At 63.3% G+C, this 57,363-nt stretch carries 51 protein-coding genes (1 of these 51 only partly in view); 27 read left to right on the forward strand and 24 right to left on the reverse strand.

All coding sequences use genetic code 11. From position 1 onward, the window contains the following. The first annotated feature begins 613 nt into the window (after positions 1-613). Positions 614-1,201: a hemerythrin domain-containing protein gene (locus C41B8_RS13370; RefSeq protein ID WP_037339156.1), complete on the forward strand. Its 588-nt coding sequence runs from the start codon at positions 614-616 to the stop codon at positions 1,199-1,201. A 245-nt stretch (positions 1,202-1,446) separates the two neighbouring features. Here C41B8_RS13370 and C41B8_RS13375 read toward each other — a convergent pair whose 3' ends face one another. The 4 genes from C41B8_RS13375 to C41B8_RS13390 form a co-directional block, all read right to left on the reverse strand. Next, entirely contained in the window at positions 1,447-2,802 is a 1,356-nt protein-coding gene (locus tag C41B8_RS13375; protein ID WP_051883508.1) for an MFS transporter, read from the reverse strand. A 434-nt stretch (positions 2,803-3,236) separates the two neighbouring features. After that, positions 3,237-4,310: an NAD(P)-dependent alcohol dehydrogenase gene (locus tag C41B8_RS13380; RefSeq protein WP_037339159.1), complete on the reverse strand. Its 1,074-nt coding sequence runs from the start codon at positions 4,308-4,310 to the stop codon at positions 3,237-3,239. 261 nt (positions 4,311-4,571) lie between these two features. Continuing rightward, entirely contained in the window at positions 4,572-5,063 is a 492-nt protein-coding gene (locus tag C41B8_RS13385; protein ID WP_037339161.1) for a DUF2938 family protein, read from the reverse strand. A 138-nt stretch (positions 5,064-5,201) separates the two neighbouring features. Next, positions 5,202-6,113 (reverse strand): LysR family transcriptional regulator, encoded by a 912-nt coding sequence (locus C41B8_RS13390; RefSeq protein ID WP_037339164.1) that lies wholly within the window; start codon positions 6,111-6,113, stop codon positions 5,202-5,204. Positions 6,114-6,217: 104 nt separating this feature from the next. On the opposite strand from C41B8_RS13390, the gene ilvD reads away from it, so the two are divergent. After that, positions 6,218-8,068 carry a dihydroxy-acid dehydratase gene (gene ilvD / locus C41B8_RS13395; RefSeq protein ID WP_037339167.1) on the forward strand — a complete coding sequence of 617 codons (1,851 nt, stop codon included), beginning with the start codon at positions 6,218-6,220 and terminating at the stop codon, positions 8,066-8,068. 108 nt (positions 8,069-8,176) lie between these two features. Here ilvD and C41B8_RS13400 read toward each other — a convergent pair whose 3' ends face one another. Beyond that, a complete protein-coding gene (locus tag C41B8_RS13400) occupies positions 8,177-9,412 on the reverse strand; it encodes an MFS transporter (RefSeq protein ID WP_037339171.1) in 1,236 nt (411 codons plus the stop codon). A 143-nt stretch (positions 9,413-9,555) separates the two neighbouring features. After that, positions 9,556-10,005 (reverse strand): MarR family winged helix-turn-helix transcriptional regulator, encoded by a 450-nt coding sequence (locus C41B8_RS13405; RefSeq protein WP_037339173.1) that lies wholly within the window; start codon positions 10,003-10,005, stop codon positions 9,556-9,558. Between the two features lie 114 nt (positions 10,006-10,119). Between C41B8_RS13405 and C41B8_RS13410 the strand changes: the two genes are divergently transcribed. After that, positions 10,120-10,602, forward strand: coding sequence for a glutathione peroxidase (locus tag C41B8_RS13410; RefSeq protein ID WP_037339175.1), 483 nt, complete (start codon positions 10,120-10,122; stop codon positions 10,600-10,602). 102 nt (positions 10,603-10,704) lie between these two features. Here C41B8_RS13410 and C41B8_RS13415 read toward each other — a convergent pair whose 3' ends face one another. Next, complete coding sequence (locus tag C41B8_RS13415) at positions 10,705-11,130, reverse strand: VOC family protein (protein WP_037339176.1); 426 nt, start codon at positions 11,128-11,130, stop codon at positions 10,705-10,707. A 167-nt stretch (positions 11,131-11,297) separates the two neighbouring features. Between C41B8_RS13415 and C41B8_RS13420 the strand changes: the two genes are divergently transcribed. The 7 genes from C41B8_RS13420 (at position 11,298) to C41B8_RS13450 (ending at position 19,549) form a co-directional block, all read left to right on the forward strand. Next, positions 11,298-11,708, forward strand: a complete 411-nt coding sequence (locus C41B8_RS13420) for an Hsp20/alpha crystallin family protein (protein ID WP_037339178.1) — start codon at positions 11,298-11,300, stop codon at positions 11,706-11,708. 429 nt (positions 11,709-12,137) lie between these two features. Beyond that, the gene (locus C41B8_RS13425) at positions 12,138-13,658 is read left to right on the forward strand and encodes a CYTH and CHAD domain-containing protein (RefSeq protein ID WP_198025191.1); all 1,521 of its coding nucleotides are present in this window, start codon (positions 12,138-12,140) and stop codon (positions 13,656-13,658) included. Positions 13,659-13,797: 139 nt separating this feature from the next. Beyond that, on the forward strand, positions 13,798-15,237 hold the full coding sequence (locus C41B8_RS13430; protein ID WP_051883510.1) for a WS/DGAT/MGAT family O-acyltransferase: 1,440 nt from the start codon (positions 13,798-13,800) through the stop codon (positions 15,235-15,237). Positions 15,238-15,932: 695 nt separating this feature from the next. Beyond that, a complete protein-coding gene (locus C41B8_RS19690) occupies positions 15,933-16,736 on the forward strand; it encodes an SAM-dependent methyltransferase (protein ID WP_051883511.1) in 804 nt (267 codons plus the stop codon). A 76-nt stretch (positions 16,737-16,812) separates the two neighbouring features. Then, the gene (locus C41B8_RS13440) at positions 16,813-17,733 is read left to right on the forward strand and encodes a choline kinase family protein (RefSeq protein ID WP_037339180.1); all 921 of its coding nucleotides are present in this window, start codon (positions 16,813-16,815) and stop codon (positions 17,731-17,733) included. A 20-nt stretch (positions 17,734-17,753) separates the two neighbouring features. Next, positions 17,754-18,500 (forward strand): HAD family hydrolase, encoded by a 747-nt coding sequence (locus C41B8_RS13445; RefSeq protein WP_037339257.1) that lies wholly within the window; start codon positions 17,754-17,756, stop codon positions 18,498-18,500. 110 nt (positions 18,501-18,610) lie between these two features. Next, positions 18,611-19,549 (forward strand): ABC transporter substrate-binding protein, encoded by a 939-nt coding sequence (locus C41B8_RS13450; RefSeq protein ID WP_198025192.1) that lies wholly within the window; start codon positions 18,611-18,613, stop codon positions 19,547-19,549. A 49-nt stretch (positions 19,550-19,598) separates the two neighbouring features. Here C41B8_RS13450 and C41B8_RS13455 read toward each other — a convergent pair whose 3' ends face one another. Continuing rightward, positions 19,599-20,951, reverse strand: a complete 1,353-nt coding sequence (locus C41B8_RS13455; protein ID WP_037339260.1) for a diguanylate cyclase domain-containing protein — start codon at positions 20,949-20,951, stop codon at positions 19,599-19,601. 304 nt (positions 20,952-21,255) lie between these two features. Between C41B8_RS13455 and C41B8_RS13460 the strand changes: the two genes are divergently transcribed. Together C41B8_RS13460 and C41B8_RS13465 are read left to right on the forward strand one after the other, a co-directional pair. Continuing rightward, a complete protein-coding gene (locus C41B8_RS13460; protein WP_037339184.1) occupies positions 21,256-22,197 on the forward strand; it encodes a magnesium transporter CorA family protein in 942 nt (313 codons plus the stop codon). Beyond that, positions 22,181-23,401: a toxic anion resistance protein gene (locus C41B8_RS13465; RefSeq protein ID WP_198025194.1), complete on the forward strand. Its 1,221-nt coding sequence runs from the start codon at positions 22,181-22,183 to the stop codon at positions 23,399-23,401. The genes C41B8_RS13460 and C41B8_RS13465 overlap by 17 nt, the downstream gene beginning before the upstream one ends. Positions 23,402-23,423: 22 nt before the next feature. Here the strand turns inward: C41B8_RS13465 and C41B8_RS13470 are convergent, their stop codons facing one another. The 7 genes from C41B8_RS13470 to C41B8_RS13500 all read right to left on the reverse strand — a co-directional run bounded on the left by C41B8_RS13470 (position 23,424) and on the right by C41B8_RS13500 (position 30,898). Further along, complete coding sequence (locus C41B8_RS13470) at positions 23,424-24,176, reverse strand: DUF47 domain-containing protein (protein ID WP_037339187.1); 753 nt, start codon at positions 24,174-24,176, stop codon at positions 23,424-23,426. 23 nt (positions 24,177-24,199) lie between these two features. Further along, positions 24,200-25,234 (reverse strand): inorganic phosphate transporter, encoded by a 1,035-nt coding sequence (locus C41B8_RS13475; protein ID WP_037339190.1) that lies wholly within the window; start codon positions 25,232-25,234, stop codon positions 24,200-24,202. Positions 25,235-25,360: 126 nt separating this feature from the next. Continuing rightward, the gene (ppk2, locus tag C41B8_RS13480) at positions 25,361-26,119 is read right to left on the reverse strand and encodes a polyphosphate kinase 2 (protein ID WP_051883520.1); all 759 of its coding nucleotides are present in this window, start codon (positions 26,117-26,119) and stop codon (positions 25,361-25,363) included. 238 nt (positions 26,120-26,357) lie between these two features. Beyond that, complete coding sequence (locus tag C41B8_RS13485) at positions 26,358-26,792, reverse strand: SRPBCC family protein (protein WP_037339193.1); 435 nt, start codon at positions 26,790-26,792, stop codon at positions 26,358-26,360. A gap of 21 nt (positions 26,793-26,813) precedes the next feature. Beyond that, positions 26,814-27,659 carry a phosphoenolpyruvate hydrolase family protein gene (locus C41B8_RS13490; protein WP_037339196.1) on the reverse strand — a complete coding sequence of 282 codons (846 nt, stop codon included), beginning with the start codon at positions 27,657-27,659 and terminating at the stop codon, positions 26,814-26,816. A gap of 10 nt (positions 27,660-27,669) precedes the next feature. Further along, positions 27,670-28,878 carry a Tm-1-like ATP-binding domain-containing protein gene (locus C41B8_RS13495; protein ID WP_037339199.1) on the reverse strand — a complete coding sequence of 403 codons (1,209 nt, stop codon included), beginning with the start codon at positions 28,876-28,878 and terminating at the stop codon, positions 27,670-27,672. 208 nt (positions 28,879-29,086) lie between these two features. Further along, on the reverse strand, positions 29,087-30,898 hold the full coding sequence (locus C41B8_RS13500) for a DEAD/DEAH box helicase (RefSeq protein WP_051883513.1): 1,812 nt from the start codon (positions 30,896-30,898) through the stop codon (positions 29,087-29,089). A 587-nt stretch (positions 30,899-31,485) separates the two neighbouring features. Between C41B8_RS13500 and C41B8_RS13505 the strand changes: the two genes are divergently transcribed. From C41B8_RS13505 to C41B8_RS13515, 4 genes are all read left to right on the forward strand, one after another. Beyond that, positions 31,486-32,475: a choice-of-anchor A family protein gene (locus C41B8_RS13505; protein ID WP_037339201.1), complete on the forward strand. Its 990-nt coding sequence runs from the start codon at positions 31,486-31,488 to the stop codon at positions 32,473-32,475. A gap of 122 nt (positions 32,476-32,597) precedes the next feature. Beyond that, complete coding sequence (locus tag C41B8_RS13510; RefSeq protein ID WP_037339203.1) at positions 32,598-33,512, forward strand: LysR family transcriptional regulator; 915 nt, start codon at positions 32,598-32,600, stop codon at positions 33,510-33,512. Between the two features lie 110 nt (positions 33,513-33,622). Continuing rightward, complete coding sequence (locus C41B8_RS20495; RefSeq protein ID WP_156962534.1) at positions 33,623-33,823, forward strand: hypothetical protein; 201 nt, start codon at positions 33,623-33,625, stop codon at positions 33,821-33,823. Further along, on the forward strand, positions 33,820-34,629 hold the full coding sequence (locus tag C41B8_RS13515; RefSeq protein WP_037339206.1) for a VOC family protein: 810 nt from the start codon (positions 33,820-33,822) through the stop codon (positions 34,627-34,629). The genes C41B8_RS20495 and C41B8_RS13515 overlap by 4 nt, the downstream gene beginning before the upstream one ends. A 64-nt stretch (positions 34,630-34,693) precedes the next feature. On the opposite strand, the gene C41B8_RS13520 is transcribed toward C41B8_RS13515, so the two are convergent. Continuing rightward, a complete protein-coding gene (locus tag C41B8_RS13520) occupies positions 34,694-35,239 on the reverse strand; it encodes a pyridoxamine 5'-phosphate oxidase family protein (protein ID WP_037339209.1) in 546 nt (181 codons plus the stop codon). A gap of 130 nt (positions 35,240-35,369) precedes the next feature. Between C41B8_RS13520 and C41B8_RS19695 the strand changes: the two genes are divergently transcribed. Together C41B8_RS19695 and C41B8_RS19700 are read left to right on the forward strand one after the other, a co-directional pair. Next, a complete protein-coding gene (locus C41B8_RS19695; protein WP_198025195.1) occupies positions 35,370-35,711 on the forward strand; it encodes a LysR family transcriptional regulator in 342 nt (113 codons plus the stop codon). Further along, positions 35,708-36,280, forward strand: coding sequence for a LysR substrate-binding domain-containing protein (locus C41B8_RS19700; RefSeq protein WP_051883515.1), 573 nt, complete (start codon positions 35,708-35,710; stop codon positions 36,278-36,280). Before C41B8_RS19695 ends, C41B8_RS19700 begins: the two co-directional genes overlap by 4 nt. A gap of 81 nt (positions 36,281-36,361) precedes the next feature. On the opposite strand, the gene C41B8_RS13530 is transcribed toward C41B8_RS19700, so the two are convergent. Further along, complete coding sequence (locus C41B8_RS13530; protein ID WP_037339212.1) at positions 36,362-37,633, reverse strand: DUF1479 domain-containing protein; 1,272 nt, start codon at positions 37,631-37,633, stop codon at positions 36,362-36,364. Positions 37,634-37,964: 331 nt separating this feature from the next. Here C41B8_RS13530 and C41B8_RS13535 point away from each other — a divergent pair, with 331 nt between their 5' ends. The 4 genes from C41B8_RS13535 to C41B8_RS19705 all read left to right on the forward strand — a co-directional run bounded on the left by C41B8_RS13535 (position 37,965) and on the right by C41B8_RS19705 (position 42,916). Further along, positions 37,965-38,867 (forward strand): ROK family protein, encoded by a 903-nt coding sequence (locus C41B8_RS13535; protein ID WP_198025196.1) that lies wholly within the window; start codon positions 37,965-37,967, stop codon positions 38,865-38,867. Positions 38,868-39,286: 419 nt separating this feature from the next. Further along, complete coding sequence (locus C41B8_RS13540; protein ID WP_037339218.1) at positions 39,287-40,666, forward strand: NAD-dependent succinate-semialdehyde dehydrogenase; 1,380 nt, start codon at positions 39,287-39,289, stop codon at positions 40,664-40,666. Positions 40,667-40,874: 208 nt separating this feature from the next. Continuing rightward, the gene (locus C41B8_RS13545) at positions 40,875-41,465 is read left to right on the forward strand and encodes an HD domain-containing protein (RefSeq protein WP_037339221.1); all 591 of its coding nucleotides are present in this window, start codon (positions 40,875-40,877) and stop codon (positions 41,463-41,465) included. A 353-nt stretch (positions 41,466-41,818) separates the two neighbouring features. After that, on the forward strand, positions 41,819-42,916 hold the full coding sequence (locus C41B8_RS19705; RefSeq protein WP_084188979.1) for a GGDEF domain-containing protein: 1,098 nt from the start codon (positions 41,819-41,821) through the stop codon (positions 42,914-42,916). 143 nt (positions 42,917-43,059) lie between these two features. On the opposite strand, the gene C41B8_RS13555 is transcribed toward C41B8_RS19705, so the two are convergent. From C41B8_RS13555 to cls, 4 genes are all read right to left on the reverse strand, one after another. Beyond that, positions 43,060-44,175 (reverse strand): D-alanyl-D-alanine carboxypeptidase family protein, encoded by a 1,116-nt coding sequence (locus tag C41B8_RS13555; RefSeq protein WP_198025197.1) that lies wholly within the window; start codon positions 44,173-44,175, stop codon positions 43,060-43,062. A gap of 376 nt (positions 44,176-44,551) precedes the next feature. Then, the gene (locus tag C41B8_RS13560) at positions 44,552-44,935 is read right to left on the reverse strand and encodes a DUF302 domain-containing protein (RefSeq protein WP_037339223.1); all 384 of its coding nucleotides are present in this window, start codon (positions 44,933-44,935) and stop codon (positions 44,552-44,554) included. 486 nt (positions 44,936-45,421) lie between these two features. Next, positions 45,422-46,087, reverse strand: coding sequence for a haloacid dehalogenase type II (locus tag C41B8_RS13565; RefSeq protein ID WP_037339226.1), 666 nt, complete (start codon positions 46,085-46,087; stop codon positions 45,422-45,424). A gap of 256 nt (positions 46,088-46,343) precedes the next feature. Continuing rightward, positions 46,344-47,804 carry a cardiolipin synthase gene (gene cls / locus C41B8_RS13570; protein WP_084188981.1) on the reverse strand — a complete coding sequence of 487 codons (1,461 nt, stop codon included), beginning with the start codon at positions 47,802-47,804 and terminating at the stop codon, positions 46,344-46,346. A gap of 1,015 nt (positions 47,805-48,819) precedes the next feature. Here cls and C41B8_RS13575 point away from each other — a divergent pair. After that, positions 48,820-49,539, forward strand: coding sequence for a DUF2076 domain-containing protein (locus C41B8_RS13575; RefSeq protein WP_037339229.1), 720 nt, complete (start codon positions 48,820-48,822; stop codon positions 49,537-49,539). A 571-nt stretch (positions 49,540-50,110) separates the two neighbouring features. After that, positions 50,111-51,319, forward strand: coding sequence for a WG repeat-containing protein (locus C41B8_RS13580; RefSeq protein WP_037339232.1), 1,209 nt, complete (start codon positions 50,111-50,113; stop codon positions 51,317-51,319). 89 nt (positions 51,320-51,408) lie between these two features. On the opposite strand, the gene C41B8_RS19710 is transcribed toward C41B8_RS13580, so the two are convergent. Beyond that, a complete protein-coding gene (locus C41B8_RS19710; RefSeq protein WP_051883517.1) occupies positions 51,409-51,867 on the reverse strand; it encodes a cupin domain-containing protein in 459 nt (152 codons plus the stop codon). Positions 51,868-52,109: 242 nt separating this feature from the next. After that, positions 52,110-52,700, reverse strand: a complete 591-nt coding sequence (locus C41B8_RS13590; RefSeq protein WP_037339235.1) for a LysE family translocator — start codon at positions 52,698-52,700, stop codon at positions 52,110-52,112. Positions 52,701-52,810: 110 nt separating this feature from the next. Between C41B8_RS13590 and C41B8_RS13595 the strand changes: the two genes are divergently transcribed. Further along, positions 52,811-53,668 (forward strand): LysR family transcriptional regulator, encoded by an 858-nt coding sequence (locus tag C41B8_RS13595; protein WP_037339237.1) that lies wholly within the window; start codon positions 52,811-52,813, stop codon positions 53,666-53,668. A gap of 198 nt (positions 53,669-53,866) precedes the next feature. Here the strand turns inward: C41B8_RS13595 and C41B8_RS13600 are convergent, their stop codons facing one another. Continuing rightward, positions 53,867-54,805: an AraC family transcriptional regulator gene (locus tag C41B8_RS13600; protein WP_037339239.1), complete on the reverse strand. Its 939-nt coding sequence runs from the start codon at positions 54,803-54,805 to the stop codon at positions 53,867-53,869. A gap of 120 nt (positions 54,806-54,925) precedes the next feature. Here C41B8_RS13600 and C41B8_RS13605 point away from each other — a divergent pair, with 120 nt between their 5' ends. Further along, on the forward strand, positions 54,926-55,846 hold the full coding sequence (locus C41B8_RS13605; protein ID WP_037339241.1) for an SDR family oxidoreductase: 921 nt from the start codon (positions 54,926-54,928) through the stop codon (positions 55,844-55,846). Between the two features lie 645 nt (positions 55,847-56,491). Then, positions 56,492-57,363, forward strand: partial view of a GGDEF domain-containing protein gene (locus tag C41B8_RS19715; protein WP_051883518.1) — the 5' portion only. The gene runs 4 nt beyond the window's last position; only the first 872 of its 876 coding nucleotides appear in the window; the start codon lies at positions 56,492-56,494; its stop codon lies beyond the right edge, outside the window.

The raw sequence follows: 57,363 nt of genomic DNA on the forward strand, positions 1-57,363 counted from the left end.
TGTGGGGTCTCCCCATGTGAGAGTAGGTCACCGCCAGGCTCCAAACGAAAAAGCCCCGTCGCTCTCGCGTCGGGGCTTTTTTTATGGGCAATAACCGCCCACAACGCCGCCCTTGCACGGCCGCTCGCTCGGCCCTCGCCGATAGGCTCGGGACCGGGTGGTCGTGCAACGCGCTATCGGCTCCCTCTGCAGACGCTCGGGCCGTTCGATAAAACACAGTGCATTCGTATTCTTCGGCGCCGTCAACGGATTTAGAGATTCGCAGAACCTCAAGAAATTTTTATTTTTGAGCCAGTATTTTTTAAAATCGTGCAGGTAGTGGCTTAAATAAAACTATTAAGGCCCGTGAGCCACCATGTGTCGGCCTGCTCGCGGGCCGTGCTATAGCCGTCCCGGAATGACGTCTGGCGGATCGGTTGAAGAGTCGAGTAGATCGAAGCGCCGCGGCAATTTCCGTCTCGGGTTGAGCCCCATGCCCCGTCAGTTGTCGCCGAGACGCGGGCGAGCCATCGGGCATACTGCGTGCGCGGTACCCATAAGGCGCCGTCAATTGCCGCAAGCGATCACGACAGGGCAATTTAACGCGGATTGAAACGCATTCAGAGGAGCGACCATGGCCGACATCCCCGAACATCTCGCGCTACCCAACCGTGCCGAGTTGCCGTCTGAAGTCGCCATTCTTCGCGAGCGCTATCCGCGGCCCGAATGGCGAGAGCACGCCAATTATGGAGAGTTATCGGCGTTCTGGCTGCATGTCCATGACAGTCTGCGACAGCAGGGCCGTGCGCTACAGGAATTTACTCACGGGTTCCGTGAGGACGATTGCTCCAACCCCGGAGAGTTCCAGCGTCGTTTCATGCCGAGTCTGGGGCAATACCTGCAGCATCTCGAAGGTCACCATCATATTGAGGACAGCCACTATTTCCCGCGCTTCCGCTCGCTCGATCGCCGCGTGGCGTTCGGGTTCGATTTACTCGAGGACGACCACGACATTATCCATCGCGGCGTGACGACCGTTGTCGCAAGCGCTCGCGCATTCATGCAGGCCCTGTCGCGGAACGCCGACGCGGCGCGATACGCGGCCGACGCGTACGTCGACGAGTCCGACCGCCTGTTACGGCTGCTCAAACAACATCTGAGCGACGAAGAGGATCTGGTGATACCGGCCATGCTTGAGCACAGCGAGCGCCCGCTACGATGATCTAGGGCGTCTCTCGTGACGACACGCCCGAGGGCCTGTTGCCGTTTCGTACGAGTCCGCGCCAAGTGCTGGCGCATGGTCCACGGTGCTCGCTGGGCCCATGCGCCGCGATCGGGGCCAGCCTCCGTGGGAAGAGAACTCGGGATGCCCCGCGCCGGACGTTCGCGAACCGGAATGGGCTGCGCCTGCCAAACGCAGGCGACCGACGCCGCCCCGAGCGAGACGGCGTCGGCGCGCGGTGTCGATCAGTTCGCGTGATCGGTCGCGTAGGGGTGGCCGATGGCGTGCGCGTCGGGCCGGTGAAACAGCAGCGTCAGAATCACCGACGACAGCCCCAGCGCCGCGAGCAGGAAGAACGCGTCGTCGAAGCTGCCCTGGCTACCGACAACCCATCCGGTAATGGCCGGCGCCAGGAAACCGGCAATGGCGAAGCCGAAATCCATGATGCCGAGCGCGGTTGCCGAACGATCCGGGGCGACGTCCACGTTGACCGCATAGTAGGCCGAGTTGGCGCCCATCGATGCGGCCAGCGCGATCGTGATGAAGATCAGCGAAAGCGTCAGGCTGGATGAGAAGGCGACTGGAATGATCGCCACGGCGGCGATGGCCTGGGTACCGGCAATCAGGTGGCTGCGCGCCGGGCGCAAGCGACGCGTGCGCTTGAGCAGGTTGTCGGAGAAATGGCCGAGGCTAAACAGCACCACCGCAGCGGCCGCCCAGGGTACGACCGAAAACCAGCCGACGGCCGACACGCTCAGATGGAACACGCGTTCCAGATAGCCCGGCAGCCAGGTCATGAAAAAGAACAGAAAATAGCCGAAAACGAAGAAGGCCCAATAATTGGCCAGCAGCGTCGGGTTGGTCAGCAGGCGATGCCAGGAAGTCGACGTGGCGCCATCGGCGGACGCGGGGGCGACCGCGTCATCCGACTCGGCACTCGCATCCGAGGCGTCGCCCAGGCGGCGGATCTCGCGCAGTTCCGCTTCATTGACGAAGCCCGACTGCTCCGGTCGATCGCGGAACATGAACCACCACAACGGCAGCCACATAAAGCTGACGACGGCCAGCACATAGAACATGCCGCGCCAGCCCAGCCAGGCGATCAGGCTCGATACGATCGGCGCACCGATGGCCAACGACAAGGGCACCGCGGTCAGCGACGACCCCATGGCCTTGCCGCGTTCGCGGGGGGACAGCCAGCGGCTGATCGCCCCGGTCATGCCCGGAAACATCGGCCCCTCGGCCAAGCCCAACGCCGCGCGCGCGACCAGTGCCAGCATGAAACCCTGGACCAGGCCGGTGCCGCCAATCGAGACCACCCAGAGCGCGACCGATATGGCCAATACGATACGCGCGCCAAACCGGTCGACCAGAATGCCGCCGATGAACGTCGTCAGCGCATAGCCGATGCCGAACGCGCCGAGGACGAGACCCTGCTGTGAGTCGGTGATGCCGAGTTCCTTGGCCATCGGGCCGATGGCATAGGAGATCGCCGAACGGTCGATGTAATTGATAACAATGATCGCGAACAGCAGCGCGACCACCACCCAGCGATAATAAGTCGCAGCGGACGCACTGGCCCGAGACGATATGTCACTCATGACGTGCTCTCGTGGTTTGGGTTGGTAAACGATCGATACACGCACAACTTATCAGGCGGGCCAAGCGATGAGTGCGCCGGACGTACCCCCGGTGTTTCCGCCATGTCGCGATGGTGGTCGAATCGTTGTTTGGTGAGGTGGTTGCCGCCCGGGTGTGCGGCGCGTTCTAGCGGCGTGACCCACCCGTGGCGCGCTCGCGAACGGCATGCGCGCCGCGCCCGGACGAATCCGCGCACAACAGCGAGCCCGTATGCCCACAACGCGCTGCCCGCGGCGTCCGACTGCGAACCTAGCCGTCCAGCGCCAAACGCGGCGAACGCCGACTATGCCCGACTCGATGCCCCGGACCGAGCCGCCGGGTTGCGGAGTCTGCCGAGCGGACCGGGCGAGGCAGGCGAAAAGCCCGACCGCCCGGTATCAACAGGGATGATGATTTACGGCGTGATCGCGATCTTGAGTACGCCGTCTCGCTGGTGAGAGAACAGGTCGTACGCGGCCTCGATGTCGTCCAGCTTGAAGTGGTGAGTGACGAGGGGCGCTAGATCGACGCGCCCGGACGCGACCACGTTGAGCAAGCGGCGCATGCGCTCCTTGCCACCGGGGCAGAGCGTCGTCACGATCCGATTGTCGCCCAGCCCGGCGCTGAAGGCGCCGAGCGGGATTTTCAGATCTTGTGAATAGACGCCGAGGCTGGACAGCGTGCCGCCGGGACGCAGCACACTCAGGGCCGATTCGAAGGTCGCCTGGGTGCCCAATGCTTCGATGGCCACATCGACCCCGCGACCATCGGTCAGCGCACGAATCGTTTCCACGGGGTCGTCTTTCTTGAAATCAACCACGGTATCCGCCCCGAGCCGGCGCGCGGTTTGCAGCCGCTCGGGCACCGTATCGACCACGATGATGCGCGTTGCGCCCTGGAGACGGGCGCCCGCCGTAGCGCACAACCCGATCGGACCCTGGGCGAAAATCGCCACCGTATCCCCGATCCGGATACGGCCGCTCTCGGCGCCGGAAAAGCCGGTGGACATGATGTCCGGACACATCAACACCTGCTCGTCGGTCAGATCGTCGGGAATCGGCGCGAGGTTCGCCATGGCATCCGGCACGCGCACGTATTCGGCCTGGCACCCGTCGATGGTGTTGCCGAAGCGCCAGCCGCCCATGGTTTTCCAGCCATGGGGCGCACCACAGCCACACTGCGAGTGAAAACCGTCCAGCGACGCATAGCTCGTGCCGTCGGGCGTAATCGCACCGGCGATCACCCGTTGGCCTTCACGGTAACCTTTGACTTCCGAACCCAGCTTCTCGATCACGCCGACCGGTTCGTGCCCGATCGTCAGTCCCGGCGCCACCGGGTACTCGCCTTTGAGAATGTGGACGTCAGTTCCGCAAATGGTGGTCGTGGTAATGCGTATCAGCGCATCCGCCGGGCCAATATCGGGAATCGGTTTGTCTTCGAGCACAATGCGGCCGGGCTCGACAAAAACGGCGGCTTTCATTTGTGTCATGGTGGGCTTCTCCTGGTTTACGGGCGGCGACAGTGCCGAAGGAGAAGCTCACCATGCGCCGGAATACGGGCCCCACGTATTGATCTGCGTCATCTGCGGCGCCGATTCCGGTCTCCGCGATAAGCGGCTGGCCCGAGAGGCGGTCCAGCGGGACCGGGCGGACGCCGTGTAGTGGGCAAGAGCCTATTCCAATAGGCTCTTATCAGTCGTCATCCTCGCGACGTCACGGGCGCAAGGATGAACGACGAAACCGCTCCGAACTTAGAGCGTCGCGGCCAGACAGAGCGCGGTGAAGTACTGGGCCAGCATGAAGACGACGTGTCCCACAATCATGCGGGCGATTGCCGCCTTCTGATCGGGCAGTCGCGCACCAGCCAACCCGGCGCCCAGTGCCGGCAGGAAAATAAACAGGCCGGCAAAGGTCGTCAGAAACAGACCGATCACCACCGTGGGCCACAGCGTCGGATGGACGGCGAATGCATAGCCCCAGATGAGAAAGAGCAGGAGTGCGTAGGCGATACCCACCAGATAGTGGAAGATCCAACCCACGACCTTGTCGTCATGCGTCGGGGCTTTACCGTCCGACGAGTCCAGTACGAACTGGAATCGCGTGAGTCCCTTCACCCAGCGCCCGGCCACGCTCCAATCGGGTGCCTCGATCCCGGCGACGCGTTGCTGCAACAAGGCCCAGAGATCCAGAACGAGCGTCGACACGACGCCGATAACGAGAGTGAAAACGATGATCGTGCCCAAGACGGCTCCTCGACATTGACAATGTAACGGGCCGGGTCGGCCAGCGACTGCGTTCGCGCGATACGCCAGAGCGTCGGCGAACCGAGACTCTACCAAGGCGGCGGAAACTTGCCACCCGGTCCGTGAAGGCCGCGGTATTCAGCGCGCCGCATCGTCCCCGGGCAGGATCTCGAGCAGGTTGGCCAGCAGCGGGCTCGTGTCGTCGCGTCGCCACACGATGCCCGTATCCAGATAGGGCGGGCGGCGCTGCAGCGGCACGTAGCACGTGCCGGTGCGGGCCAGATGCCGCAGCGATTCCGGCACCAGCGCAATGCCGAGGCCGGCCGAGACCAGGCTGATGATGGTCTGCATCTGGATGGCTTGCTGCGCGATGTCGGCCGGCCCGCCGCTATCGAGGTAGTACGTCGTCACGAGATCGTGGAACGACGGCGCCACATGCCGGGGAAAGACCACGAGCGGCGACGCGACCACGGCTTCCGGCGAGAGGCGGCCGTCGGTCAGTTCGAGCCGGCCGCTATCGAGCCACTGTTCGGGCACGGCCGCGATCAATGGCTCCGACATCAGGCGGCGATAGACCAGTTCTTCGGGTAGTGCGGCGTTCGCCGGGGGGATCATGATACCGGCCTGAACCTCGCACCGGAGCAGGGCAGCGATCTGGATATCGCTGGTGGCCTCTGTCAGCGCCAGATCAACCTTCGGATAAAGCATGCGAAAGCGTTGAACCAGATCCGGCAACAGGCTGTAGTCGGCGGTGCTGACGAACGCGAGATTCAGCCGACCCGTTTCGCCGCGGCGGATGCGCTCGGCCGTGTCCGGCAGCGCGTCGATGGCTGCCAGGGCTGCGCGCACCGGGTCGAGCCATTGAGCGGCGAACGGCGTGAGCGCCACGCTGCGCTTGGTCCGGACGAACAGCGCGGTCCCCAGCTCTCGTTCGAGCGCCCGGATGGACTGGCTGAGTGGCGGCTGGGTCATGTGCAGGAGCTCGGCCGCCCGGCCGAAATGCAATGTCTCGGCGACGGCTACGAAATGCCGGAGTCGGCGCACGTCCATAATTGATATCTAAAACGACTTAATACGCGCCGAATAATATATTTCAAAAACGAATTGTCGGTAAATACGCTACGCGCACGTCATAAATGAATGGAGGAGATGCCATGCCCGCCTATCGTTCCCGTACCAGTACGCACGGCCGCAACATGGCCGGTGCCCGCGCGCTCTGGCGTGCCACCGGCATGAAGGACGGCGATTTCGAAAAACCGATCATCGCCGTTGCCAACAGCTTTACCCAGTTCGTGCCGGGGCATGTGCACCTGAAGGATCTGGGCCAGCTCGTGGCCGAGGAAATCGCGGTGGCCGGCGGCGTGGCCAAGGAATTCAATACCATCGCGGTCGACGACGGCATCGCCATGGGCCATAACGGCATGCTCTATTCGTTGCCGTCGCGCGAACTGATCGCCGACAGCGTCGAGTACATGGTCAACGCCCACTGCGCCGATGCGCTGGTGTGCATCTCCAACTGCGACAAGATCACCCCCGGCATGCTCATGGCCGCGATGCGGCTCAATATCCCGACCGTGTTCGTCTCGGGCGGGCCGATGGAAGCCGGCAAGGCCGTAGTGAAAGGCAGCAGCCGGGCCTTCGACCTGGTTGACGCCATGGTGGTGGCCGCCGACGACAGCTATTCGGATGAAGAGGTCGCCACCGTCGAACGCTCGGCTTGTCCGACCTGTGGTTCCTGCTCCGGCATGTTCACCGCCAATTCCATGAACTGTCTCACCGAAGCGCTCGGGCTGGCGCTGCCGGGCAACGGCTCGGTACTCGCCACGCACAGCGATCGCGAACGTCTGTTTCGCAACGCCGGGCAGACCGTCGTCGATCTCGCCAAACGCTACTACGAAGGCGACGATGCCAGCGTGCTGCCGCGCAGCATCGCCAACCGGGCGGCGTTCGAAAACGCCATGAGCCTCGATATCGCCATGGGCGGCTCGACCAATACCGTGCTGCATTTGCTGGCGGCTGCCCAGGAAGGCGAGGTGGATTTCTCTATCGCCGAAATCGATGCGCTGTCGCGTCGCGTGCCCTGCCTGTGCAAGGTGGCGCCGGCCAAGTCCGACGTGCATATGGAAGATGTCCATCGCGCCGGCGGCATTATGGCCATTCTCGGCGAGCTCGATCGGGCCGGCCTGCTGGACACCTCGCTGCCGACGATCCACTCGTCGAGCATGGGCGAAGCGCTCGCGCGCTGGGACGTGATGCAGACCGAAGACGCCGCGGTCGAAAACTTCTATCGGGCCGCCCCGGGCGGCGTCCCGAGCCAGACGGCGTTTTCGCAATCTGCGCGCTGGGACAAGCTCGATACGGACCGAAAATCAGGCGTCATTCGCTCGGCCGAACATCCGTTTTCCGCTGACGGCGGGCTCGCAGTGCTGTTCGGCAATCTCGCGCCGGAAGGCTGCATCGTCAAGACGGCCGGAGTCGATGACTCGATCCTGAAATTCACTGGCACGGCCCGGGTCTATGAAAGCCAGGACGCGGCGGTGGCCGGCATTCTGTGCAACGAAGTCAGCGCCGGCGACGTCGTGATCATCCGCTACGAAGGCCCGAAGGGCGGCCCCGGCATGCAGGAAATGCTGTATCCGACCAGCTATCTCAAATCGAAAGGGCTGGGCAAGGCCTGTGCGCTGGTGACCGATGGCCGTTTTTCCGGTGGCACGTCCGGGCTGTCGATCGGTCACGTGTCGCCGGAGGCAGCCGAGGGCGGGCTGATCGGTCTGGTCGAAACCGGCGATACCATCGCCATCGACATCCCGAATCGCCGCATCGAGCTCGAAGTCGACGATGCCACGCTCGCCGCGCGCCGGGTGGCGATGGACGAAAAAGGCATCGAAGGCTGGACACCACAGAATCGGTTGCGTAAGGTGTCGCCGGCGTTGAAGGCCTATGCGGCTCTGGCGACCAATGCTTCCAAGGGCGCGGTGCGCGACGTCGATCAATTATCGTCATAGCCGCTGCTTCGGCTCGTTCGCGGGTTCGAGGCGGCTCAGGCCGGACCGAACCCGCGGCGGGTTAAGAGCCTATTGGAATAGGCCCTTAGGCTGGCGGATGCGGTTGCCTCATGAACGGCACGGCGCCGCGGCCTGGCGTCGTTCGCGCAGCAACTCGACCAGACAAACGCCGGCCGCCGCCACGCCGGACATACAGCCGATGCCCATCGCCCAGCGTGGCCCGGCATGATCCGCGGCCCAGCCGACGATGGGAGCACCCAGCGGCGTGCCGCCGCGTACGATCGCGATCCGCAATGCCATCACCCGGCCGCGCATGTCCGCATCGGTGGATAGCTGCATCAGAGCGTTGGTCGACGTATTGAAGCTCAGCGCGGACAGCCCGATGAGCATCAGAGCCGCCGCGAACAACCATTCGTCGGGTGCGATGGCTGCCAATCCGCAGAACAGGCCGAAGCCGAACGTGGCGATACAAGCCAGGGACATGCTCGGCTGCTCTCGCTTGGCTGCCAGCAGCGCGCCGGTGACCGAGCCGACAGCAAGAGCTGAGGTCAGAAGGCCGTACTGGCCGGCGTTGCCGTGGAATACGGTCACCGCCATCGTGGAAATAAAGATCGGGAAGTTGAAGCCAAAGGTGCCGATCAGGAACAGCATGATCAGCAGCGTCTTCAGATCGGGGCGCCGCCACACGTAGCGGAACCCCTCGGTAAGCCCGCTCAGCTTGCGAGCCGGCCGGCGGGCCGGACGCAATTCGTGGACCCGCAGCAGGCACAGCGAGCCCAGTACGGCGGCGAAAGAGGCCGCATTGATCAGGAATACCCAGCCCACGCCCACGGCGGCAATCAGCAGGCCTGCCACGGCCGGGCCGACCATGCGCGCACTGTTGAATGAGGTCGAATTCAGGGCGACCGCGTTCGACAGATGAGTTTCGCCCACCAGATCGTTGACGAAGGTCTGACGGGTCGGCGCATCGAAAGCCGTTACGCAGCCGAGCGCGAGGGCGAAGCCATAGACCCCCCAGAGGGTGATCACGCCGGTCACGGTCGCCACGCCGAGGCCAAAAGCCAGCAGACCGAGCATAGTCTGGGTCAACATGATGAGCTTGCGCCGATCGAAGTAATCGGCGGCGTAGCCGGTCAGTGGCAAGAGCAATAGTTGAGGGCCGAACTGCAGCGCCATGGCCACACCGACGGCACCGGCATTGTGGTGCGTCAGAATGGTCAGCACCAGCCAGTCCTGGGCCACGCGCTGCATCCAGGTGCCGACGTTCGACACCAGCGCGCCGATCGCCCAGACCCGAAAATTGTAGATCTCCAGTGCCCGAAACAGGCGGGTATCGCGACTCATGGATGCTCTGCCCGGGCGCCCGACACCGCATGATTGATCGAGTACATAAACTGCTCCATTGCGAGGGTCCGCGGCCGCTCCGCTCGCTCGTGAGCGGTGTCGTGTTCGCCGCCATTGCCTGCGGCGCCCGGCCGCGCGTCGCTCTACTCTTCGGTAAGCCGCTTCAACAGCGTGACGGCGTGTGCCAGCGCGGCCTGTTCCTCGGCATCCAGGCGCGCCTGGATCGTGCGATAGAGCCAGCCATCGCGCATGGCACGGCCGGCTTCGACGCGTTCACGCCCGTACGGCGTAAGCGACAGCAGCATCCGGCGACCGTCATTAGGGTCTGGCCGTGCTTCGACGAAGCCGTCGGCCTGAAGCCTGCTGACGGTATGCCCCATCGATTGCGAACGAACGTTCTCGGCGCGCGCCAGCTCGCTTGTCGTCTCGCATTCGCCGCGATAGAGCCGCCCGAGGACGGCGACCTGCGACAGATTCAGCCCGCGGTTAACCGATTCCTGACGCAACCGCCGTTTCAGCCGGCCGGTGAGTTCGCGGAGCTCGCCGGCAAGCGCGGCGGCATCGGTCGGCGTTGAAGAACCGTCTTGCTTCATGATGCAGGCATTCTACATGATGTGAAGATAAACTTCACAGATGGCCTGTCTTGCTGTAAGCCAAGGTGTGCGGCTTCGGGTACATTGATCGTCATACGTTGCCCAGGAGGGCCCATGTCGCTTTACGACATTGAAGTCACGACCATCGACGGGCGCCGCGAACGCCTCGAGGCCTATCGCGGCCAGGTTCTTTTGATCGTTAACGTCGCCAGCGAGTGCGGCTTTACACCGCAATACGAGGGGCTGGAAGCGCTGTATCGGCAATACGCGGCCGACGGTTTTGCCGTGCTGGGTTTCCCCTGTGACCAGTTCGGCCATCAGGAACCGGGCGACGAAGCGACGATTCGCGATTTCTGCTCGACGCGTTACAGCGTCAGTTTTCCGATGTTTGCCAAAATCGAAGTCAACGGGCCGCACGCGCACCCGCTGTATCGCTATCTCAAGGCCGAGCGTGGCGGACTGCTCGGCCGGCGTATCAAGTGGAACTTCACCAAGTTTCTGGTCGATCGGAACGGCCGGGTGGTCCAGCGCTATGCCCCGACCGTGAAGCCGGAAAAGATCGCCGAGGATCTGCCGGCCTATCTCCAAGCGCGCTGATCGACTTCTACGGAAGGCGCGACTGACGACAAGCATGGTTTCGGCCATGGCGACGGCCGAGCGGCCCGAGCGCGGGCTCGGCGCCGTGACCGCGCCAGCGGACTATGTCGCGAAGAGCTGGCCGCGATCCCGAAAAGCCTTGAACTCCAGCGCGTTGCCGCAGGGATCGAACAGGAACATCGTGGCCTGTTCGCCCGGTTGCCCCTTGAATCGAACATACGGCTCGATCGCGAACACGGTCCCCAGCGATCGCAGTCGTTCGGCCAGCGCTTCCCATTCCGTCCAGTCGAGCACGATGCCGAAGTGGGGTACCGGCACATCGTGGCCGTCGACCGGGTTGGTATGCGCCTGCGCCTGAGCGGCCGTTTTTGGATGCTCGTGGATGACGAGCTGGTGGCCGTAGAAATCGAAGTCCACCCACTGGTCGCTCGATCGGCCTTCGCGTAGCCCGAAGGTTTCGCCGTAGAACCGGCGCGCGGTGGGCAGGTCGTCTACCGGGATCGCGAGATGGAACGGGCTGAGAGCCATGGATTTGCCGTCGGTTGGGCCGAGGCGATCAGTCTAGCGGTCATCGTGGCCCGCCACGAGCCGGCCCTGGTTTGACCGAAATCAATCGTCGCAGGCCGTCGGCGTTGCAATTTTGAGAGGCTGGCCGAAACGGCCGGCCAACCGGAATTTTGCAGCAGGAGACCCCGATGGATCTGATGACATGGAACCCGTTGCGTGAAATCGACGACATGTTCAAGCGCGGCGGCATGCGCGCGCTTGACCGGGATGAATGGATGCCGGTGGTCGATATTCGCGAGAAGAAGAAGGAATACGTGATCCGTGCGGACGTGCCCGGCGTCAATCGCGAGGATATTCATCTCACGGTGGACAAGGGCGTACTCAAGCTCTCCGGCGAGCGTCGCTGGGAGCATGAGGAAAAAGACGAAAAACAGCACCGGCGCGAGAGTTATTACGGGCAATTCACCCGTAGCTTCAGCCTCCCGGACAACGCGGACGGCCACAAGATTCAGGCCAAGTATCGCGACGGTGTTGTCGAAATCCGTATGCCGAAAACCGCCGATAACTCGGGTGCTCATACCGAAATTGCGATCGAATAGCGGGCGTGTCCACCGCGTGCGCGGCTTCGGATGCCGTCGAGACGAATCGGTCACCCACGGCATTCGAAGTCGCCCCCAACCCCGTCGATGCCAGGCGCGTGGCTCGGTGAGTAGGGTAGTGCCCGCGCGAGCCCTCGAAGGTTATTCCGGTGAGCGCGGGCCTGCGTTGGGCGGCCGGGGCCACGAACGGAATCTTGGCCACGCGTGCGTGACGGATTTGCCGACGTCGATGCTCTCGGGTTGATTTCGGTCAAGTCGACGGTCTGACGTTACCGGAAGATGACAGTGCAAGCGGTCCGTTATGACGAGCGAGTGAAATGTCGGCACCGGCGAACCATGCAAGCGATGTCTTCCGGTCGGATCAAACAACAGGGCGCGGCTTCGACCGCCGAGCCGGGCCGGCCCCGTCCGGCCGTGTTGCGGTTCGCAATGAGCGAGCCGGCAACTCGGGCGGCCTGGCGGCGTGCCCGATCATTGGGCTACTGCGAACATGTTCCGCGGGCGCGCGCGCTGACCCGAATCTGTTTCGACACCCCAGCCCAGGCGCTCGCCCATGCCGGTATCGTCTTGCGGCTCGAGAAACAGGGTAAGCAGTGGGTGCAATCGGTGGCGCGCCGCCGGCCAGAATATGAGCGGACGCGGATCGATTCGAGCATCCCGGTGCCCGAGCCCTCGGTGGCTCTTGAGCACATTGTTGATGAGATGCTGCGCGACGATATCGTCCGCGAAACGCGGGGCCAACCGCTGGAGCCGCAATACGAGGCACAACTCAAGCGAGCGACCGGCACGCTGCATGCCGATGACGGCGTCACGATCGAAATGACGGTCGAAACGGGGCGGATCGCGGCGAATGGGCATGCCGTGCCCTGGCACCAGGCCGAACTCGAACTGATCGAAGGCGAGCCCGTGACATTGTTCCGGGTCGCCAAGGCCTTGTTTCCGACGGACGGGCTCGATCTGTCGCGCTATTCCGGCGATGGCACCGAGCCCATGCTCGCAGCGTTGGCGGCCGGTGAGACACCGACCGTACCGCGCAAGGCCGAACCGGTCGAATTGCCTGCGTCCGCCGACGTGGATTCGGCTGCGCGCCGGATTCTGCGGGAATGCCAGCAGCAGATCGCGCGCAATATCGTCGTAATCCAGGAAACGACGGACATTGAGGGCCCGCATCAGTTGCGAATCGGCCTGCGCCGCCTGCGCAGCGCGCTGTCGGTATTCAAGTCGGCGTTTCCCGACGCGGAGATTCGCCGCCTGCGTGCCGAAGCCCAGTGGCTCGGCGCGGAAGTTGGGCGGCTGCGTGATCTGGATGCGGTCATGGCGGACGTCGTATGTCCCGAGGCCGAGCAATTTCCCGACGAGCCCGGTTTCCCCGACCTCATCGGTTCTCTCGAGGCCGCGGCCGCGGCCGGCCGCACACAGCTGCGAAAAACATTGCGGACCGAGCGCGTCCAGGCGTTCGGGCTTGATCTGATCCAGCTTGTCGAAACACGTGATCCGACGGTGGGCACGGACAGCGACGCCTCTCCGCCAGCCGAAATGGCGATCCGCCGATGCGCCAACCGGGCCTTGCGCAAGCGTTGGCAAAAAGTGCTCGCACGCGGCGAGGAGATCGAGGCGTTGACGCTGGAACAACGTCACGCGCTGAGAAAGGAACTGAAAAAAATCCGCTATATGGTCGAGTTCTTCGAGCCGTTGTATCCGCACGGACGCGTCGCGCCGTTTCTCAAACGACTCAAGAAGCTCCAGACCGTGTTCGGGGCGCTCAACGATGCCCGCGTGACGCAACGCGTGCTCGATCAACGGCGGCCCCAAGCGGCCGACGAGCCGGCGGCGGTCGAGCGTGCTGCCGGCTGCGTGATCGGCGCCACCCGAACGCGGGCGATGTTCGACTGGCGCAAGGCGCGAAAACACTGGGCTCGGCTGGGCCGGGCGAAGCCGTTCTGGCGCTAGTCGTGTGAGCGCGGTGCGATGTCGGCGCATCTGAATGCCGCGATCGATCGCCCGGCTGTTCGACCTTGATCCAAAGCAAACACGCGCCTGGGCCGCCAGAGAATACTGAGGCTTTCGTCGACCTGATCGGACTCTTTCGATGAAACAGCGCGAACCGTTGTCATCCGTGGATCGAGCCTGGCTCCGCATGGAGAGCGAGGACAATCCGATGATGATCACCGCGGTGATGGTCCTAGAAAGTCCGCTCGATATGCGTCGTTTCCGGCGTGTATTGCGCGAACGCCTGTTGGCCTTCGATCGTTTCCGCCAGCGCGTGGTGCGACGGGGCGATGCTGCCTGGTGGTCCGAGGACCCACACTTCAACCTCAATAACCACGTGCATATCGTGGGCTTGCCGGGCCAGGCCGGTAAACGGGAGCTGGAGCAGCTTGTCGGCGATCTCGCGAGTACGCCACTGGATTTTCGGCATCCGCTTTGGCAAACCCATATCGTCGATCATTATCACCAGGGATCGGTGGTGATTGCCCGGTTGCACCATTGCATCGCTGACGGCATCGCGCTGGTCCAGGTGCTGCTCTCGCTGACCGACGAATCGCCCGAACCCGAGGTGCATCCGGTCAAGGCGCGGTCGAGGCGCCGCCCGAGCCTGAACCCCTCTCGGCGCGTGCTCGGTAGCGCGCAACGACTCGCTCGCGTCCTACTCGGCGAAGCCCTGACGTTGGCGCGTCGCCCCGGGCGTATACGCGAACTGGCCGACCAGGCGTTTCACGTCAGCGAAGCGCTGGCCTACGTCGGGCTCATGCCGCGCGACCCGCCCGGGCCGCTCAAGGGTCAGCTGTGCGGGCGCAAGCGAGTGGCCTGGGCCACGCCGCTCGATCTGGCCGAAGTCAAACGGATCGCGCACGCGCTCGACGGCACGGTTAACGATGTTCTCATGACCACGGCTACCGGTGCGCTGCGAAACTATCTCGGGGCACAGAATCAGGCGATCGAGCGCGGGATTCATGTGACGGTACCGTTCAACCTGCGTCCGCTGGACCAGCCGATCCGCTCCCTGGGTAATCGTTTCGGTTTCGTCATTGCCCATATGCCGATCGATATCCCCGGCGTGAGAGCACGCTACGAAGCCGTACGCGAACATATGCGGGCGCTCAAACATTCGCCCCAGCCGATGATCTTCTACGGCATGCTCAACGCTTTCGGCTGGGGGTCGGACCGGCTTGAGCGTACCGCGCTGAATATCCTCAGCGACAAGGCGACGCTGTTGATGACCAACGTGCCGGGGCCGCAGAAACCACTCTATATCGCCGGATCGCGGCTACTACAACCCATGGTTTGGGCACCGCAGTCGGGCCACATCGGATTGGGGCTCACGATTTTCAGCTATGCCGGTGAAGTGCAGTTCGGTGTGGTTGCCGATACCAATCTCATCCCGAGGCCGAGCGAGCTCGCCCGGCAATTCACGGAAAGCTTTGCCGAGCTCGTGCGGGAAGTCGATGCCGGCTCGACGCCGACAAAGAGCACCGCCCGCAAACGGCGACCGCCATCGACACCCCCACCGGACAGCTCGATCGGCTGAACGAGCCACACCCCACGGCGGCCCCGGCGACAAGCTGCGAGTCGCAACCGTGCGACGGCCAACGATCTCGTCTGCGTGCTTTACCCGCCCCCATGTGGCGCAAGCGCGCATGGCGCGATTGGGGGTCGCCGAATATATTCCATAAACCCGTTGAAAGATCGTATTTCAGGAAAATCTACGGATTGTTAAAGCATCGAGTAATCAACGAAATACGGGCCTCGCTGTTGTGGTTGGGATGGCGTAGATCGATCCTTGGTGGGAGCGGACGATGCCTGCCGAGAGATCGGCGTACACCGGTGTCTTTACAATTGCCTTTAGCTATTGAGCTGGAAAGAATAATGTCCATGCTGAACTAGCTAAGCGATCTGCCCACATCCCTTTTCATCGTTTTTACAATGATCGGGGGTAGTTTTTATGCGTTCTGCTGATAGGGCCACGATGATTTTCGGGCGATGACCGTCTCGTCTTGATTGTCTGGGGCTATTGCCGTAGCGTGTAGAAATCGCTGTTCCAGCAGTAAGGGGCTGCGCCGCGCTGAGTGCATGTGTGCGTCGGTTCGGGCTCGTGGGGCGCCCGGTTCGACCGAAAGAGAAGACGAGCGGCCGCACCATATACAGACCGTCATCGGCGAATTCGGGTCGTGCGGTACGGAACGGCATTAAATTTCAAGCCAGAAATTCGAGGGGATAGGCTGCATGTCCGATCACTACAATGATCGTGGTGTCGATAGGCTGTATTCGGCTGTTTGGGGCGAGAACATCCATTACGGCGTCTATGAATCCGGCGATGAGAGCATCGAGGCCGCGACCTGGGTCGCCAAGCGAATCATGGCCGATGCGGCCGGGCTGAATACCGGCGATGCGGTGCTGGAAGTCGCCTGTGGGTACGGCGCCACCGCCCGCTACCTGGTCGAGCAATACGGCGTCTCCGTCCTGGCGACCAATATTTCAGAAACCCAGCTCGAACGCTGCCGGGAAATGGCCACGGCTCATGGCCTGAGCGATCGGCTGCGCTTCGAGTATGCCGACTACCACGACCTGCCCTTCCCGGATGACAGCTTCGATGTCTGGTGGTGTCAGGAAGCACTCGTGCACTCGGACGATAAGGATCGCGTGTTGCGGGAGGCATTTCGTGTGCTCCGACCCGGCGGTCGGGTGGTCATTTCGGACCAGATCTTCTGGCCGGAAAAACTCACCCCTGACGAGCGTACCGCGGTCGAAGCGCGCTACGGAATGAGCAATCTCTCGTCGCCGGCGGATTATGCACGTCATATCACCGGGGCCGGCTTCGAGCTGATCGAACATCGCGATTGGCAACCGCACGCGGCAACGCATCGTGCCCGGGTGGTCAAGCGTCTCGACCAGCTCACACCGGAGCTTTCCGCGGAGGTCGATCGGGCCACGCTCGAAGACAACCGGCGCAGTTGGGCGCACTGGGCCGAGCTCGCCGCCGATGGAAAGTTGAGTCTGGATTTCTATCTTGCCCGCAAACCGGCGTGAACCTGGCAGGTCCATGGATGGCGGGAAAGCCCTTCTGTCCCGCCACCGACCGTTCAACGACAGGGAAGAGGAAATAATGGATCAGGCGTTGACTCGCGCGACCGCGCGTATCCCCAAGCTGCGCAATTTATCGGCCGAGGCGATGCACGCCGAGCGTCTCGGCGGTCTGACCAATCTCGTGTATCGCATCCAGGCCGGAGACGAGTCTCTGGTGCTGCGTATCCCGGGCTCGGGGACCGAGGCTTACATCGATCGCAGCATCGAAGAGCACAACACCCGCGGCGCCGAGAGGGCGGGCGTCGGCGCGGAGGTGCTGTTTTTCGACGACAGCGACGGCCTGATGCTGATGCGCGAGCTGGAAGACTGCCGAACCATGTCGCCGGATATGTTTCGTGCCGGCCGGGGTGCGGCGGCGCGCGCCGGCGAAGCGCTGGCCCGGATGCATGGCTCCGGCGAGGTCTTCAAGTTCCGCTTCGAGTTGTTCGACATGATCGATGAGTATCGGCGTGTGCTCTCGAAGCTCGATACCCAGCTCCCGTCGGGCTACGAGGAGGCCGTGGATCGCGCGCAGGGGATCCGGCGCGCGCTGGATGCCAATCCGGCCGAGCTCGCGCCGTGTCACAACGATCCGCTGTGCGAGAACTTTCTCGACGATGGCGAGCGCATGTGGATTGTCGACTGGGAATATTCCGGTATGAACGACCCGTTATGGGATGTCGGCGATTTCTCCGTCGAAGCCGGGCTCTCGCCTGAAGAAGACGAACAACTCCTGCGCGCCTATCTCGAGCGCGAGCCCACGGCTGCCGAACGCGGGCGCATGATTCTGTACAAGGCCGCTTGCGACCTGCTCTGGACCCTGTGGGGTCTGATTCAGCACGCTCAGGGCAATCCGGCCGAAGACTTCTGGGCCTATGCCACCGAGCGATTCGAGCGCTGTCGGCAAACGATGGACGATCCGGATTTCGCCGCCCACGTGGCCGCGGTCGAACGGGGATGACGCCGATGGCGCCCGTCGATATGGGGTCTCTACGATCGCCGGGGGCGATCCGCGGTGTGCTGTTCGACAAGGACGGCACCCTGTTCGATTTTCAGCGCACCTGGGTTCCGGTCAATCGTGTTGCGGCGATGGCCGTGGCCGAACAAGACCCGAAACTGGCCAAGCGCCTGCTCGAACGCGCCGGGCAGGATGAATCCGGCCGGGTTGCCGGCGGAAGTCTGCTAGCGGCCGGGCATACCGGCGAAATCGCCGCGGCTTGGGCCGATTTGATGGGGCTGGATGACACATCGCTACCTGGGTTGGTCCGTCGGATCGACGAGGTATTCCAGCGTCATGGTCCGGAGCACGCCGCCCCGGTCACCGATCTGTCGAGCCTGCTCAACGATCTTCGATCGCGAGGGCTGTTTCTGGGCGTGGCCACGAGCGACAGCGAACACGCGGCGCGCCGGATGCTCGCGCGTTTCGTGGCGCCAGACATGCTGGATTACATCGCCGGCTACGACAGTGGCCACGGTGGCAAGCCGCAGCCGGGCATGGTTTATGGCTTCTGCCGGGACGCAGGCATCGCCCCCGCAGAGGTCGTGGTGGTCGGCGACAACCTCCACGACATCCATATGGGCAAGGCCGCCGGCTGCGGCCTGACCGTCGGGGTGCTCTCCGGCACCGGCGAACGGGCGATTCTCGCGGCGCATGCCGATGTGGTGCTGAATTCGATTGTTGAACTGCCGGCATGGCTGGCCGAGCACGGGCATCGTGCCGGTCCATAAGCGTGCGGCGGCAGGCGGGGCGGTCAGTCAGCTGGCCCGCGATGCGGGACGGATTCTGTCGTGTGACTCAACCCGAGGAAAAGGGGGAACTGATGAATAGGTCGTTTTCTATGCGTTCCGGAATGACGGGCTATGGCGCGCGATTGCTGGCGACTACCGCGCTGAGTCTGGGAGTTCTAGGGTCGGCCTATGCCGCCACCCAGGTCAAGTTCGGGCAACCGCCGTGGCCGGGCGCCTCGGTGCGCACCGAAGTGGCACGCGAGCTGCTCGAGGCGATCGGTTACGAGACGTCTGTCACCAAGGGCAGCTGGACGCTCGATATCATGGGTGTGGCCCAGGGGTCGCTCGACGCCGACGTCGCTCTTTGGCTGCCGACCCAGAAATCGACGGTCGAGCCGTTGGCCAAATCGGGCAAGATCGATCTGATCGCGAAGATCGTGCCCGACGCCAAGTACGACCTGGTCGTGCCGGACTATGTCTGGAAAGCCGGCGTGCATTGCATCTGCGATCTGCACAAGTATGCCGACAAGTTCGACCACACGATCTACGGCATCGAGGCCGGCAACGACGGCAACGTGCTGATGAAGAATGCCATCAAACACAACACCTACGACTTGAAGGGCTGGCACGTGCAGCCGTCGAGCGCCGCCGCCATGCTGACCCAGGCCGGGCGGGACATGCGCCGCAAGAAGTGGATCGTGTTCCTGGGCTGGAAGCCGCACTGGATGAACATCAAGTACAACATCCGGTATCTCGAGGATCCGAAAAAGATCTGGGGCGGCAAAAGTGTGGTCTGGACCGCCATCAACCCGGCGTTCGCCGCCAAGCACCCGAACGTGAAGAAGTTCCTGTCGCAGATGGTGGCGCCGGCCAAGATCGAGAGCCAGTGGATCTACGATTACGGCCAGAAGAAACAGCCGCTAAAACAGGTGGCAGGTACTTGGATCAAGAACAATCTCGATCTGGTGAGCCAGTGGATGCAGGGCGTGAAAACCGCGGATGGCAGGCAGGACGCCATGGCCGCTTTGAAGGCCAAGTTCTCGCCCTGATTCGCGGGACCGGTCCGGCAGCGCCGGGCGGCGCTGCTGGAGCGGCAACCTAACGCGAGGCTGAGGCCGGCCTGCTATACCGCTTTACGTCGTACATGGCGCGATCGGCATGTTGCAGCAGGGTTTCCGCGGTATCGGCATCGTCGGGATAAACGGCAACGCCGATGCTTGGAGTGACCCGCAACGCATGTCCGGCAATGGTGAAGGGGGTTGCGAACATGTCCTGGATGCGATTCACCACAGCGTATGCGTCGCCTGACGTCGCGAGTTCGTCGACCAGTACGGCGAACTCGTCGCCGCCCAGACGTGCCACGGTCGACGATTCGCGCAGCGTATCGTTCAAGCGATGCGCGACCGCTTGCAGCAGTGCGTCGCCGATTTCGTGACTGTAGGTATCGTTGATGTCTTTGAAACCGTCGAGGTCGAGATAGAGCAGGGCGACGCGGATGTCGCGGCCGTCAGCCGCAGCGAATGCACTGGCCATGCGCGCTTCGAGCTGGCGGCGATTGGCGAGCCCGGTCAGTGAATCGTGATGCGCCATATGGCGCAGGCGCAGATACAGGCGCTTGCGTTCGATCGCCTGGGCAACCTGGGTGGATACGAATTCGAGTAACTCGAGGTCGCTCTCGGTATAAGTCAGGCCGCCCTCGTAACTTTTTACGATCAGCGCGCCGATTGTGCGGTCGTCCAGTTTCAGCGGCGCGCCCAGCCAGTAGCGAGTGCCGCTGTCCTTGAGCTGGCGAATGCTGGCGGGCCACTCATCGAAATTTTCCGGCGCCAGCAAGAGGTGTGTCCCGGTACGAATCACGCGTGCACCGAGCGTGTCGGCGTCGATCGTGGTGGTTCGGGGGGCGCCGCCGCGCTCGTCGGCACAGTACGGGTATTCAATCAGCTGGGCACGTGCATCCAGCAAGGCCACGCAGAAATTGGCCGCCGGCAACAGATGGCTGATGATGGCATGGATGCGGCTGAACAGGTCGTCTAGGTCTTCGGCCGTGTGAGCCGCCTCGGATATCGAATACAGCGCGGATTGAACAGACTTGGCCTCGCGAAGACGCGTGACGTCGTGGGCTACGGCGACCCGGACCTGATCGGCCTCGGACCAGCGCGCCGACCACATCAAATGCACGATGCCGCCGTCCTTGCGGCGATATCGATTCTCGAAATTGGTTTGGTCTTCACCCGCTTTGATGCGTTCGATATGTTCACGGGTACGCGCTTCGTCGCCGGGCAGCACGAATTCGCAGACACGCCGGCCGATCATTTCCGCCGGCGTATATCCGAAGATCCGCTCACCGGCCGGACTGATCCAGACAAAACGATCCTGCGCATCGACGATACAGATCGCATCCAGCAGCAGGTCGAGAAAATCGATGTCGGGTATTGCTGGCTGGTCCAAAATCGCGCGTCGCCCCCATCCTGTATCGCGCCACAATCCGCCGGATGCCATCAAGTGCAGCCGCCGCCGCGCCGCGCGACACGCCGCATCATCATTATGCTGACGGCCTGCGTCGACGGCATGACGGCCAGCACCGCGGGCCTCCCATGCGGGGCGCGTGGTATTCATTATAACCATTGTGCGGCGACCGGTGCGTCGAGCCGATTCCGTATTTGACAGTTCAGCGGTCCGGATTTGATGAATCGCTCGAATGTCCCCATATCACGCGTTAAGCCGGTGGTTCGATCGAGGGCCTACGATCCGCGAGATGTTCGATTTCCTTCAGGGCTTTTCCTACGGGCTGTTCTTGTCCTGCCTGCCGTGGTTTCTGATCGGCATGCTGGAACCGAGGCTCGCGGTGCCCACCGAACCGCCACGACGCTGGCAGGCCGTGGTGCGTTATTGGTTCGGTGTGCCGTTTATGGCTTTCGTGCTGTGGCTGACGTCGCTTTGGGGCGGTTTCTCGCCCAGTCTGGCGGGCTGGGTGGCCGGCCTTGGGGCGCTGGCGGTAGAAATTCCGGTCGAGCGCTGGTGGCGTCACCGCAGCCGCCGGCGGCGCGAGCGGCGGCAACAGGCAGTCGAAACCGCCGCGGCCCGACAACGCCAGGCCGAGGCCGAGCGCGCCCGGCGCGAAGCCGGTGTGGCGGAACTCGATCCGAGCGCACCGCCTGCGGATGCGGACGAGGTCGTACAGGCGCTATGCCGCGCCAAGCAGAGCCTGCTCGATGCCGGCCGGGCCGATCTGGCCGAGCAGGTCGACCGGCTCTATACACGCTACGCCCGCGTCCTCGATGTCCTGGAAGCTAAATTCGATCGGCGCGAACTCACCTACGATCGGTCGCGGGCCATCGTGGTCCAGGTGGGCCTGAATGCGGCCGACAATCTGAAGGCGATGGGCGCGCTCGCGGCGGGCGTTGTCGGCATCGACCCGGCCTACGTCCGCCGGCGTCTGGCCGCGAAAGATCGACGCGCGGTGGCCGATGAGCGCGATGCTCTGCAGCGTCGGCTCGATCTGATCGAGGACACCGAGCGCCGTTTACGCGAGCTGTCGGCTCGTAACGAAACAGCGATGACCACGTTGGACCACGCTGTGGTCGTGATGTCTCGTGTCGAGACTCATCGGCCCCAGGCCGATGTCGCCGCCGATCAGGCGCTCGACGATCTGAAACGTTTCATGGACAAGGCAGAGCGCTATGGACACAAAGCATGATGGCAACGACGATCACCGAACGCCGCGCAGCCCGCTGAGTCTGTCGCTGCCGGTCGACGAGATCGCCAGCGAGGTCGAGGCCGAAAGCCGGCCACGCGTCGAAGCCGCAGCCGAGGATCCGGAACTGGCTCGGACCGCCGATGCGTTCGTCGCCGACGTGCTGTCGATGGACGAAACCGAGGCGGCTACCGCGCATGCCAAGCGCGAGGCGGTCGACGACATGGGCGCCGAGGTTCAGCGCCAGGCCGCCCATCGCAGCGCCATGCTCGACACGCCGATCCGCCAACTCGCCCAACACGGGCAGGAGGGCGGCCCGGTCGCCAAGGCGCTCACCGATCTGCGCGGGCGCATGGAAACGCTCGATCCCAACCGGCACAAGCTGTCCGCTGGGCCGCTGGCGCGCGCGCTGTCGTTCATCCCCGGCATGGGCAACCGGTTGCAGCGTTATTTCCAGAAGTTCGAGACCGCCCAGGAAGCCATCGACGCCATCATTCGCGATCTGGAAGCTGGCAAGGACATGCTGCGGCGCGACAATCTCACGCTCGCCGATGACCAGGACGCGCTGCGCGAGTCGTTGATCCAGCTCAGGCGTCAGATCGAGCTCGGCCAGCTCATCGACCAGCGTCTGCAGGCTGCGGCAGGCGAATTGCCCGAAGAGAATGCCAAGCGGCGGTTCATCGAGGAAGAACTGCTGTTCCCGCTGCGCCAGCGCATCGTCGATCTGCAGCAACAGCTCACAGTGAGCCAGCAGGGCGTGCTGGCGTTGGAAGTCGTCATTCGCAACAACCGCGAGCTCATGCGCGGCGTGGATCGGGCGCTCAACGTCACCGTCTCGGCGCTTAACGTCGCGGTGACCACTGCGCTCGCTCTCGCCAACCAGCGGCTGGTGCTCGATCGGGTCGAATCGATCAACAAGACGACGTCCGACATGATCGCCGGTACCGCCAAGCAACTCCGTTCTCAGGGCGTGGATATCCAGAATCGGAGTGCCTCGACCCTGCTCGATATGGAACAGCTGGAAAGTGCGTTCGCCGACGTTATCGGTGCGATCGACGAGGTCTCGCGCTATCGCCGCGAGGCGCTGCCTCGTCTCGACGAACAGATCCGGCGGCTGGACGAAATGGCAGAGCGCGGTGACACGGCCATCCGCGATATGGATCGCGGCAATAGCGCGGCCACGGCGCGGCCTGACCAAGCGTTATAGAGAACCGCTCGGCGGCGAGATATCACGCCACCTTCGCGACGATATCGTGCAGGACTTCGCCGGCCCGGGCGACGCGGTCCGCGCCGTTGGACATATGCCGATACACCTCGCGGCGCTTGAGGATTTCCAGCACGAAGCCCACGGCCGAGCCGATCGCCGAGGTTTCCGAGGCATCGACGCCATCAGCCAGTACAGCGAGCGCGGCAGCGCTGCGACGCTGGTCCGGCGTCAGCGTGGCGTGATAGTGCTCCACATCGAACAACTCGCGTAGCGCGCGACGATAGATTCTTTCCGTGGCGCGTTCAGTCTTGCGGGCCGCATCGGCATGGCGCTCGGCGGTCAGCGGGTCCTTCGCGAGGCTTGCGTAGCCCTGCTGCAGAGCCGATGCGCCGCGGTACATCAGCTCGGCCATGGCGCGGGTGTGCTCGTCGGGCCTGAGTTTCAGCGCCCGCATTTCGCGCACCGTGGCCTTGGCGTAGTTGAGGATCTCGTCGATAGCGGCGATCGAACGATAGATATCCTCGCGGTCGATGGGCGTGGCGAACGCTTGGTGCAGCGTGGTCATATTCGTGGCTTTGAGCGCGTCGCCCTGTTTTTCCAACTCGAGCACACGCTTGGCCGTGTCGTCGTCCGGCTGTCGCATATAAGCCACGAGGGCTTCGATGGCAGCGACCGTGAGATCGCACTGCGCATTCAGGCAGGCATAGAAATCCGGCGTCCTCGGGAACAAGCGCGCCAACCAACGCCCGCGTCCGGATGTGCTGTCCTCGCCCATGGTCGTGTCCTACTGCCTCCGGTTTAGTGCACGAGAAGTTGGGCCAGCCCGCATAGCCCGGCGCCAGCCAACGCGGACCCCGGCAGGGTGACCACCCAGGTGAGCACGATCTCGCGGGCCTTGAGCCAGTGTACCCGGCGCACATGCTCGGAGGCGCCGATGCCCATGATCGACGAGTTCACCACGTGTGTCGTGGAGACCGGCCCGCCGAATAGCGACGCGCCGAACACGACCGCCGAGGAGGTGAGCTGAGCGTCCAACCCGTGAATGGGACGCAGCTTGTAGATGCCGAAACCGACGGTCCGCACGATGCGCCAGCCGCCCAGCACCGTACCCAGCGTCATGCTGGTCGCACTCAGCGCGATCACCCAGATCGGCACGCTAAACGTGGGCAGCGTGCCGGCCAGTACGAGTAGCAGGGTGATGATGCCCATACCTTTCTGGGCATCGTTGGCGCCATGTGAGAACGCCAGGGCCGAAGCGGTCAGCCATTGGCTCTGGCGCAGCCGGCGGTTGATCGAGGGATGCGCCGCGCGCAACAGAAACAGCATCAGGCGGTGTAACAGCCAGCCGGCGATGAACCCTGCCGGCGGCGAGAGCAGTAACGACAGGAGCACCTTGGTCACGCCGGTCATCTGACCGTGAATCAGTGGATCCAGACCCCAGTTCACTGCGCCCGCGCCCGTGCTGAGCCAGACCGCGCCAACCAGGCTGCCCACCAGTGCATGGGTCGATGACGATGGCATCGCCCACCACCAGATCACGATGTTCCAGAGCACCGCCCCCAGCACGCCGCAGACGACGACCAGAACGCCCGTCGACGGTGGCAGAGGCCCGAGATCCACGAACCCGCCGATCGTGTCGGCCACGGCGGTGCCCGCCAGAACCGGTCCGGCGAACGTGAATATCGCGACCAGGATGACGGCTTGCAACGGCGTCATGGCACGGGAAGCGACCAGAGTCGCGACCATGTTCGCGGCGTCGTTGAACCCATTGGTGAAATCGAAGGCCAGAACCACGGCGATGCCCAGGGTCAGCAGAAGCAACAGCGACGTCATGGCGGATCGTCTCTACATGTACGGCCGCGACAGTTCGGGCGTGCGCAGCCGGTCGGCGCCCATCGAAGCGCGACTCGCGCTTTGCGATCTGACGCCGGCGCGACGCGTCTCATCACGAGCGCCCGGTCACACCGCGATCATGCCGTTGCTAAGACAGGCTTCGTCATAGGCGAACACGATGTCCGGGTTGGGCAATACGAGCGCCTCGTCCTTGCCCTCGTAGTCGAGCCGGAGCAGCAGATCCTTGATCACGTTCAGCCGCGCGACACGCTTGCGGTTTGCTCGGACCACGGTCCACGGCGTCAACGGCGAATGCGTGCGGGCGAGCATCTCGTTGCGGGCGTGGCTGTAATCCGCCCAGTGCTTGACCGCCTCGTTATCGATGGCGCTGACTTTCCACTGCTTGAGGGGATCGGTTCGTCGATCCTCCAGCCGTTTCTTTTGCTCGGCCTGACTGATGTCGAGGTAATACTTGAACAGCTTGATGCCCGACCGGACCAGCATCTGTTCGAAGTCCACCACGGTGGCCATGAACTCCTCGTACTGATCGTCGTCGCAGAAACCCATCACGCGTTCGACGCCGGCCCGGTTGTACCAGCTGCGATTGAACAGCACGAACTCCTCGGCGGTGGGCAGATGCGGCACATAGCGCTGGAAATACCAGGCACTACGATCGGCCTCCGAGGGCCGTCCGAGCGCAACCACCCGCGTTTCACGCGGGCTCAGATGCTGCACGATACGCTTGATCGTGCCGTCCTTACCGGCGGCGTCGCGTCCTTCGAAGATCACCAGAATCTTGTCTCGATGCCGGATGAAATGACGCTGCAGTTTCACCAGCTCGACCTGCAACCCATGCAGCGTCTGCTTGTAGTCGCGCTTGTCCATCGGCGGCACCGGGGCCACAGTAGGTCGAGAGGCTGAGTGCTTGGCATTCACGAATCACCTCCGGTCAACACGGCGCGCCTCCGGCACGCCCGGCGAGGGCCGCTGGTCTCTTTCTGGATGATAAACGCCGGATGGCTCGAGCGGGAGAGGCACGCCCTAGGCATTCGCCGCAAGGCCGATGGGGGCGCCGCATTGCATGTGCTGCGCCGCGAGCGGATCGCAGAAAAGCAGCAGGGTGTTATTCCAGACGCGCGGCGATCGCCGCCAGTCCGGCCCGGAACACGCCGTCGGATACGGTTTCTACCATGGCCTCGGCTTCCGTCGCGGGCACTTCGAATTCCGCTGTCCAGACGACCAGGCTGCCACCGTCTTCGGTAATCGGCAGAACTTCGATGCTGGCATCGTAGCCCGTCACCGGCATGGGCGAATCGAGAATGATGTAGCGCATCCGCCGGTTGGCGTCCGACAGTTCTGTCAGCTGTTCACGCAGATGCGCGCCATCGGCGAGATGAAAGCTGCGAACACAGCCCACCGCGTCCGCGGCGCGCCCGTCCTCAATGGTGCTGTCGGCGATCGCCGGATGCCATTCGGGCATGCCGTTGAAATCACGCAGCACGGCCCAGACGGCGTCGGGGCTCGCATGAATGACGCGGCTGATGAATATTCTTTCCATGACAAGTTCCCGAAAAGTGGTTCAACGTTCGGAGCTATTGATCTGCAGATCGACGAAGCGGCGAGTCTGCGCGGTCAGTGCCTGTTCGACCGGCAGCCGTTCCATGCTGCTGGCACCGTAGAAGCCGTGGCAGCCCGGGCATCGCGAGAGTACGAACTCGGCGTCTTCCGGCTGGGCGATCGGGCCGCCGTGGCAAAGCACAATCACGTCATCACGCACCGCGCGCGCGGCCTCGCCCCAGCGATTGACCCGCTCGACCGCGCCGTCGAGATCGACGCCGGTTTCGGCGCCGATGGTGCCGCCGGTGGTCAACCCCATGTGGCAAACGACGATATCGGCGCCGGCCTCGGTCATCGCGCGGGCATCGTCCTCCGAGAACACGTACGGCGTGGTCAACAGATCCGCAGCGTGCGCCCGGCGGATCATGTCGACTTCCAGGTCGTAACCCATGCCCGTCTCTTCGAGGTTGGCGCGAAACGTTCCGTCGATCAGCCCGACGGTGGGGAAATTCTGCACGCCCGCGAAACCGAGGCCCTTGAGCCGGTCGAGGAATACATCCATCGACACGAACGGATCGGTACCGTTCACACCGGCCAGCACCGGTGTGTGTTCGACCACGGGCAAAACTTCGCGGGCCATATCGACGACGATTTCGTTGGCGTTGCCGTAGGCGAGCAGGCCGGCGAGCGAGCCGCGTCCGGCCATGCGATAGCGGCCGGAGTTGTAGATCACGATCAGATCGATGCCGCCGGCTTCTTCGCACTTGGCGGACAGGCCGGTGCCGGCGCCGCCACCGACGATCGGCCGGCCGGCGCTAATCTTGGCGCGAAGTGCATCGAGAATGGTCTGGCGGTCGATACGGGGCATGGGAACTCCTTCAAACTGGGGTCGCGGGCATCACGTCGGCGAACGCGTCAAGCGCGGCGTCGACGAAACCCGGGTCGTTGATATGGTGCGGCACGCGGATGACGCGGCGATCGGCCGTGGATTGCACGTTGGTTTCGATCGCATCGAACAGCGCGGCGTCCGCCTGCGGGTCGTAAAAGGGCTGGCCGGGCGCGTCGATCGCGGATACGCCGCCCTCCGGCAATAGGAAACGGACCGGGCCGTTGCAGGCATTGAGTTTGGCGGCGATCCATTCGCCCATGCGCCGGTTCTCGTCGACCGTCGTACGCATCAGGGTGACCTGGGCATTGTGCTCGTACAGCAGCCGGTCGCGATACTTGTCCGGCACGGTGTCACGGGCGCCGAAATTCACCATGTCGAGCGCGCCGCAGGCGCCGACGTACGGCACGCCGGTATGGGCGATCGCATCCAGGCGCGACTCGCCGGCGCTCATCACGCCGCCCATGAGCAGATCGCAGACCTCGGTCGTACTGATATCGAGCACGCCGGCCAGGGCGCCGGACTCGACCAGCTTCTCCATGGACTGACCGCCGGTGCCGGTGGCATGGAACACCAGACAGTCATAATCAGCCGACAGTTTATCGGTGAGCTGGGTGATACAGGGCGTGGTCACGCCGAACATGGTCAGACCCAGCGCCGGCTTGGTCCCAGTGGCGTCGGGTATCGGATGCTGCACCATGCCGGCCAGGGCATGCGCGGCGTTGCCGATGACCACCCGCGAGATACGGTTCAGGCCGGCCACATCGGTCACCGAATACATCATGCAGATATCGCTTGGCCCGACGTAGGGCGCGACATTACCGGAGGCGACGGTGGACACCATGACCTTCGGCAAGCCGACCGGCAGACGCCGCATCGCCGGTGTCACAAGCGCGGTGCCGCCGGAACCGCCCAGACCCAGAATGCCGGCGATATCGGACTGGTCCTGGACATATCGTTCAAAGGCCAGCGCCATCGCGGCCACCGCCTTGCCGCGATCGTCGATGGTCAGAATAGAAGTGCCGTCGGGGTGGTAGGCCGCAACGGTAGCGGCATCGATATCGGCCGGCTCGCGCTCGGCTTGGCCGGTGCCGAGATCGACGATCCGGGCCGCCACGCCGACCGCGTTCAGGCAATCCCGGGCATAGTGCAGCTCGGCGCCCTTGGTATCGCAGGTGCCCGCGACGAGTACGGTACTCATCGGCTCTCCTCCTGTTTTTGAGGATCACGATACCACTTCGGCTGGCGCTTGCTCGCGCGCCCAGCGGCGTGCCGGCGTAGGGCGAGTTGCGGGGCGCATGGGCCGCGTCAGGATGCAGGCCGCGGACTCGTTACGAGGCCCCATGTCATCTTGTTTCGGCCGCCGGTCGCGATCTTTGGGGTTGCGACCGGCGCCTGCTATGACGCGATCAGGACGTGCGTCGCTTGGCCTTCGACGGGCTCTTCGAACCGGCCTTCATCTTTTTCTTCTTTGCGGCCGACTTCTTGTGGCGCGGCTTGTCCTTCCCGGGCCCGGGCTTACGGCGACCGGCCGAGGCGCTGTCACCGAAGCTGTTTTTCACCCGGCTGATTGCGAGCTGCCGGTTGGCCACCCAGACGGTCTTCAGATGTTCGAAGACATCATCGGGCATACCCTGCGGCAGATCGACCAGGCTGAAATCGTCGTGGATCGCGATTCGGCCGATATGCTGGCTGTCCACGCCGGCCTCGTTGGCAATCGCGCCCACGAGATTGCGCGGTGCCACGCCGTGCTCGCGGCCGACCTCGACGCGGAAGGTCTCGAGGTTCGAGTCGTCGGTCGCGATCTTCTTCTTGCGGCCTTTCTTTTCGCCGCCGGCGTCGTCATGGAAAGCCGTGCCGGCGGATTTCTCGACCGGGGCAGATTCGAGCATCAACGGCTCGCCGCCCTGAGCCAGGCGGGCGAGGGCGGCCGCGAGCTGTGCCGGGGCGACGTTGTGCTCGTGGCGGTAGGTTTCGACCAGCTCCTCGAACGGTTCCAGACCGCCGGCGGCCAGCGTCTCGGTAATGCGCTGCTTGAAGCGTTCGACGCGCTGGGCGTTGACTTCCGCGATGCTCGGCACGTCCATCGGCTCGATGGCCTGGCGGGTCGCGCGTTCGATGTTCTTGAACAGCCGCTTCTCGCGCATGGTCACGAACAAGATCGCGTCGCCGCGACGGCCGGCACGCCCGGTCCGGCCGATGCGATGCACGTACGACTCGGTGTCGTACGGGATATCAAAGTTGATGACGTGACTGATGCGCTCCACGTCCAGCCCACGGGCGGCGACGTCGGTGGCCACGATGACGTCGATCTGTCCGTTCTTGAGCTGGGCGATCGTGCGTTCGCGCTGGGCCTGCACGATGTCGCCGTTCAAGGCCGCGGAGGCATAGCCGCGGGCGGCGATCTTCTCGGCCAGCTCGTCGGTGGCTTTCTTGGTTCGCGCGAACACGATCATCGCGTCGAACGGTTCGGCCTCGAGCAGGCGGGTAAGCGCTTCGAGCTTGCTGATACCACCGCCGACGATCCAGTAGCGCTGGCGGATATTGTCCGCGGTTGTCGTGCGCGTCTTGATCGTGACTTCCTGCGGATCGCGCAGGTGCGTCTTGGCAATACGGCGGATCGCGCCTGGCATGGTGGCCGAAAACAAGGCGACCTGACGTTCCGGCGGCGTTTTTTCGAAGACATGCTCGACGTCGTCGATGAAGCCCATGCGCAGCATTTCGTCGGCTTCGTCAAGCACCAGCCATTCCAGGCTGTCCAGGCGCAGCGTGCCGCGATTCAGATGATCGATCACCCGCCCCGGCGTGCCCACGACCACGTCTACACCGCGCTTGAGAGCGGCCAACTGCGGGCCATAACCCTGGCCGCCGTAGATCGGCAGCACATGAAAGCCGGGCATATGCGAGGCATAGCGCTGGAACGCTTCGGCCACCTGAATGGCCAGCTCGCGCGTCGGCGCGAGTACCAGCGCCCGGGGGGCCTTGGTATCGCCGGCACGCAGGGTCGACAGAATCGGCAGCGCGAAGGCCGCCGTCTTGCCGGTGCCGGTCTGGGCCTGGCCCAGCACGTCGCGCCCGGCCAGCAGCGGGCCGATCGTGGCGGCCTGGATCGGCGAGGGCGTTTCATAGCCGACGTCGGACAATGCCGCCATTACGGCATCGGACAGGCCCATGGCCGCGAACGGCATGGGTTCGGTATCGGGAGTATCGGGGGAAGACATGCAATGCCTGCAGTATCGGGCGCCGTGTCGCGCCGGAAAACATCCGCGCCGGAACGGCACGGGAGCGCATAGTGTAACGATTTCGGCCGGCGTTCGTGGGCGGTAAATCGACATCGAGCGCGAATAGAGCTGATGAGCGCCGTCTCAACGCGGCGGCGGCGATACAGCGCCCGAATCACAAGGGGGGCGACGTTGCCTGGATCGAACCGGCGTTGATCTTCGGCATGCGGCGTTTCTCTGGCTGTCGACAAAACTGACGGCCCGTGGATCCTGCGGTCCTCGCTGCGTCGGGCTACCCCGATGGCTGGATCGGCGGGGGCGATGTATTTATCGCAGCCTGCGAGTTCGTGGCTTGGCGTGCTTGGTGACGCGGCGATGGGTGTGCGCTGCGGGAGGCGTGTCGAAAATAGTTACAGTCTACCCCGGCGAATCGAGTTGGATCGTCTTTGAATGCAATGAAAACAAAAAGATATAGGGGTTGGCATGCGATTCGCTAAGGACAATCTTCAAAGGCTGTTTCTGGCCAACGACCGCCAGCCCGCATCGGTGCTCGGCGGTTGATTGCTACAGGTTCGAGGGGACCCCGGATGCATCGTTATTTGTCGGTCGTGTTCGCTGCGGCGATTGGTCTGTCGGTTGCAAGCACTGCCTCGGCGAGCATGCTCTCGGCCGGCGACGTGCTCAACCAGTTCAATCTGGTGGTATTCGGCGATCTGAATACGTCGTCGCACGTCGACGGGCGGACTTATGTCGGCGGGAATCTCACCGGCAACGGTGATTTCTACCAGCACGGCAGCCAGGCCCCGACGTCGGCCTATCCGGCGCTGATCGTCGGGGGCAACGTTACCGGCGGCGACAAGCACGTCAACAGCAACGGCGACGCATGGATTGGTGGCAACGTCGATCACCTGACCATGAACGGCGGTACCGCCACCGTGGGCGGAAGCGTGGATACGTCGAGCTCGCACGGCAACATTCAAACCGGCAGCGTGGCCATTCCGGATCTGGAATCGATCCTACGTGGTTACTCGAGTTCGCTCGCGGGTGAAGCCGGCAATGCAACGGTCAGCATCAACGGCGGCCGGGCCACGTTCACGGCCGATGCCAGCCAGCCGCTGACCGTATTCAATATCGCGGGCAGCTTCTTCAACGGCATCAACGAAATTCAGGTGAACAGCGATCCATCGGCTCAGGTACTGATTAACGTGGACGGAGATCCCGGCCGGATCGCTGCCAACTTCCTGGGCGATTATTCGTCGTCGCAGCCGAACCTGCTGTGGAACTTTTTCGATGCCTCCGCCATCGATTTCCAGAACCAGTTCCGCGGCTCGATCCTGGCGCCGGATGCATCGATCTCCAATGAGAACAACCTCGAAGGCAGCGTCGTGGCGAACACGTTCGACCAGCATGGCGAAGTGCATCTGCCGGGGTTCGGCAATAACTTCCCGCCGGTCGATCAGCCGCCCGCCGATGTGCCGGAACCGTCGGCCTGGCTGTTGTTCCTGGTGGGCATCGTCGCGATCGGCGTCGTGCGGTATCGCCGAACGCCGCTCGATCGGGCCACGGCCGGAGCCTGAGCGGCCTTCTTTGGAATGCCGCCGTCGTGATTCAGCCGTATCTTCGGCGCGCCGCCCAAGCGCGGTATCATCAATCTGCGTCGCCAGGCGGCGTCCTGATCCGCGGCCAACGTGACGGCTGAATGAATCGCTACGACTGTGACCGGATGCTGGTGGCCGTGCTGGAGCTCGGCAGCTTCGCGGCCGCGGCACGACGCATCGGGGTGAGCTCGGCGACCGCCTCTAAAATGATCGCGCGTCTGGAGCAGCAGCTCGGCGTTCAGCTGATCCAGCGCACCACGCGGGCGCTGTCGGCGACGGAGGCGGGGCAGCTCTATTTCGAGGGCATTCGGGGCGTGCTCGAATCGCTCGACGAACTCGACACGGCGGTCACGACACGCAGTGCGGAGCCGGCCGGGCATCTACGTATTTCCGTGCCGCATACATTCGGCGTGCGCTGGGTGGTGCCGAGCCTGAACGCGTTCGCCGCGCGCTATCAACGGATCAGCCTGGACGTGTCGTTCGCCGATCGGGCGGTGAATCTGGTTCAGGAAGGTTACGACGCGGCCGTGCGTATCGGTCGTCTCACCGACAGCACGCTGGTCGCACGGCGCCTCACGTCATCACGCGCCTGGCTGGTTGCGGCCAAGGGCTATCTCGACCAGCACGGCACACCCCAGACGCCGGGCGATCTGGCGAAGCATGATTGCGTCATCGATACCAATTTCCCCGATCCCTGTATCTGGCGGTTCGACGCCGGTGCGCATGAGCCCGCGGTGCGTGTCGCGGTCGAATCCCGGCTCAGTTTCTCCGATGCCGAAGCCGTGCTGGAAGCGGCCCGCGCCGGCCTCGGCGTAGCGCGCATACCCGGCTTCGTGGCTTCTTCGAGTGTGGCCGACGGCCATCTGGTGAGGTTGCTGCCGCGGTGGACGATTCCGGGTACCGGCGTTTATGTGGTGCATCCGGCGGGCCGTCGTCCGCCGCACAAGGTACGGCTCCTGATCGATTGGCTCGTCGATTATTTCGATGATCCGCCGGCATGGGAAGCTTCCGGCTGACGATTGTTTCGATTTCGGAAAGTGTCAAAACACGGTCGGGCGGCTGGCGGCCGACGCGACGAGCGCGCAATCTCGTGCCATGACGTGTAATGGCATACGCGAGGTTGACCATGGTTGATGATCGTTTAGCCCCCTGGGCGTGGCGCTTGTTGCGCCTTGGGCCGGCCGCTTTGTTGTGGTTTTACGGCCGGGAATATCCGGCGTTCGTGATGCTGCCGCTCGGGGCGGTTTCGCTGTCCGGCAATGGCGTACTGGTGTGGCAGCGACGGCTCGAGGGCACGCGTCTTCGTGCCGGCTGGAGCGCGGCATGAACGCGTCATCGACATCCGCACTGACGATAGACCGCGTTGAACTGGTGGTGCGCAATTTGCGCGCCACACGGGCGTTCTATGAAAACGTGCTCGGTCTGCATCCCGTGTCCGAACAGACCGGCGAGTTGTCGCTCGGGGCCGGCGGGCGTGGTTTCCTGCGCCTGATCGAACGGCCCGACGCCACGCCGTCCAATCCGCGGGCTGCCGGCTTGTTCCACACGGCTTTTCTGATGCCGTCGCGCGGCGAACTCGCGCGTTGGCTTCGGCATGTCCTCGATCGCCGGGTCCGGCTCGACGGCGCGTCGGATCATCTCGTCAGCGAAGCAATCTATCTGCAGGATCCGGAAGGTAATGGCGTAGAGGTTTATGCCGATCGGCCGCGCGCGGTCTGGGGCTGGCAGGACGGTCAGGTCCGGATGGCCACGGCGCCGCTCGATGTGCGCGATCTGCTGGCAGCGGCTGACGAACGCCAGTGGTCGGGTGTCGCGGATACGGCGTGCATCGGGCATGTCCACCTGCAGGTCGGCGATACGAAGGTTGCCGAACAGTTCTTCGGAGAGCAGATCGGTCTCGATCTGACCTGTCGCTACCCCAGTGCGAGTTTCTTCTCGCGGGGTGGTTATCATCACCACATCGCGGCCAACAGCTGGAACAGCGCTGGCGCGGTGCGCCGTGCCGAGGGCGTTGCCGGATTGCAGCGCATCGCGTTGGGACTGGCGTCGGGTCCGGCCCGCGCGACCGAAGTGGTCGACCCCTGGGGCATGGTCTATCAATTGGCGCCGCGTTCCGAAAGTTCCGCCGCTTGAGAACGCGGCCCCGTACGCGAATGCGGGGTCGGCTCGCGATCGGCAGGCACAGGTGGCCTGCCGATTACGGCGCTCGGGCGCGACGCGCGCCCTGTCCATGCATGCAGGCGCTACGCGGCCGGGTTGCCGGCGATCCGGGCTCGAGCGGCACTTCAACCCGCATGTCCACCGTGGACGGCTCGAGCTGTTGTTCCGAAAGACAGTTCAACCATGCCTGGATCGGGCGGGCCCGATAAAAACGCCGGAGCCCGTCACCGAAAAACGCCTCGAGATCGACATCCTGACCCGGATAGATCAGCTCATGCGCGCGCCGGGCTTCACCGCGGTCGGCCACGACGGCCGCGTCACACCGCAAGTAAAGACAACGGTGGTTGTTCGTGCCGCGCTCACGCATCGAATCGTAATACGTCACGAACACCGTCGGGTTCGCTCGGATATTTCGCGAGTGGATCGCCTCGGTCCAGGACGACCAGTAAAGATCGAGATTCGTATCGGCGATAGCGGTCACCGGCGTGTTCCAGGGCCGATCGTCGTGCGACGTGGCGACGTTCGCACACAGTATCGTGCTCAATAGCTCGGCGCCGCGTGCGCCCAGGTCTTGTGTATTCATCAGAGTCCCCGTTTGGCAACGAGCGGGGCGGTGTGGGTGTGGAGGCCGGCCGCGGACTGCCGAGCCACTGTAAGCAAGCACCCGAATCATAAAAAACGATTTACGCTGATATTTTCGATCGCAAATAATGATGAGGTCGTCGCCCCGTGCAGCTCTAGTCGCTACGCTGTTCGTTTCGGTGGCCGAGACCGGCAGTTTCAGTCTTGCGGCCCAACGCATGCATACCGTGCAATCGAATGTCACCGCGCATGTGAAGAAACTCGAGCGCGAATTGAGCGTCGCATTGTTTCAGCGGAACGGTAAGGTCGGTCTCACGTCGGCAGGGCATCGGCTGTTGTCGCATGCCAGACGAACGCTCGCCGCCCAGGATGACGCGCTGGCCGTCTTTCGCGATAGCAATACACCCAGTGGCGTGCGCCGTATCGGCTCGATGGAAACCACCACGGCAGACGTTCGGCTCCCACGCTCTTGACGCGCTATCACGCCGATTTTCCGGCGGTCGGTCTGCGTTTGAGCCCGGGCAGCACGGCCGATATCGGGGCCCAGCTGCTCGAGGGTACGCTGGACGGTGCGTTCATCGCCGGCCCGGTACCGCATTCACGGTGGTATACCGTGGACGCCTTCCATGGATCCCTGGTACTCGCGACCGATAAGCCGTTGCAGGCTTTGCCATCGGCCGACGAACTGTTCGAACTCCTGTTTCGGGCCTTCGCCCCAGGCTGTCACTATCGCCACCGCGTCGAGAGCCTGTTTGATCATCTGGGGCTCTACGGCGGTCGTATCTTCGAGTTCGGCTCCAACGAGGGCATTCTCGGCTGTGTTGCGGCCGCTATGGGCTATGCGCTGCTGCCCAAAACGGTGGTCGAGGCGCAACGCTCGGGTTTCGCCGTGTATTTCTTCGATCTGCCGAGCGATGTCGGTCATGTCGTGACGCGGTTCGCAGCCATGTGCAGAGCAGGGTGGTCGCCGGCGCTGGTGGCTTTCGAGCGGTCGGTGCGCTGTGCCGGTTTCGAAAGTGCACTGCCCGCGGCGAGCGCATAGCGGCGGGTTTTCGACCGGGCGACATGGCCCGGTCGATCGCTGCGTGGCCTGGGCCGTGGCAAGAAGGCCCCGCCGCGAGACTCAGGCGGAGTCGAGCCCCATGCCACGGCGGCCGTGTTCGTTCAGATCGGTTGCCCCGAAGCGGTTCGACCAGTCGGCCTCGTAATGCTCGGCCGGGAAATCGTCGGGCGAGTGGCCTTGTTCAAAGGCGCGGGCAACGCGCTGCGCGTAATGCGCGTTGCGATCGCACCACGGCGCAGCGGGGATGTAGATTACGTTGCTCCACCCGGTCTGATTCTCGACCGGCGCGACCGAATGGATCACGTCGCAGTGCCACCAGACCGAGTCGCCTGCGTTGATCTCAGGAACACCGGTCAACGCCCGCATGAGCAACGGATGCCATCGTTCGCTGATCGGTAGGGCCTGGTGTGGGGCGGCGCCGCATAGCGAGTCTTCCGGCACATCCGAGAGCAACGGCCGCAGCAGCACGTAGATGATGGCCGCCGGGATCGGCACGGTATGCAGCACGCCCTGATCGGCCGGCATGTCGGATAGCGCGGTCCAGCCCTGGAACGTGCGAAACGCCGAGCACATGGTGGAACTTTCATATTCGTCGATGGTGCTCCGCCAGGCCGCGTCCCACGGATCGTACCGGTCGAACGCGTGGTTCAGAACATGCCGAAATACTTTCTGATACGCCGGATGTAGCCAGCGCTCGATCGAGCCGGAGTCGACATGCGCGCCCAGTCCGTCGGAGGTCGTGCCCGGCGGGCGCCGACGCACGCGATCCGGGTAGAGCAGATTACGATCCGGATCGAACCATGTCTGTCCTTCCGATTGGTGCGCCCACAGCCGATTCATGAACGACTGGACCGTGGCCATGCGCTCGTCCTGCCGTGCTTCCATCTGGGCGTGCGACCAGTAGATCGGAAGAATCGGCGGGCGCGATGCCGACAAACTGCCGAAGAAATCATCGGCCGGGCCGCGATAGACGTTGTCGAAGTCGTTGTCGTCCAGATACGCCACCAGCGAGCGATCCCATTCAGCCGCCCGGTCGTGCGGAAAGTGATTGCGGATCACCGCACAGCCGCGGCGTTTGATATCCCGTATCTGCGCATCGGTGACACGGCCGTCCGCAAGTGCGTCGTACTCGATCTGTGGCCAGACGTTGCTGCCGGCCGCACGAGCCGACTCGATGTCCTCGACCTCTCGTTCGATAAATGTCTCGACCGTCTTGAACAGTCCTTCAACGTCGCCGATCTGCGCTCGTGCCGCCTGTTTCAGCGAGCGGATCTGGTCCGAAAGATCATGCGGCAGTGTAGAAGCCGAGACGGCCAGCGCGGTATCCGACATGCGGGTCACCGTTAGTTTGTAAATGGGGTTAACTATTAGGCTATAACCATAGCTTTTCGCCGCGGCAGCTGTCACGCTTAATCGGGTCAATTTCGACAAAAGTGCTATGACCGCACAGCAACCGACGTTATGCGATGAGCCGGCGCTAATGGCCATCACTGATGTGGATCGCCAGTTTTTCCATCATTTGATCGCCTATGGGCAGACCTCTCGCGCCGCGCTTTCGGCCGATATCGGTATTTCCCGTCCCACGGCTTCCCAGTCGGCGAGGCGACTCCTAAGAGCCGATATCATTCGAGAAACGGGCCGGCCAAGCGTCCAGCGCGGACGCGTGCCGCTGCTATACGACGTCAACGGCGCCCGGGGCTACACCCTGAGTCTGGCCCTGGATCACGATTGGATCGGGCTGCGTGTCAGCGACTTGTCGCGGCGAGTGCTCTGGGAAAAAATCGAGCAATCCACCCCGGAAACCACAGCCGGGCTGCTGATTGAGCGAAGCCGAGCCCTGGTCGCTGAAGGGCGAGCGCGTGCGACCGGCGAATGCCTTGCTGTGACCTGTTCGGTGGCTGACCCGGTCGACCCCTGGACGGGGCAAGTGATCGATATGCCAAATTCGCCGTTCACCGCGGGGCACATCGACGTGGGCTCGGCGATTTTCGAGCTCGCCCCCGATCGGCTGCATGTCGACAACGATGTGCATTGGGCCGCGTTCGCCGAGAGCCGGATCGGTCTGATGTGTTCGCAGCCGAATTTTCTGTATGTCTTCATCGGCGCCGGCATCGGTTCGGCGATTTACGTCAACGGCGCGCTATATCGAGGCGCGTCGGGGCTTGCCGGCGAGATCGGCCATGCCCGGGTCGCGCCGGGCCAAACGCTGGTCGAGCGTTTGATCGAATTGGGCGTCGCCTCGCCGGACGATTCCTCGATCGATACCGACAAGCTGATCGAGGCGTTCGAAACCGGGCCAGCGGGCGACAAGGCCAAAGCCGTGATCAACGCGATCGCCTGGGCGATCGCCAACACTATCATCACGCTGAACCCGGCCGTGGTGGTATTCGCTGGTCGGGTTTTCGGTACTCCGGCGTTTTCCAGTCGCCTGCGAGGTGCGGTGCTGAACATGCTGCCGACGCCCATCGATATTCGGGAAACGGCGTTCGGCCCCTACGCTCCGTTGCTGGGCGCGACCCTCGGCGCCGCGGAGCGCGCGGAGTCTTATCTGAATCTGAGGCATTAGATGCTCGGCATGGGCGACGAGCCCGAATAGGCAACGTCATTTCCCACGAAACGAGTACGCCGCCGCTGAGCAGGCCGGCGCCGGCTGGGCGGCCCTGCGAGGGAGCCACGGCATCGGCCTGTGCGTGCAGGGCAAGCCAGCCGCCCCGCGGATCGTGAGCGACGGGGTCCAAGGACGGCTTTGCCCGACGACGGCGCCACGCCCGGTCAGCGGACTGCCTGCATGTGTTCACGGGCGACCATCGGGGCTTTCTTCCGAGCGTCAATTCCGCCGTCGGGAGCCTATCGCAGCTCGTCGTAACCTACGGTTTGCCTTGAAAAACCAATCGGGTGTCTGCATCAACCAATCACCAGCGGACGGTAAGACCGGGCTCGTACCGGCTTGCCAGTGCCGCACCATTGAGTGTTTTGGAGAGCCGTATGACGGAACCCGTGAAAAGCATCAACCCGGCCAACGGCCGTACGATTCGTGAATTCGAAACGATCACGGACGAACAGCTGCAACAGAAGATCCAGCAGACCCACGAGGCGTTTGTTGATTGGAAACAACGCTCGCTCGACGAACGCGGCGCCATCATTCGCAAGGTGGGCGAGCTGCTGGTCGAGCGCAAGGATCGGCTGACGCGCCTGGCGACCGAAGAGATGGGTAAACCGATCGCGGAGGCGCCGGGTGAGATCGATCTCTGTAAAGGCATCTGCGATTACAGTGCCGACAACGCGGCGGAGGTGCTTGCCGACGAGCAGCGCGATCTGCCCGGCGGTCGAGCGATCGTCAGCCATCAACCGATCGGCATCATTTTCGGCATCCAGCCCTGGAATTTCCCCTTCTATCAGGTCATCCGTTATACGGTCGCCAACCTGATGGCCGGCAACACCGTGTTGCTCAAGCATGCGCCCAACGTCTGGGGCTGCGCCGAGGCACTGGAAGAGATCTTCCGCGACGCCGGCTTGCCCGAGAACGCGTTCAACGTGCTCTACATCCGCGACGAGCAGGCCAGCCAGGTCACCGAGCATCGGCTCGTGCGCGGCGTGACCTTTACCGGCAGCGCGGCCACCGGCCGCAAGATCGCCGCGGATGCCGGCCAGCACATCAAGAAGACGGTGCTCGAGCTCGGCAGTAACGATGCGTTCCTGGTGCTGGAAGACGCGGATATCGACAAGGCTGTGAATGCCTGCGTGACCGGCCGCATCAACAACAACGGCCAGACTTGCGTTGCCGCCAAACGCTTCGTCGTGGTGGACGCGGTGTACGACAAATTCCGCGATGCCTACGTCGAAAAAATGAAGCAGATCGAGTTCGGCGATCCGTCGGACGAAAACACCCAGCTCGGCCCGCTCGCCCGTGAAGACTTGCGCGACAAACTGCACGAGCAAGTCCGGGAATCGGTCGAGAAGGGCGCCACGGCCACCATCGGCGGCGAAGTGCCGGACGTCGAAGGCTTCTTCTATCCGGTCACGGTGCTGGAAAACGTCAAGCCGGGTATGCCGGCCTATGACGGCGAACTGTTCGGCCCGGTGGCCTCGCTCATTCGGGCGAAGGACGAGGCGGATGCCATTCGCATCGCCAACGATTCGGTCTACGGCCTGGGTGGCGGCGTATTCTCGGAAGACGAGGATCGTGCCGTGCGTCTGGCTCGTGACCACTTCGATACTGGCATGGTGAGCATCAACGGCTACTACATTGCCCAGCCCAACCTGCCGTTCGGCGGCGTGAAGGACAGCGGCTACGGTCGCGAACACGGCGGCTTTGGCATGCGTGAGTTCGTCAACAGCAAGTCGCTGATGATTTCTCAGCAGTAAGCCAAACGTTGCCCACCGGTGATACGGCCGCCCACGTGGCGGCCTCGGTACAAAAGCTCCCGGCGTCACGCCGGGAGCTTTTTTGTGTTCTTCGAGGCGATTTCGCTCAGATGGCGCTGGCCCACGCCGAGGATGCCCGACGCGTAAGATGGCCCCGCTGGCGCAGCCCGCGCGCCGGCACATCGTGCCCACTAACCTGAGCGAGTGTATGTCGAACGATCGTATGCGCGAGCAGTTGGCGTTTCTCGCCGAAATCGATGCGTTGAAAACCATCGTACGCCAATCCCCGTTGGCCGATCGGAGCCGTCGTGAGAACTCGGCGGAGCATTCCTGGCATCTGGCCATGTTCGCGCTCGTGTTCGCGGACGACGCGACCGTCGATACTGCCCGGGTGATCCAGATGCTGCTCGTCCACGACATTGTCGAAATCGATGCCGGTGATACGCCGATTCATGGCGACCACGATCGACAGGCTGTGGCGGCTCGGGAAGAGGCGGCGGCCGATCGCTTGTTCGGCATTCTGCCCGAGGATCAGGCCGCAAATCTGCTCGCGCTCTGGCAGGAATTCGAGGCGGCCCAAACGCCGGAAGCCCGGTTCGCCAAGGCGCTTGATCGTCTGCAGCCGCTATTGCTGAATACGCTGACCGGTGGTGGCACGTGGGCCGAAAACGGCGTCTCCGAGGCCGACGTTCTCGCCCGTTACGGGCCCACCATCGAGCGCGGGTCAACCGCGTTGTGGCGCCACGCGCGAACGCTGGTCGAGCGTCATTTCGCTGATGCCGGCGTGGATCGTGGATAACAAACAATTCGTTGCGGCCCGCAACGGCCCTGCCTGGGCACGAGTAACGATCACACGAGTGGCCAGTCGGGCGTGTCGACCGGGTCGGTTGGTCGCTGCGATCGACATATTCGGCGCGGGCGGGCCTCCTGGCAGCGTCCGGTTCGACCGGGGGGCGCGACTCGAAAAATAGAAGGGCGCCTCGAGTCTTGCTATTGTCCACCGAGCTTCACGGTACGGAAAGACGCACAAGCAGGCCCTGGCTATACCGCCATGCAGGTCGACGGCGCCGGCCATGCGGTGGTGGACGCACCGATAATCGAACACGTCGTAAGGCGCGTGTTCCAGTGTTCGGGTTGGGGGGTAGAACAACCATGCCAAGGGACGTCTCGGACGGGCGTTACGTGCATACCGCGGTGGTCGTCATGATGTCGCTGGCGATTTTCGCCTCCGCCTCGGCCACGCTCGTGAACGCGCTAAACCCCGGAAGCCATCTGATGGACGTGGTTGTACCGCCCCTGATGTGCCTGGTATTCGCCGGCTCGCTCGTTGCGCTGGTACGCCATCCCGAATGGCTATTGCCGGTCACCCGGTCGGCATTATCCGCGTCCAGCGTCGCGCTTATTGCACCTACTTGGCTATATACCGTGCAGGCGCTTACAACCCCGGGTACCCAGCTCATCGCGATACTGCCGCCGATCTCATCGCTGCTGGTGGTGCTGATCGTCATGGTGATGTTCTTCTTCCCATTACGCCAAGCGTTCTGTATCGCACTCTTGCTCTGGCTATTGATCGCCTTGCCGGTGCTGATTTATCTGGTGGCACATCCGGCCGAAATGTGGACACCCCGTGGCACCAGCCTGCTGATGACCTATGGCCCGATCATCCTCATGCTCGTCGTGCTGTTGCCCATGCTGTCGGGCATGCACGGCACGATCGATCGCCTGGCCTCGGATCGCGTATCGATGGAGGCGCTGATCAATCTCGATCCGTTGACGAAAATCCACAATCGGCGCGTTAGCGAGCAACTCCTGAAAAACTGTATCGCCGAGCGGATTGGCGGCGGCGTCATCATGTTCGACCTGGACCGGTTCAAAGCAATCAATGACACGTACGGCCACGCCGTCGGCGACCAGGTACTCACCGCCGTGGCAGCCCGCTGCAAGGCGCTTTTGCGTGCCAACGAGTGCGTCTCGCGATGGGGTGGCGAAGAATTTCTGGTCGTCATTCCCGGCGCCGACGATGTCGTCGTCCGTCAGGTAGCGGAACGCCTGCGGCGGGCGATTGCGAATGCGCCGATCGGCGCTGTACCCCGAGTGACCGCGTCGTTCGGCGTTACGACGATCCGCCCGGACGATAGCCTAGCTGGGGTACTGGAGCGAGCCGACCGGGCGCTTTATCGGAGCAAGCAGCGCGGCCGTAATCGCGTCGCCGTCTCGCCGGCCTTGTTGGACGGCGAGCCGATGGCCTGAGCGTCGACACGGCGTGCGCCCCGCGAGGCGTGAGAACCGGGCGCCCGCGGCGCGAGGCCGGGCGCCGTGTGTGGCTTCGGGCACGAACGCCGCGGCATCAGAGGCCCGGCGTTCGCAGGCCGCCGCAAGTGGCCGGGTAGCCGCTACCAGAAGCTGTAGCGGGCGTCGTCGTTCAGCGCCACGAGCGGCTTTCGCGCAATGACACGCGAGCCCAGCTTCACCACCAGATGCCCGATCGGCTGGCCTTTCTTGATGGGCGCCGTAATCGAACCGGGCAGCTCTACATGAGCTTTCAGCTCGGAATACTGGCCGCGCGGCACCGTGGCATACAGCGAATGCCGTAGCCCAAGCGCCACCTTGTCCTTCTCGCCGTGCGCCACCTTCGCCTTGATCACCGACTGGCCTGCGTCGTACACCTTGTGCACGGCATAGTTGTGAAACCCGTAGTCCAACAGCGAGCCGGTGACCTTGGCCAGATTGATGTAGTTGGCCGCGCTCGAAGCCTTCGGCTTGTCGGCGCCCATCACCACGCCGATCAACCGCATGCCGTGGCGCTCGGCCGAGGCTGCGAGGTTGTAGCCCACCGCGCTCACGTAACCCGGCTTGAGACCGTCTACACTGGGATCGCGCCACAGCAGCTTGTTGTAGTTGTTCTGGTGGATGTGGTTCCAGGTGAACGACTTCAGCGCGAAGAAGCGTTCGTAGTCGTCCGGGAACTGGCGGATGATCGCCCGCGACAACTTGGCCAGATCGAGCGCCGAGCTGTGTAGGCCCGGCTTGGGCAGCCCGTTCGGGTCCGTGTAATGCGTGTCGTGCAACCCGAGCTGGCGTGCCTGCTGGTTCATTCGCGCCACAAACGCCTGCTCGCTACCGGCGACCCCTTCGGCCAGGGTCATCGCGGCGTCGTTACCCGATGGCACCAGCATGCCTTTCAACAGATTGTCGACGCTCACGTCCGAGCCGACCTTCAGGAACATGCGCGAGCCGCCTTCATGCCAGGCTTTCTTGCTCACATGGAACTTCGTATCCAGCGAAATATGGCCGCGCTTGATGTCCTGGAACACGATGTACGCGGTCATCAGCTTTGTCGTACTCGCGGGCGCCAATTCCTTGTCCCGGTCCTTGGCCGCGAGTATCTGCCCGGTTCGATAGTCCATCAACACGTACGCCTTGGCATCCAGCGGCGGCAGCGACGGCACGATAACCGGCGGCGTCGCGGGCGTATCGGCAGCCGAGGCGGCGCCGCTGAAGGCCGACATAACGAACAGACACGAACAAAAAACTGACTTCCGCATGAGGTGATAAGACCGTAGAAACCGAGGGCTGGATAATGAGCGGGGCTCGTCGAAGCGGGGATTCTACAGTCAGGCGGCGCGAGATACTGAAAGGTTTATCCGGTGCAACGAAGACGTGCCTGGGTTTCTGCTCTGCCGCGCGGGCCCGGTGGTTCGAATCAACGCCCCCGTTGGGCGGTAAGCCCACCGGGCCGATTTTGCGACGTTCGGGCCGACGCGTGCTCGTGCCAGGGAGCCAGGCAGGACTGCCCGAAGGCGTGTCACTCTCGGCCGGCAGAGGTTTTAAGCGTTGGCGGCCGCCGCTACGTGCCGTGCCGCTACAGCCGCGATAGTCAGGGCACTACTTCGCGTCGTCGACCATACGGATGGTTTTTTCTTCCACTTCCGTGGCGACCGATGCCAGCGCGGAGTCGTCGGACAAGGACGCGAGCATCGGCGCGGGGCGAATCAGCCCGATCCGGGTCTGCCCGTTTTCGGTGTAGACCGAGATGCGGCAGGGCAGCGCCATATTCAGCCGCATGTCGGCGGACAGCACCTTAGCCGCCTGTCGCGGATTGCAGACCTCGAAAATCCGGCACTGCTCGTCGAATGCGACCCCTTTGTCTCGCAACGTCGCGCCGAGATCGTGTATATGAAGAACCCCGAATCCATGCTGCTTGACCGCAGCCTCCAGATCCACCGATGCCTGGTCGAACGATTTGTCCGTCTCGACGATGTAATACATGTGCAGCCGCCTCGGGTCATGGTTTAACGACCACTGCAGCATAAAGACGACGCGTTCGGATTTCGCAAGCACGTCAGGCCGCGCTAGGGCGTGTTGCGGTTTCGTGTGCGCACCGCGTTGGCGTCCGCAAATCGTGTCCGGCAAGGCGCGAGTCGCCGCGTCGTGGCGTGCCACGACCCAGGCTCGCAACGCCGCCGGGCGCGATTTGCGGCCCAACCCGGAGGGACAAGCGCTGTTTTGTGGCAATCCAGCGTTGTCGCTCCCTCGCGTAGAACGACTACGCCACGTTCGCTACGCCTCGTCTTGCCGCAAAACTGCGCTTGGCGCGGACGCGCACGAAACCGCAACACGCCCTAGGCCGCTCCGAGCGCAGCGCTCTCAGCAAAACGCAGGCCCGACGCCGGCTTCGGACGCCAGCGACGCCATGCGGATCGCAATCGCCGGGCGTTACGGGCTGTTCGGTTTGCGACCCGGCTTCATCGGCCCTCAGAGTGCGAGCAACCGGTCGGCCACTTCAACCAGATCATCGCCATGGGCATCGGCCGGGAGAAAGACGTCACCCGGCTCGCCCTCCAGCCGAGAACACCAGCCGGCAAGAGCGCCGGCGCGTTTGGCGCCATGGCAATCCCAGGCATGCACGGCCACCAGAGCCATACGATCCAACTCGCAGCCCAGCGCTTGCGCGATGTGATGATAAACATCCGCCGCGGGCTTCCAGGTCCCGACCACGTCGCAGGTCACGACCTGATCCACGTAGCCGTCGAGGCCGGCCCCGGCGAGGAACGATCGGGTATTCGCCGGATCGCCGACGGTCAGGCAGCCGATGTGCACGCCGGCCTCGGATAGTTTACGCAGCGCCGGCGCCGCATCGGGAAAGGCAGGGACCCGGGCAAAACCTTCCAGCACATGGGCCATCTCGTCTTCCGACATGGCCTGCTGGGTTTCGGTACGCAGAGCCTGGCGGGCGGTCGCGGTGAAATCCGGAAAGTCACCGGCCAGCGTCAACGCCATGGCATCGCGCTGGAAGCGCATGAAAAAAGGCCCCAGCACCTCGGCGGGCTGCCCGACTGCCTCAAGCCGCTTAGCGATAGGTGCGAGGTTGAGCAGGGTCTCCAACACGTCGAAAGCCACGGCGTCGATGCGATGAGTCATATCCGGCTCCCGAGCGCGATGAGCTAATAGCCACGGGTGACGGGTATCAGCCCGGGCGAACGAGCGTCAAGGCGCATGTTTCCGCTTCTGGTGCCGCTCGCGCCCGAGCGCGCCGGATTTCAGTAAAAGACGAAGTACCCGCCGTCCAATGGCACGCGGACGTTTGGGTTAGCCGGAGAAGCAATTCGCGTAGACAAGGGCAGGCCTGTGATCGGCCTCGTCATTATTTATTTTAATTGCTTATGTGAGCGGCGGATTAAAACCACCACGCGCCGAGCCGGGTAAAGCTTTCTTCGAAGCGCTCCCATAGCGATCGCCGCTCCCATGCCCAACGCGTTATGCGTTTGGACTTGGCGCGATCCTTCTGGAATTGGGCCTCCATTTGGTGCCCGAAGGCCTGCCCCAATACGACCGCGTTGACCTCGTCGTTGTGCCGGAAACTGCGCCAATCCAGATTCGTCGACCCCACGGTGGACCAGACACCGTCGATCACGATCGTCTTGGCGTGCAGGATGGCGTCCTGGCGCTCATAAATTTTCACGCCGGCCTTGAGCAACGTCGAGTAATAAGATCGCCCGGCAACCCGTACGAATCCCTTGTCGGTATGGGCCGGCAGAATGAGGACAACGTGCACGCCGCGCCGAGCGGCCGCGGTCAGGGCCTTGATGAACGCGTCGTTGGGCACGAAGTAGGCCGCGGTGATATGGATGGATTGCTGGGCGCTATTGATCGCCGATAACAGCGTGGCGTAAATCTTCGGCTGGGGTTCGTCGTGCCGACTCGCCAACGCCCGTACCACCTGCGAACCGACGTCATGCAGTGGCGGGAAATAATCCGGCGGGTTTATGGTCGGCCCGTTCTGGCTCTGCCAGTGACTGATGAAGATCTTCTGGAAATCCGCCACCACCGGGCCCTGGATTTCGATATCCGTATCACGCCATTTCCATCGATCGTCATGTTCCTGTAGCCGACGCTCGGGCGAAGCTGAATAAACCGACGTGATGTTGATGCCCCCGGTAAACGCGATACGTCCATCCACGATGATCAGCTTGCGGTGATCGCGATTATTGAGATTGGCTAGCGAACCGCCTTTGAGGGGGTCGATCGGATGGTATTCCACCACCTGTACGCCGGCGGCTTGTAACCGGTCGAAATAGGCAGCCGGGGTATCCATGGAGCCGTAACCGTCATACATCAGGTTGACCTTCACACCCTCGGCACGCTTCTTCAGCAGCAGCTTCGCCAAACGCTTGCCGATCGTATCGTCGTTGAGGATGTAGGTCTCGATGTTCACCGTATGCCGGGCGTGGGCAATCGCATTGAAAATCGCCGCGAACGCCGAGGGCCCGTTGATCAGGAGGGTCGCCTTGTTCCCCGTCACCAACGGGTTGTTTGTCAGCGCGGCTTCGACGGCCAGATGACGGCGCAGCAGGCCACTATCGTCGGCGCCTTGCTGCAGGTGCTGAATGACGTGCTCGCTCTGGGCGCGCGAGAGGGGGCCATGGGCACCAAACACGATCGGTTTGGCGGCGGGCACTGGTTTGTCGGTGTGAACTGCCCGAGGCAGCGAGGCGCAGCCGGTCATGACCCAACACAGCAGCAGCGCCGTGCCGAGGCCGCAACCCTTGATGGTTGAGTTCCACGCACTGGCGTGACGGACAGCAGGGCCGTTTTTGCGAATACGCCCGCGTGGGCTCGGCAGCCAGCGTTTGTTCATTCCACTGCGCCCATGCAATCGGCCCTACAATTTTTATCGATTATCTGCCATACCGTGGCGTGGCGACGCTTACCGGCTGCTGACTCGATACTGAGCGCCGGCCCGGCGTGGTCCAGTTTGCCCTGGTACGCGCCTTGTAAGGACGGTCGCCTTGCCGACCGAATAAGCAAGGTGGCCATGATGCGTGTGATCGCCTCGACCCTGCTGCCGGGCAAGGCTCCAGCCACAGGCGGTCTCCGCTCGCCATGTCGCGCACCATGCGGACACAGAAAACCATCGCAGCGCTGATGGAACTCAACGGCATGGCCCGTATTCGGCACGCGAGCGCGCCGCCACGATCGGACCGTAACCGAGACCTATCGGCTCGGATCAGCAATACGGGTTAAGAGGCTTTCTCGGGCGCCAGCCTTTGGCATTGGCTACGTCGATTGGATGACGAGCGGTGCACGAGTTCGTTCAATACGGGCAACCGCCGAGAGAGGCGATCGAGTCGCGCGCCAGCAGTGGCTCGAATGCGGCGGCAAATGGATGGTGTCCCGAAGGGAGGCTTGTTTAGAGCAGTAACGGCGAACGTCAGGATGGCCGATTTACACGCCGTCCGCGTCTCAGGCCGAGCGGCGGCAACAATGAACTATTTCGCAAAACCACGTGTCGTATGCAACGACCTAAGTTTTTGACGGACCTTCGACGCGCGCTATCAGAACAAGCTCTAGGGTCTGTTGAGGTTTCGTGCGAGTCCGCGCCAAGCGCTGTTTTGCGGCAAGACGAGGCGTAGCGAACGTGGCGTAGTGGGTCTACGCGAGAGAGCTATAACGCTGTATTGCCGCAAAACAGCGCTTGTCCCTTCGGGTTGGGCCGCAAATCGCGCCCGGCGGGGTTGCGAGCCGGGGTCGTGGCACGCCACGACGCGGCGACTCGCGCCTTGCCGGACACGATTTGCGGACGCCAACGCGGCGCTCGCACGAAACCTCAACAGACCCTAGGCGCGTGCCGCGGCCAGCGAGGTGGACAGACTATGGAATCGCAGGAAAAACAAATGATCGACGGGCTGTTCGATCGGCTTCAACAGGCCGAGGAGCAGACCGGCGCACGAGACGGGGAAGCGGCCACGCATATTGCAGAGCGGATCAAGGCCCAACCGCACGCACCTTACTACATGGCCCAGGCCATGCTGATACAGGAAGCTGCACTCAAGAAACTCCATGCCCAGGTCTCCGAACTGGAGCAACGTCTGGCCCAGGCGGAGCAGCACCCCGCATCAGGCAACCGTGGCGGCTTTCTGGCCGGCCTGTTCGGCGGCGGTGGATCGGGTGCGTATTCTTCCGCCCCATCGAACGCCGCTGGAAGCGCGTCGAGTGGCGGCTCGTCCTACACGCCGCCGCCGTCTGCCGGGCCTGCGCCGTCACGCGGCAGTGGCTTCCTCGGTGGCGCCTTGCAAACCGCGGCCGGCGTGGCTGGCGGCATCATGGTGGCGGATATGCTGACCGGCATGTTCCACCATTCCCAGCCCGAAGAAATCGTCAACGTCATCAACGAGCCGGGCGCCGCCCCAATGGATGCGGGCTTCGACAACGGCGGTGCGGGTAATTTCTACGATCCCGGCGATACGCGCTGGGACGCGGGCGCCGGTAACGATTATGCCAATACCGGCTACGACGATCCCGGCAACGGGTTGGGCGACGGCGGGTGGAACGATGACGGCTGGAGCGGTGGCGACAACGACGATTTTGTTTGACCACTGGCTCTAAACAAGTCAGCACGGTATCGGGGTGCCGCCGTGCGTGCGGCGCCGCTGGCCCGCATCGAGACCGAGCATTTCTCGTAGCCACCCGGGCTGACGCCAAAAATGCCACGAGGCACGCCCGATAAACCGCGACGGAGAGCCGGCTCGGCCACGTGGTTCCGTCTGATGCCGATCGAGCGTCGTTGGCGTTGTCACCGCTGCCGCGTCGTCTTTCCACGAGATCGTCCGAAGATCATCGCGCGGGCGAATGGTTGAAATAGCGTGCTCTGGCGCCGTTAACCCTCGTCGGACCGATCATGTGCAATCGCGACGATCCGATTGGCCGGGTGGTGTGCTCGTAGTGATCCGCGGAGCGATAGCGAGGCGGTCGTGCGGGGCCGTGGTGTTGAACCGGGGCAACCCGGTTTGCGTGGAAAATCTTCGCGGGGCGTGGCAAGTTCGCTCTGCCGGCCATCAGAAGAACGCGCTGAAGATGTCATCCACGTACCGTTTGTTGTCCGCCGGGCTCTTGCTCGCCTGCGGTGTTGTTTCGACGCCGGTCGTAGCTAAGCCGGAGTACACGATGGCACCGCGTGCCGGGCTGTACGAGATCAACGCGTTCAGCGAGGGACGGGCTCGTGTCGGCGGAAACCTGTACGAGGAAAATCTGAGCGGCTTCGGCTTTCTCGACCCGCGGGGGCAATACGTCGTCAAACCGCAATACGACAAGGCGGGAAACTTTCACGACGGGCGTGCCGCCGTAGCCAGGCAGGAAGTGCACGATAAGGTGGTCGAGAAATGGGGCTATGTCGATCGTAACGGTAAGACCGTGATCGATCTCCAATATGCGCGGGCGCATGCTTTTTCCGACGGCCTGGCCGCCGTCGAGACTCAGGACGGCGACTGGCAGTTCATCGATCGCAGCGGCCGGCATGTACTGGATGTGGATTCACGCTGGTACGGCGTCGATGCCGACAACCCGAATCTGCACCATCCGCTCGGCGACTTCCACGACGGCTGGCTTCTGATCGTGGACGAGCGGGGCGGCAACAACTTCGTCGACCGCGACGGCCATAAATTGCGCGACGAACCCTATCCAGCGGCCGAGCGGTTCTCAGACGGCCTGGCCGTGGTATCGATCCACGCAACCACCGACCCGGGGCCCAAGGGTGACAACGCACTCAGCCGCATCTACAACAACTTGCCCGGGCCGGCGCCCAAGACCTACGAATGGGCCGTCATCGATACACAGGGGCGGGTGCGCTTTCGCGTGCCCGACGATATCGATCGGCTGGGGCCATTCATCAACGGCCGGGCCCGGTTCTATCGCAACGGCAAATGGGGTGTGCTCGATGACAAGGGCCAGGTCATCATACCCGCCCGCTATGAGCACAAACCGCGCGGCTATGGGCGGGACGTCATGCTCTTCGCCGTCGACGGCAAGCGAAGCAACAACAGCGACGGCTATATAGAAACCTTCGATCGCGACGGCCATTTGATTGCACGCATCCCGTTCGTCGACGACCAAGGCCGCTTCATGATCGACGGCAAGCATCGATTTCATGAGGGCCTGCTTGGCGTCGAGCTGGCCAGCGGCCTTGGCGGCGATAAACCCTTCAAGTCACTGGGTTGGGGCTTTATCGACGCGCACGGCAACGTGGTAGTCGATCCGCAATTCGACTGGGTGAGCGACTTCGACGGCGGCCACGCCTTCGTCAGCCCGAAAGACACGGGCACGGTCGGCATCATCCGCAATCCGGTCGACGCCCCGCAGTCCGCCAACGACTCGTAACGAACACCCTGCGCCCGGCAGGCCACACGCCATAAAGCCGGCCCGGCGCCGCGATCGGCGGGCGGCGCCGGGCGGCCCCGCGACCGGGGTCAAACGAAATGAATGCCGTGGGCCAGGCCGATTTCGACCAACCGTGTCTTATCCGGTCGCTCGGATTTCGCAAACTCTGCCGCACTTTCCGCGAAAAAGATTTCGAACCCGGCCGGCGCGGCATGGATCAACAGCCGGCCCGGTGTCGCGCCGACGTTGCGGTACGCATGCACCGAAAGTCGGGGCGCGAACACCGCGCCATGCACGCCCACCGGCCGCCATTCCCCGCCGGCAAGAAATTCAAAATCGCCGGCCACGACGAAAAACCACTCGTCCTCGTTCTCGTGATAATGCGGCGGCGGCCCGCCGCCCGGCGGCGTCAGGGCCGTGAACACCACTAATCGGCCCTCGGTTTGCGCACCGTCCAGATAAACCCTCACCTCGTCACCATAGGCATGCAGTACCTGGCCGCCGGTGGCCTCCGTAATCACGGCGTCCGGCGCGAATGCAACGCTCATAGATGTTCACCGTTAGTCAGCTATCGAACACGCTCGATCCAAACCACGACTCACCTATCAACCTTCAACGCCAAGCCGGCAGACGGCCCGCCTAAAAATAATACTGCGCCACAAGCGGATTGTTCGGTTTCGACGAAAAAATATGTAGGGGATGCTGTAGTTGCGGTCCTGACGGAATTCAGAGGACAACAGGTCATCGGGCCTGGACCAATCGGCGTCGAGGCCGCCGACTAGTGTTCGCGTTACTCAATCCAAAGCGCGGAGATCGACAAGGCGAGCAAGCCGCCAAGCGTCCAGTTCGCAATCTGCCAATGCCGATCCGCACGCAGGAATTGTCCCAACGCGCGGCCTATCAGGCACCACAGCGTCAGCGAAACGAGAGCCGCACTGGCAAAGGCCGTTGCCAGTATGGCGGCCAGCGTCCAGGGGTTCGCGGCTAGCGTGCTGAACGAAACGGCGGCGCTCAACGTCACCGCCCAGCCTTTCGGATTCAACCAAAGTAGGGCAGCGGCGCCGGTGAACGAGATCGGCTGGCGTAGGCTCTTCGAATCCGCGTTCGGTCGGCCGGCGGAGGCGACCCGCCATGCCAGATAGAGCAGATAAGCCGAGCCGGCAATCTGCATCGCCAGGTTTAGCGCCGGGAACGCCTGCAACAGGCTGCCCAGACCGAGTGAGCTTGCGGCTGCCAGACTCGCCAAGCCGAGGGCGATGCCGGCAATCAACGGCAAGCTGCGGCGCAGGCCGTGTTGGGTACCGGATGCGGTAGCCAACGTGGTTGCGCCACCGGGCGTGATCGTTGCCACCACAACAAAAACCAATAGCGAAGGCCACATTGCTCGCCCCGAAAAATATGAATCCGGCGATTCTCGGATGCTCGGGCCGATACGGATATCGAATGTTTATAATGCGGGGTATTAGCTTTGCTAAAGCCTCGGGCTTCGCGATGCCCCGGAATATTGAAATCCGTCTTCTGCGGACGTTTGTCGCCGCCGTGCATCACGGCAGCATGGCCAAGGCCGCCACCGCACTGCATTTAACGCAAGGCGCGGTCAGCCAGCAGATCAAACGGCTGGAAACCGTTCTGGGCCAGCATCTGCTGGAGCGTGGGAGTTATGGTCTGAATCCAACGGTCGACGGTGCACGTCTGCTCCGTCACGCCGAGGACATGCTCGATCGAAACGATCGTTTCGTCGCCGAAGCCAGGCCGGGAAAGCTCGACGCGCCGGTGCGGCTCGGTCTGCCCGGCGATCTGATCGGCCGCTATATGCCGGCCATTCTCTCGTCGGTCGCGACCACCGACCCGGATATGGAGCTTTCGGTGCGTAGTGCCACCTCTCCGGAGCTCGATACCATGCTCCGGTCGGGCGAACTCGATCTGGCTGTACTCGAAGCACCCGAACGAGCCAGTGGATCCACAGCGCTCATCTCCGATCGCCTCGTATGGGTCGGCGGCTCGGCATCACCCGTTCATACCCGGCGCCCGCTGCCGTTGTCGTTCGTCAGCGAAGGCTGTGTATTCCGCAGTTCCGTTCTCGATGCGCTCCGCGGACATCACATCCCGTGGGTCAGCCGGTTCGAAGGCGGCAACCTCGAAGCCACCACGGCCGCAGTCGCTGGCGGCCTGGCGATCACTGTCAGCCTCGAATCCGTTGTACCGCCCCAGTTACATATTTTGCCGCCCGAATCGGGGCTGCCGGCGCTGCCGCGATTTTCCATCCATCTCTGCCGGAATTCAGGTTCGCGGTCTGCATCGATCGATCGGGCGTCCGAATTCATATGCCGCGCGATCGAGGCCGCATAGGGCGTGTTGAGGTTTCATGGGAGCGCCGCGTTGGCGTCCGCAAATCGTGACCGGCGAGACGTGAGTCTGGGTCGTTGCGAGCCACGGCTGTAGCGGTAGCGGGACTACACCGGAGGGCTATCCATATCGCCAGACCTGGCCGGAAAGGGGGAGCCGCCTAAGGCGCGAGAAGCCGGGGCAGACGAGAAGAGAGTCGGACTAGGCGAGGGGGTGGAGACCCTGGTCTTTTTGCTGAGTATCGCGCGCATAATCGCGCGGCGAACAACCCATCACACGCTTGAATGCGGTACTGAACGCGCTTTCGGAAGCGTAGCCGAGCGACATCGCTATCGCGGAGATCGGCTCGGCATCCGCGCTTAAGCGGTCGCTTGCCAGAAGCATACGCCAGCGCGTCAGATAATCGATCGGTGACGATCCGACCATCGTCTTGAAGCGGCGGGCGAAACTCGAGCGTGACATACCCGCTTTCGAAGCAAGCCGCGGCAAGGTCCAGCGCGTGCCCGGGTCGGCGTGAATGGCGCCAATGGCTTTAGCTATTTGGGGATCGCTCAGGGCAAACAGCCAGCCGGCGTTTTGGTTAATGCCATGGGCCAGATAGAGCCGAAGGGCGTGAACCAGCATCAGGTGAGCCAGATGCTGGGCGATCAAGGCATTGCCAGGCCGCTCGTCGAGCAACTCCCGGCGCATGCGCTCCAATGCCCAACGCAGTTCCGTTTTATCGTGCTGCTCGTGCAAGTGGATGATGGGCGGCATCGCACCAAGCAGAATTTCGGTATGGGCGCCGGCGAAGACGAAATGACCGCCGAGGATCAGCGTTTCATGGCCGCCATTGATCGTCGCCACGCCATTGTTCCACCCGTCCCGCCTCAGATCGAGAAACGGTACGGGATCGAGGTCGAGCCGCCGCGCCAGACGAAACGGACGCCCGTTGGGCAGCAGAATGCAGTCGCCGGCCTGCAACTGCACCGCATGATCCACGCCTTCGACAGCGAGCCAGCACGTGCCGGACACCAGTGCGTAACACTTGATCCCGCTGTGGGCCTGGAACGCGATCGACCAGTCGCCCCCGAGGTCGAAGCCGCCGGCGACGTAGGTCACCGGCTTGAGTAGGCGAAGCACGTCCGATAACGGATCCATAAATGTTCTGAGACGATTACGAAATTATTAGAGACTTTAAAGCATAGTTCGTCCCAGTTCGATCGCCTATGCTCAACGCTCCCGCCGCTCCGGCGGCCTGTTTTTGTAAGGAGCAAGCTGATGCGCGTATTCGTAACCGGTGCGACCGGGTGGGTGGGGGCAGCGGTGGTCAAAGAGCTGATCGATGCCGGTCATCAAGTTCTCGGGCTGGCCCGCTCCGAGGACAGCGCTCGTATGCTCGTCGAAGCCGGAGCCCGCGTGCACGAGGGCGCGTTGGATGATCTGCACAGCCTGCGGGCGGGAGCGTCCGAGTGCGACGGCGTCATTCACACCGCGTTTAAAAGCGACTTTTCCCAGTTTCAAAAAAACGCCGATCTGGATCGCCGCGTCATTGAGGCCATCGGCGACGTGCTGGCTGGGTCAAATCGCCCGTTCGTAACAACATCCGGAACCTTGATGATCGCGATGGCCACACCCGGCCGCTTGGGCACCGAACAAGACACGCCCGATGCCTCGATCCCGCGCGTACCGTCGGAGCTTGCGACGCTGTCGCTGGCGTCCCGGGGCGTTCGCGCTTCCGTAATGCGCTTGCCGCCGTCCGTACATGGCGATGGCGATCGGGGATTTGTTCCTCGCCTTATCGATATCGCGCGCCAGACCGGTGTTTCGGGCTTTATCGGCGACGGCAGCAACCGCTGGCCAGCCGTTCATCGCGCCGATGCGGCCCGCGCCTTCCGGCTCGCGCTGGAAAACGGCCAGGCCGGCGCTCGCTATCACGCAGTCGACGACGACGGCATACCCGTTCGCGAGCTGGCGGAAATCATCGGTCGACGACTGGGCGTACCGGCCGCCTCAATAGACCCCGACAAAATACAGGCACATTTCGGTTTCCTCGCCATGTTCATCGGCCTGGACGCACCGGTTTCCAGCATGCAGACCCGCGAGCAACTCGGCTGGACGCCGGTCGAGCGCGGGTTGTTGGCCGACTTGGCACAAGGCCGCTATTTCGATGGGACGAAAAGTAAATTCACGAGCGGCTGAATGGTCCGCGGCGCAACCAAGCAGTGACAGAGGACGATCTCTACCAAACGAATTCGAAGGCGAAGCGGCGGTAGGGGTAGGACGCGTGAGGCCCGAGACGCTGGGCGGTGGAAGAAGGAGTCGAGCGAGGCGAAGGCGCCGGCCACTGGGCCTGCCTCCTACTGCCGGCACCGTATAAGCCGCGCCTTTGGCCAAAGCGGGGCAAATTGCGGGCGAGGATCGCGAGCACTACACTGACTGGCGCTAGGGCGTGTTGAGGTTTCGTGCGAGTCCGCGCCAAGCGCTGTTTTGCGGCAAGACGAGGCGTAGCGAACGGGGCGTAGTCGTTACGCGAGAGAGCTACAACGCTGGATTGCCGTCGTGTCGTCAATTTATATGGGCGCTTGTCCCTTCGGGTTGGGCCGCCCATAAAAAATTAACCATGGGCGCCCGGCGGCGTTGCGAGTCTGGGTCGTGGCACGCCACGACGCGGCGACTCGCGCCTTGCCGGACACGATTTGCGCACGCCAACGCGGCGCTCGGACGAAACCTCAACACGCCCTGGGTCCGGCGGGTACGGAGTGAAGCATTCGCCAGGAATGAATGCGGAGACTCTCAAGAGGGGCGGATGACGCATCGGCGGGTCCGGATGGTGTGGCGCTGACAATGCAGGAATTCGACACGCGTACCGCGCCGCTCACGATTAAGTCGGGTCCGGAGGTCGGTTGGCTGCGTCGGTTGGTACGACGCGCGGGGGTCTGGTGGGGCACGTTGCTGTTCGTGGCAGTCGGCATCGTGACTTCGTTCGCGATCACCGGGACCGCCATGGCCGTAGCGGGGTTGCCAGACATGATGATTGGCTATGTCTGCGCCCTGATCTGTTCTGTGACCCTCGTGCCCCTGATGGCGGGCAGCCTGCTATCGCTCATCCGGCGTCTGGATGAAGCCGAAAGCCAGCTCTACCATCTGGCGCGGACTGACGAGCTGACCGGCCTGCCGAATCGCCGCGCCCTGATCGAGGCCGGCCTGCGATGCTCCGGGCCTCGCGCGGTCTTGATGATCGATGTCGATTACTTCAAGCGCATCAACGATACCTATGGCCATCAGATCGGTGATCTCGTCCTCTATGAAGTGGCCGGTCGATTGGCGTCGCAATTCGCTAGGGCTGGCCTGCTGTGTCGTTTTGGGGGCGAGGAGTTCACCGTTTTGCTCAACGACACAGACCGCCAGAGCGCGCATGACCTGGCCGAACGTGCCCGCCGGAACATGGCCGAGACACCGCTACAGGTCGCCGACTTGCCCGCGCTGCACGTCACCGTGAGTATCGGCATCGCTGTGACGTCGGTCGATCATTCGCTGGCTACAGACAAACTCATTGATGCGGCGGACCGTGAGGTCTATCGGGCCAAGCATAAGGGACGAAACTGTGTATGTCTGGCCGATACCACGGCCGACCCGCCCGGTTCGGATGAGTCACCGCCGTACTGTTCCGAAGACGGGGCGAGCGAGGGGCAAAACACGGCGGTTTCCGGCGCCGC

The organism is Salinisphaera hydrothermalis C41B8, from assembly GCF_000732535.1.
In the GTDB taxonomy this organism is placed as follows: domain Bacteria; phylum Pseudomonadota; class Gammaproteobacteria; order Nevskiales; family Salinisphaeraceae; genus Salinisphaera; species Salinisphaera hydrothermalis.

Bases quoted from the DNA above. Each gene is read 5' to 3' on its own strand.
- C41B8_RS13420 (WP_037339178.1), top strand. From the start codon at position 11,298: ATGGATCTGATGACATGGAACCCGTTGCGTGAAATCGACGACATGTTC.
- C41B8_RS13540 (WP_037339218.1), top strand. From the start codon at position 39,287: ATGACGGAACCCGTGAAAAGCATCAACCCGGCCAACGGCCGTACGATT.
- C41B8_RS13590 (WP_037339235.1), bottom strand. From the start codon at position 52,700: ATGTGGCCTTCGCTATTGGTTTTTGTTGTGGTGGCAACGATCACGCCC.
- C41B8_RS13430 (WP_051883510.1), top strand. From the start codon at position 13,798: ATGAAACAGCGCGAACCGTTGTCATCCGTGGATCGAGCCTGGCTCCGC.
- C41B8_RS13515 (WP_037339206.1), top strand. From the start codon at position 33,820: ATGAACGCGTCATCGACATCCGCACTGACGATAGACCGCGTTGAACTG.
- C41B8_RS19690 (WP_051883511.1), top strand. From the start codon at position 15,933: ATGTCCGATCACTACAATGATCGTGGTGTCGATAGGCTGTATTCGGCT.
- C41B8_RS13380 (WP_037339159.1), bottom strand. From the start codon at position 4,310: ATGACACAAATGAAAGCCGCCGTTTTTGTCGAGCCCGGCCGCATTGTG.
- C41B8_RS13520 (WP_037339209.1), bottom strand. From the start codon at position 35,239: ATGAATACACAAGACCTGGGCGCACGCGGCGCCGAGCTATTGAGCACG.
- C41B8_RS13545 (WP_037339221.1), top strand. From the start codon at position 40,875: ATGTCGAACGATCGTATGCGCGAGCAGTTGGCGTTTCTCGCCGAAATC.
- C41B8_RS13475 (WP_037339190.1), bottom strand. From the start codon at position 25,234: ATGACGTCGCTGTTGCTTCTGCTGACCCTGGGCATCGCCGTGGTTCTG.
- C41B8_RS13555 (WP_198025197.1), bottom strand. From the start codon at position 44,175: ATGTCGGCCTTCAGCGGCGCCGCCTCGGCTGCCGATACGCCCGCGACG.
- C41B8_RS13565 (WP_037339226.1), bottom strand. From the start codon at position 46,087: ATGACTCATCGCATCGACGCCGTGGCTTTCGACGTGTTGGAGACCCTG.
- C41B8_RS13400 (WP_037339171.1), bottom strand. From the start codon at position 9,412: ATGAGTCGCGATACCCGCCTGTTTCGGGCACTGGAGATCTACAATTTT.
- C41B8_RS13470 (WP_037339187.1), bottom strand. From the start codon at position 24,176: ATGGGCGAGGACAGCACATCCGGACGCGGGCGTTGGTTGGCGCGCTTG.
- C41B8_RS13495 (WP_037339199.1), bottom strand. From the start codon at position 28,878: ATGAGTACCGTACTCGTCGCGGGCACCTGCGATACCAAGGGCGCCGAG.
- C41B8_RS13500 (WP_051883513.1), bottom strand. From the start codon at position 30,898: ATGTCTTCCCCCGATACTCCCGATACCGAACCCATGCCGTTCGCGGCC.
- C41B8_RS13440 (WP_037339180.1), top strand. From the start codon at position 16,813: ATGGATCAGGCGTTGACTCGCGCGACCGCGCGTATCCCCAAGCTGCGC.
- C41B8_RS13575 (WP_037339229.1), top strand. From the start codon at position 48,820: ATGGAATCGCAGGAAAAACAAATGATCGACGGGCTGTTCGATCGGCTT.
- C41B8_RS13580 (WP_037339232.1), top strand. From the start codon at position 50,111: ATGGCACCGCGTGCCGGGCTGTACGAGATCAACGCGTTCAGCGAGGGA.
- C41B8_RS13530 (WP_037339212.1), bottom strand. From the start codon at position 37,633: ATGTCGGATACCGCGCTGGCCGTCTCGGCTTCTACACTGCCGCATGAT.
- C41B8_RS13450 (WP_198025192.1), top strand. From the start codon at position 18,611: ATGCGTTCCGGAATGACGGGCTATGGCGCGCGATTGCTGGCGACTACC.
- C41B8_RS20495 (WP_156962534.1), top strand. From the start codon at position 33,623: ATGGTTGATGATCGTTTAGCCCCCTGGGCGTGGCGCTTGTTGCGCCTT.
- cls (WP_084188981.1), bottom strand. From the start codon at position 47,804: ATGAACAAACGCTGGCTGCCGAGCCCACGCGGGCGTATTCGCAAAAAC.
- C41B8_RS19710 (WP_051883517.1), bottom strand. From the start codon at position 51,867: ATGAGCGTTGCATTCGCGCCGGACGCCGTGATTACGGAGGCCACCGGC.
- C41B8_RS13375 (WP_051883508.1), bottom strand. From the start codon at position 2,802: ATGAGTGACATATCGTCTCGGGCCAGTGCGTCCGCTGCGACTTATTAT.
- C41B8_RS13490 (WP_037339196.1), bottom strand. From the start codon at position 27,659: ATGCCCCGTATCGACCGCCAGACCATTCTCGATGCACTTCGCGCCAAG.
- C41B8_RS13370 (WP_037339156.1), top strand. From the start codon at position 614: ATGGCCGACATCCCCGAACATCTCGCGCTACCCAACCGTGCCGAGTTG.
- C41B8_RS13425 (WP_198025191.1), top strand. From the start codon at position 12,138: ATGAGCGAGCCGGCAACTCGGGCGGCCTGGCGGCGTGCCCGATCATTG.
- C41B8_RS13415 (WP_037339176.1), bottom strand. From the start codon at position 11,130: ATGGCTCTCAGCCCGTTCCATCTCGCGATCCCGGTAGACGACCTGCCC.
- C41B8_RS13405 (WP_037339173.1), bottom strand. From the start codon at position 10,005: ATGAAGCAAGACGGTTCTTCAACGCCGACCGATGCCGCCGCGCTTGCC.
- C41B8_RS13510 (WP_037339203.1), top strand. From the start codon at position 32,598: ATGAATCGCTACGACTGTGACCGGATGCTGGTGGCCGTGCTGGAGCTC.
- C41B8_RS13485 (WP_037339193.1), bottom strand. From the start codon at position 26,792: ATGGAAAGAATATTCATCAGCCGCGTCATTCATGCGAGCCCCGACGCC.
- C41B8_RS13410 (WP_037339175.1), top strand. From the start codon at position 10,120: ATGTCGCTTTACGACATTGAAGTCACGACCATCGACGGGCGCCGCGAA.
- C41B8_RS13595 (WP_037339237.1), top strand. From the start codon at position 52,811: ATGCCCCGGAATATTGAAATCCGTCTTCTGCGGACGTTTGTCGCCGCC.
- C41B8_RS13560 (WP_037339223.1), bottom strand. From the start codon at position 44,935: ATGTATTACATCGTCGAGACGGACAAATCGTTCGACCAGGCATCGGTG.
- C41B8_RS13605 (WP_037339241.1), top strand. From the start codon at position 54,926: ATGCGCGTATTCGTAACCGGTGCGACCGGGTGGGTGGGGGCAGCGGTG.
- C41B8_RS13600 (WP_037339239.1), bottom strand. From the start codon at position 54,805: ATGGATCCGTTATCGGACGTGCTTCGCCTACTCAAGCCGGTGACCTAC.
- C41B8_RS13465 (WP_198025194.1), top strand. From the start codon at position 22,181: ATGGACACAAAGCATGATGGCAACGACGATCACCGAACGCCGCGCAGC.
- C41B8_RS13460 (WP_037339184.1), top strand. From the start codon at position 21,256: ATGTTCGATTTCCTTCAGGGCTTTTCCTACGGGCTGTTCTTGTCCTGC.
- C41B8_RS13390 (WP_037339164.1), bottom strand. From the start codon at position 6,113: ATGGACGTGCGCCGACTCCGGCATTTCGTAGCCGTCGCCGAGACATTG.
- C41B8_RS19705 (WP_084188979.1), top strand. From the start codon at position 41,819: ATGCCAAGGGACGTCTCGGACGGGCGTTACGTGCATACCGCGGTGGTC.
- C41B8_RS13505 (WP_037339201.1), top strand. From the start codon at position 31,486: ATGCATCGTTATTTGTCGGTCGTGTTCGCTGCGGCGATTGGTCTGTCG.
- C41B8_RS13445 (WP_037339257.1), top strand. From the start codon at position 17,754: ATGGGGTCTCTACGATCGCCGGGGGCGATCCGCGGTGTGCTGTTCGAC.
- ppk2 (WP_051883520.1), bottom strand. From the start codon at position 26,119: ATGGACAAGCGCGACTACAAGCAGACGCTGCATGGGTTGCAGGTCGAG.
- ilvD (WP_037339167.1), top strand. From the start codon at position 6,218: ATGCCCGCCTATCGTTCCCGTACCAGTACGCACGGCCGCAACATGGCC.
- C41B8_RS19695 (WP_198025195.1), top strand. From the start codon at position 35,370: ATGAGGTCGTCGCCCCGTGCAGCTCTAGTCGCTACGCTGTTCGTTTCG.